This window comes from Methanosarcina flavescens (assembly GCF_001304615.2).
In the GTDB taxonomy this organism is placed as follows: Archaea; Halobacteriota; Methanosarcinia; order Methanosarcinales; family Methanosarcinaceae; genus Methanosarcina; species Methanosarcina flavescens.
Map to the genome: position 1 here is coordinate 2594722 of NZ_CP032683.1, position 57671 is coordinate 2652392.

The following is a 57671-nucleotide window of genomic DNA, read 5'->3' on the forward strand; positions in this document are numbered from 1 at the left end:
TAATCTATAAACTTATTGAATGAATCTATATGGTGCTGCACTATCTTGTCCCGTGTAAAATAAGCCTGCGACAGTATACTGGTTTCTATTACGATGATAGCACCCTCTTTGCTTTGTTATAATGAGAATCAAGAAGTTTTGATCTTCTGATCGGTATGCGGTTGTTAAATTTTTCCGTATGATGGTGCATGGAATTCAAAAAACATTCCTTAAAGAGTACATGAGATCATGCAAGCGGTCTACTCCCCTCCGCTTACTCGATCACAAGTCTGTAATACTCTGCCTCCCCCGCAGTTTGACTTTTTCTTGTGATTTTCACTACGTCTCCGACGGCAGCTCCTATTTCCTTAATAATAGGATCCTGCACTTTAATTTTCGGAAGTTGTTCCTTTTCAATTGAATACTTGCTTAAAACAGACTTTAACTCGCCCTCAGACATGATTTCATGTTTAGGGACCAACTCATGGTCGAGCAGGCTGAATTTTGTCAAATCCTTTCCTCCAAAAATAAAGTATTAAAAAAATTTGATTAAATTTTCCAGCGAATGGCCTTTCCGCCGGTATAATAAAGAGTATGGCGGGCCCGTAGGGATTTGAACCCTAGGCCGACTGGTTAAAAGCCAGTCGCTCTGCCTGACTGAGCTACGGGCCCAGTTGCTTTTTCTACTTTACTGATTTACACCTTTTTCGTGCTGTCCTGCTGCCCCGCTGCCTCAGGGAGCACCTCTCACACCGATGCAACCCTCTAATTATAGCTATTCTATAAATAGTTTCTGGTGAGATAATTTTTTCTCCCTCGATTTCTATGAATTTATGCTAAATTTCTTTCTTACTTCCAGGATTTTTCGAGATATTTTCCTGATTTTGCTGGAAATCTATATGTACGATAATTTCCATTTTTTTTAAAGTAAGGCCAAAAACTAATTTATCTCTCCATAAATGCGGGTAAACGGAGACATTTGCCCCGATTCTAAATAACGTCCCGATCTCCCGTCAGTCAACCTTTCCAAAAATAAAACCATTAGACTTATATTAATGCTTCTAAAACCTAAACAATTTTTAAAAATTTAAGTAGAATAATTAATTCTTAGTCAAATAATTAATTTCTAGCCTTGCTGCCCGAGTTCCGCAAACCTTTTGAGAAAAGGTTTGAGCGCAAACCCCTAGTAACGGCGTGGTCAAGTGGCGCAACAATTGGTGATCAACCAGCGCAATGGTTATGCTTGAGCGAAAACGATGAGAAGGCTTGGTTTTGGGTAGCATGATTCATTGGTGAGACCTTAGTGCTCTCTTTAAACATTTATCTTTGGGCCAAGCAATTCGACAAAGGCTCTTAACCAGGCAGGGTGGTTTGTCCAGGCTTGAGCTGTTACCAGATTTTTATCCGTAATTACGGGTTCAGACTGCCAATCAGCACCTGCTAGCCGGCATTCTGCAGCACATGCCGGATATGATGTTACCCGATAGCCTTCCAGAACCTTAGCGGCTGCCAGAAGTTGCAGGCCATGGCAAATGGCTGCTACAGGCTTGCCAGCCGTAAAGAAATCCTGTACGAGTTCAAGGGTATCATCATACATACGGATGTATTCAGGAGCTCTGCCACCCGGAACAACAAGACCTTCATATTCATTCGCATTTACTTTAGCAGCGGGTACATCTACTGGAATACGATTCCCGGGAAGCTCAATATAGGTATCGAGCGTAGTAAAGTCATGTACGACCAATTGCAGCATGTCACCGGCTTTTTTATTGGGTGCCGATATGTCCACCTTGTAGCCCAGCATCTGGAGTGATTGCTGAGGTACCTTAACCTCATAATCCTCAGCGCAATCCCCTGTTAAGATAAGGATTTTCTTTGACATATGTTCCCCCCTTGCAGTTTTACCAATTTCTGAACTATAAAGTTTTTTCCACAATAACCTGCTCAGTTCAAAAATCAGTGACCTAATTAAATGCAACATCATTACATGAAATGCATAATTTTACACATGGTAATGATGTAAAATGTAAGTACAATAACAATAGACTTTAACATTATTAATTTTTTCTATATATAATCTTTCTCTGCCAATTTAAGCAATTCTAACAAATAATGAGTATCCTGATACCCCACATATATCAGAAATAAGCCTGGAGGAATTGGTAATTGACCGTTTGACCATAATCAGGTTAGAAAAGTAAAGTTTTCTGGAGATCTCAAAGGCTCCTGATAAGTTTCCTGCTGCTTCTCTGCTACCGAGAACTCAATAATAAACTCAGTTCCGGAGGTCCTGTTCAATTCGAGTACTCCATCTAGCTGGTCTACCAGGATAGTTACCAGCTGTATCCCTAATGTGTCGGAATCTTCTATATTAAGGCTCTCAGGTATACCTGCTCCGTTGTCTGAAATGGTTAGAATGTAATTTTTACTTTTGTGCCCTTCATTTTTGCCTTCGATCTTATCGTTCTCGAATTTTCGATTCTCTTCCCTAGAAAGCTTAATCCGAATTTCTCCAGATTTTTTGCTTGGAAATGCGTGTTTGAGGGAGTTTGATACAAGTTCGTTGACAACCATTCCTAAAGGAACTGCGGTATCCATGTCAAAAAAAGTATTTTCCTCGATTTCCAGACACAGATTGATTCCTGAGGTTCCGACACTATAACACCTGAAGAGATCCTCGGTCAGCTTCTGCAGGTATGTTCCGAAATTAAGTGTGCTGACCTCTCGCGATCCATAAAGCTCTTCATGAATAAGAGCCATAGAAATAACCCTATTCTGGCTATCCTTGAATGCTGCAAGGACTTTTGAAGTGTCATAGCTGTCACTACCAGCGAATTTCTCAGCCTGGAGATCGAGCAGGGATGAGATGACCTGCAAGTTATTTTTTATCCGATGGTGAATTTCTTTTTTACGAGCTTCTTCAATCCTTTTTAGTACATTTTCAGCCTTTTTCCTTTCCGTGATATCTTTCATTATCCCGAAGACTTTATTTGTGAGATAATTTCCTTTTTGAAGGCAAACAACATGTTCCTCGATATGGATATATTCTCCGTCCTTCCTTCTAAAACGATATTCCAGGTGGAAATTTCTCTTATTTTCAGCGTTCTTTATGTTCTGGGTGCAATCATTCATCTTCTGGTTCCAGACTCTAATCTGGTCGTCAGGGTGGACATTATTTATCCATAGTTCAATCCCGATATTCATCAGTTCTTCCTGAGTATATCCCGTGACCTTTTCTATGGCACCTGCCCAGTAAATTCTACCATCCTCAGTATCGTATTCGTATATGAGCTGCCCTGTCTGCTCCGCAATTATACGATACCTTTCCTCACTTCTCTGAAGCCTCTCTTCGGCTTTTTTGCTCTCGGTTATATCTCTGGCAATTATCGAGACTGCTGCAAGCTCTCCGGAGATGTCAAAAATCGGGGAAAGGGTCATTGACACATCTATAATCCTGCCGTCTTTTCTTAACCGTGAAGTTTCATACTGATGAACCTTTTCTCCCCGCTTAACCATCTCAACTAATCTTTTTGATTCATTATTCAGTGCAGACGGTATTAAGAAATTTGCGGGCTTGCCCAAAGTTTCCTCAGCCGAATACCTATAGATCTGCTCTGCCCCTTTATTCCAGCTTGTAATAATTCCTTCAAGCGATTTTGTTATAATAGCATCATTTGACGATTCCACAACATTTGCTAAGTTCTTGATTTTTTCCTCGGATTTTTTACGTTCAATGGAATACTGGATAGAACGTATCAGTAATTTTCCGTCTACCTGCCCTTTGACCAAGTAGTCCTGAGCACCCTGCTTTACGGCATTGATTCCGATTCTTTCATCATTCATACCTGTCAGGATTATGATGGGAATTCGTGAGTTCCTTGCATGAATCTCAAGAAAAGTGTCAATACCATCGCTGTCCGGTAATCCCAGGTCGGTTAGTATTACATCAAACGAGTTCTCTTTAAGAAGATTCAAACCTTCGTTTAAGGTTACAGCATTTTTAAGCTCATACGGAAAGCTAGAGAATTCTTCGAGCATATCTTCAATTAAACCTGCATCCCCGGGGTTGTCCTCAACAAGTAAGATCTCAATCTTCTTATCCATATCCAAGCGACCTATCAGGGGTTAATTTTATCTCATTTCGACGGCAGTTTTACAATCTCAAGCCAGAAGCTTTCTATGGATTTAACTACTTTTATAAATTGATCAAAGTCAACAGGTTTGATAATGTATGCATTGGCTTGGAGATTATAAGATCTCAGTATGTCCTCTTCGGCTTTTGAAGTCGTTAAAACCACAATAGGTATGTTTTTAAGTTCATCGTCGCTTTTCACTTCCTCAAGAACCTCGCGCCCATCTTTTTTTGGTAAATTTAAATCCAGAAGTATTATATCAGGGCGTGGAGATTCTGAGAATTGTCCTTCGCCACGTAAAAAAGCGATTGCCTCTTCTCCATCTTCTACAATATGAAGAGTATTCCCGATTTTCGCATCTTCGAAAACTTCTTCAATTAAGCCTATATCTCCTTTACTGTCCTCCACTAAGAGTATTTCTACGGATTTAGATATGGTCCGGGTTCTCATTTTTATGACCTTCCTGGCTATGAATATAAATTCGAAATTTCCTTAAAATATTTTTAAGTTTCGAATAAGACTTTTGAGGCTCAAAGGCTGTTCTAAATTTCATTTTTCTGTTATAAAGTCTCTATCATGAAAGTTCACAGGAATTATGGGCAGAGTGAAGTAAAAGACTGAACCTTCACCTGGAACAGATTCTACCCAAATACGTCCTCCATGTCTCTCTACAATTTTTTTACATATTGAAAGGCCTATGCCTGTCCCTGGATATTCTTCTCTTTTATTAAGTCTTTTAAAAACCTCAAAGATTCTATCCGAGAATTTGGCTTCAATTCCGATTCCGTTATCTTTTACTGAAAATAACCATTCATTGGCTTTTTTCTTTGCAGAAATCTCGATTTCGGGGGTTTTTTCGCTGTGAAACTTTATAGCGTTGCTGATCAGGTTCTGGAATACCTGAGCTAACTGGGTAGAGTCTGCCATTATCACAGGTAGATTACCATAAGATATACTGGCTTTATTTTCTTTTATGGGTATCTCTAAATTAAAAATTACCTGATCCAGGAGAGATTCGCAGTCTGTGGGTTCGAATTCTCTGGCTCTGGTGGTTACTCTTGAGAACTCCAGAAGGTCGTTTATCAGGTTTTGCATGCGGGAAGCCCCGTCAACGGCAAAATAAATATATTTATCTGCCTTCTCGTCGAGTTTTCCCTGGTATTTTCTCTGCAAAAGTTGCAGGTAGCTTGCTATCATTCTCAAGGGTTCCTGCAAGTCATGGGAAGATACGTATGCAAATTGTTCCAGTTCTGCATTTGAGCGAGCAAGTTCTTCTAATTTCAATTTTAGCAATTGCTCTGCCTTTTTCAGCTCAGTAATATTACGGGCTGCAGCAAAAACTCCAATAACTTCACCAGCCTCATCTCGGTAAACTGACGCATTATACAGAACCGGTGTAACATCTCCAGTCCTGTGCTGAATCGCAAGCTCATAGTCCTGTACCAGCCCTTCTCTAAACACCTGCTGGTACCCTTCGCTGGCCTTTTCAGGCTCAGTGAAATAATCCGAGAAGTCTGTTCCGATTAACTCGTTCCTGGAGTACCCTGTAACCAGTTCTGTAGCTCTGTTCACATCGGTTATTTTTCCGTCTGACCCGATAGTGACAAGGGGATCCAGACTGGCTTCAAGAAGGCTGCGGTTGTAGATATTTGATAGCCTCAGAGCTTCTTCTGTTTTCTTCTGTTCAGTAACATCACGTGCAGCTGCAAAAATCCCAATAACTTCACCAGCCTCGTTCCGATAAACCGATGCATTATACAGAACTGAAGTTATGTTTCCATTTCGATGCCGAATCTCCAGTGGATAATTTCGCACTAATCCTTCCTGGAAAACCCGCTGATAACCTTCCCTGGCTTTTTCAGGCTCGGTGAAGTAGTCCGAAAAATCTGTTCCAATTAACTCTTTACGGGAATAGCCTGTAACGATCTCTGTGGAATTATTCACATCAGTAATTTTACCATCCGGACTAATAGTTACAAAGGGATCTATACTGGCTTCTATAAGGCTACGATTATAGGCATTAGCCAGTTTTAACGCTTCTTCAGCTTTTTTCTGCTCAGTAATATCCTGAACTGTTCCCCTCATCCGAACAGGGATATGCTCTTCGTTAAAAATAACTTCAGCCTGTTCATGTACTATACGCTCTTCTCCACTAGCTAGGATAATCCGGTGATCAATACTGTAGGGTTTTCCATTTAAAGCTTCTTTAACAGCATTATCTACATATTCCCTGTCCTCTGGATGCACATAACTCAAAAATGAATCGTAAGTTGTTCCAAACTCCTGAGGGGTGCGTCCAAAAATTCGGTAAATCTCATCAGACCAGTATAATTCGTTATTTACTATATTCCAGTTCCAGTTTCCAAGGTGAGCCATTTTCTGAGCTTCAGCAAGGTCTTCTTCACTTTTTTTCAATAATTTATAAGCTTTCTCGAGCTGCTCCTTATGCTTTTTTAACTCCGTTTCAGCGCGTTTCTGCTCGGTAACATCAATGCTCATCTTGAGGATCATGGGCGAACCGTCAATATCGGTGAATGGAAAGGCATGGCAATCAGCTACGCTCCCGTCAGGGAGGTTGCTTTCCCAATGTTGGGGCTGACCGGTTTCAATCACTTTATATATTTCACAGAATTCACAGGGCCTGGTGCGCCCATAACAATACTCGTAGCAGTGTCGGTTGCTGGATTCCCCAAATTTTTCACGGAAGCTGCGATTGGCAAAGGCGACGTGATAGTCAGGTGTCATCAGGGATATCATTGCCGGCAGAGTCTCAAGTACGTCAAAGAGTCGCTGTCGCTCTGCCTGAACCGCCGCTTGTGCCTGTTTGATTTCAGTTATATCAATACCCATCTCCATAACGAGTGTAGAACCATCGGAATCTTTAAACGGATAGTCGTAGACGTCGTAATTGCGGCCGTCCGGACCGATCCACTCCCAGCGATGAGGCGCGCCTGTTTTGAACACCTTGCAGGTTTCGCAGTTCTCGCAGGGCTCGGTACGCTGGAAAAGATATTCGTAGCAACGCCGGCCTTCAGATTTGCCAAAGCGCTCCTCGAAGAAACGATTTGCAAACGGTACATGGTAATCAGGTGAGATCAGTACTATGTAAGCCGGTAGCATGTCCAGCACATTATTCAATCGCTCCCGTTCAGCTTGCACAGCCTCGGTAACCTTACGACGCGCTTCACTCTCGCGCAGCGCCTCCTCGGCCTGCTTGCGTTTTGTAATATCTCTTAAGATTACTGCAAACTTCCCTTTCTCAGGGCTGAATATGTAACTGTCAAGGTATCTATCCAGCTCCTGGCTAAAAATCTCAATATGTGTTGGCTTACCTGAGAGCGCCACTTCACCACACTTTTCGATGAGCGGGTAGTTTGGGTTATGCAGCATTTCCCGTATAGTCCTGCCCAATAGCTCTTCTCTTTTTAAACCAGTTTGAGGCTCAAAAGCAGGATTTACATCAAGGAAACGATAGTCACAAGGCGTACCATCCTTGTCATAAATAGACTCTCCAAGGAAGAAACCCTCTGTCATATTTGTGAAAAGCATCCTGTATTGCTTTTCACTTTCATTCAATGCTTCATAAGCCTCCTGGAGTTCTTCCGTCTGAGCCTGCAATTCTTCGGATTGTGCCTGAAGATTCTCGTATGCGTCACGCAAAGTCTCCTCAGCCTGCTTGCGTTCATTAATGTCACGGGCAACATGCACGCTTCCTATAATTTTTCCTTCTGAGTTGTGAAGCGGCGAGACGCTAACTATAAAATAACCACCCAGGTTGTCTTCATAAAGCTCAACTGTATGTTCAAGCCCATCCTCAAGCAGCCGCCTGTGAGGACAAAAAGAAGGCGGCTCATCCATCCCATGCACTGCCTGATAGCAGGTCAAGCCTTTACACTCTTCCGGAGCCATCCCCAATCTTTTTGCCATTGCCTGGTTTGCACGAATAATCCTGTATTCATTGTCAAGTATGGCTATAAGGTCTGGCACGGTATCAAAAGTAGATCCCCAGTGCTGCGTGGCTTGAAAGGCTTTTTCTTCTTCCTTTTTGCGCCTGGAGCTCTTAATCTGCTCCCATGTTCCTTCTTTTTTAACAAGAGCGAACTGATGGTTAATGACTACGTCAATGATGTCGGTTGCGGTGCATTTATCGAGAGAATAAGCGCATAGAGCCATCATCCGGCAGTTGCCAATTGTATTATCTATCTGTTCCTCATACTCGACAAACTCGTTCCAGTGTTCTCTTTCCAGCCAAAATAGGTTTCCATTCGATCTCAGGCCGTCATAACCTTTAGCAAGAGCTTTATCAAGTTTTTCAATCCAGCCGTTAAGTACTCTTTGAGGGTCGAAAATCCCGTCTATCACATACCATCTGTCATAGGAAATAATCTCAATCTGCCCTTTCTCCAGGTAAACATCAATCTCTGGAACAGCTCTCCCAAGCGCTTTTTTTGCCTCTTCAACTTCAAGGGGCTGTGAAGTAACCCACATACAAAATTCGTTATTTTCCAGCCCTGTTTTGAAGTAGGGAACAAGTATGTCAATCAAATCCTGTTTTGTCTGGTAAAATTGGCAGAAGTGTGTCCCCCAGGGCACTTCGCCAACAATGTCAATTCCAGATTTTCTCAAGCCTTTTTTCATTCCAACCCTCTTCCCGTTATTAAAAACTTTAAAAATCCATACTTGTAATCTTTCTCAGGTTCCAGAGCCTGACATCAAAATCTCCTATTTGTAATGCTCAGCTTTTTAGCTTACCCCTGGCAGGGATTTTAGCCTTAGAGTAATTCTCGTATTCCATATCCCCATTATTCACTAAACCATGTAAGTCGACTTTACGCAGGTGCCTGGGAAACTCTATGAGCCCTGTAGCTTAATTTAATGTGGTTTCTCATTAAAAGTGAATTCAGGCATTCTACAAATAACAAATTGATTTTTGTTTAAACATGTCTATAAGATAAATTTTTACTATTATATCCTTTGTGATTTTTTGAGTTATAAAACTGTCTGTAATAAATATTTAAACATATATATATACATATTTTTCATTGGAAGTTATTGAGAATAAAGCGCAGTAAACAAAAGGAAGTAAAATAAGTAATTGTTAAGTTTCGCAAAAATTATTATATTCTAAAAAGACGTGCAGCCAAAAATAAAACGAAATTTAAAAATAAAATGCAGTAATTCGCACTGCATTTTTAGCACCGCAGTTATATTACAGCAGAAATTACTCTCTTTTACTTTTCAAATTACGTTCCGCACTCCCAGCCGCTCATGTAGCATACCTGGGCATCTGTGAGTTCGTCGATGCTTATGCCCATTGATTCGAGTTTCATTCTGGCTACATAATTATCGAGTTCCTGGGGTACCCTGTGGACTCCGTTCGGAAGTTTGTTTTCGGCAATATAGCGTACACAGAGAGCCTGGTTTGCAAAGCTCATATCCATGACCTCGGCGGGGTGGCCGTCGCCGGCAGCGAGGTTAACCAGCCTGCCTTCGGCTATGACATTTATGCGCTTGTCGCCGATATCGTATTCTTTTATGTTGTTTCTTACTGTTCGGACGGTTTTTGCGAGGGAAGTAAGGGCTTCCATATCGATTTCCACGTTGAAATGGCCGGAGTTTGCAAGGATTGCTCCATCAGGCATGGATTTGAAATGTTCGGCTGTGAGGATATCGCGGTTTCCGGTAGTGGTTACGAAAATATCTCCTAGTTTAGCGGCGTCAGACATTTTCATGACTCTGTAGCCGTCCATCCTGGCTTCGAGGGCTCTTATGGGATCAACTTCGGTAACGATTACGCTTGCTCCTAGACCTGCTGCCCGCATTGCAACTCCACGCCCGCACCAGCCGTAGCCTGCAACAACAACGTTTTTGCCTGCAACCAGGAGGTTTGTAGTCCTGTTAATTCCGTCCCAGGCTGACTGGCCTGTCCCGTAGCGGTTATCAAAAAGGTATTTGGTCATGGCATCGTTTACTGCAATTACCGGCATTTTCAGGGCGCCTTCCTTTTCCATAGCATGAAGCCTGTGCACGCCGGTAGTTGTTTCCTCGCAGCCGCCAAGGATATTCGGAAGCAGGTCGGTTCTTTCCTTGTGTAATTTAAATATGAGGTCTGCCCCATCATCAATGGTGATATCGGGTTTGGAATCCAGGACACGGTCAATCGCTTCATAATATTCCTGGCTTCCTACTCCGTATCTTGCAAAACAGCTTATATTCTTGCGTGTGCCAAGGGCAAGGGCCACATCGTCCTGCGTGCTCAGGGGATTGCAGCCTGTAATTGATACCTCCGCACCGCCAGCAGCCAGGGTCTCTACAAGGACTGCGGTTTTCGCTTCTACATGCAGTGCCATTCCTACTTTCAGCCCTTTCAGGGGTTTTTCTTCCTCAAACTTTTCCCTGATGATAGCAAGCACAGGCATGTGGTTCCTTGCCCAATCCATTTTCATGTTTCCGGATTCTATGAGTTCTTTTTCATTCATGGTGATCCCGTAATATAGATAGGCGATTAAATTCGATTTTTATTAGGATGAATATAAAGTTGAATATAAGGTCAATTTATTCTCGTGGTCTCAGGTATTACCTTTCCGTGTAATTTAAATCATTCCCCGAGTACGGGTTTCTCAGGCATTTGCCCTTGCGATAAGCTCTTCTGCGGCTTTTTGAGTTTCTTCCAGCACCTTCTGCTCGTCGAAAGCCAGTACCCTGTAATCGTCCATAAGGACTTTTCCATCCACAATTGTTGTCCTTACATCGCTGCCTCTTGCAGAGTACACAAGGTGGGAATGAACATCAAAGCAGGGAGTAAGATGCGGTTTTTTCATATCCACAACAATCAGGTCCGCTTTCTTTCCAACTTTCAACATGCCGGCTTCCATGCCAAGGGCTTTTGCCCCATTTACAGTACCCATTTCAAGTACCTGCCGTGCAGGAAGGGCAGTCGGACTGAAAGTGTTGACTTTATGCAGGAGGGCAGCAATTTTCATTTCCTCAAAAAGATCAAGGTTATTATTTGAGGCGCAGCCGTCCGTGCCAAGGCTTACATTTACCCCTTTTTCGAGCATTTTATGGACAGGTGCAATCCCTGAAGCCAACTTCATATTACTTATGACGTTATGGGAGACATTCACCCCTCTTTTTCTCAGAATTTCTATATCCCCATCCGAAAGCCAGACACAGTGGGCAGCAAGCACATCAGGCCCGAAAAACCCTATGTCCTCCAGAAGGTGCACCGAACATTTTCCGTACCTTTCTTTCATGGCAAGGAGTTCGGCTTCCGTCTCAAGGAGATGAATATGAATGCCTGCTCTGTCCCTGCTAGCTTCCTCCCTGACCTTTGCAAGAAATTCCTCAGAACAGGTGTTCGGAGCATGGGGCCCATACATGGTTTTTATCCTGCCTTCAGCAGCCCCCTGCCAGGCTCGAACAAAGCGCTTTCCTTCCTTAAGGTCGGTTTCTCCTTTTTCTTCGTTCCAGAGCTCTATTAACCCGTGACAGAGTGAAGCCCGAAGCCCTGATATCTCAACAGCTTTTGCGGTTTCGTCCATATAGAAATACATATCTGCAAAAGCAGTTGTCCCTGACCTGATCATCTCCAGACAGGCAAGCAGGCTGCCTTTGTAAACATCTTCTGCAGTTAGCTTTGCCTCGACAGGCCAGATATGCCCCTCAAGCCAGTCTGCAAGCTGCAAATCATCAGCATAACCCCGAAATAGCGTCATTGCAGCGTGAGTATGCGTATTTACAAGCCCGGGCATTACTACCGAATGTTTTGCGTCAATTACGGTGTCAGCACTTTCGTCGGTCTTTTCCCCGATTTCCGTAATCTTTCCGTCTTCAATGACAACGGTTCCGTTTTTGAGGTCTCCCTTTTCAGGGTCCATAGTCAGAACATAAGCATTTTTTATAATTATATCAGCCATTTGATCAGATCCGTCAGGTAATAAGTGGGGTTGTTAAATTAATTTCAGCTTAAAAAGTACTCTCTGAAATTGAGAGTTAATGTAACTAAGAGGTAATTGGAATTAAAAGGTAGTGGAATTAAGAGATTATCCTAAAAAAAGTTGTCCTGAGGATTCTGCTAAAATCCTATGAAAAAAGAAATTACGAATTCTTGAGAAAATTATAAATTTTTGAGAGAACAGGATTTTTGTAACTATAGTTCGTTATTAATCAATTCCGGTTTCAAGTTTCAGCGCTTCAAGATAAAGGCGCATGATTTTCAGCCTTTCTTCAGCAATCTTCTTTGCCGTATCGGTATTTAGCTTCTCAGGAATCGTGAAAGGTTTATACTTCATATATTCATTAAAGCCTTCAATTGGGTCTTCAATATACACAGTTCTTTTTGAACTCCCCTTATCCAGCCCTGTTGCGTGTTTCAGCATTCTCAAAGCGCCCATTGAAAGAACAGCCCTGAAGATTCCCACTGCTCCGAGGGCGTCAAGACGGTCGGCATCCTGCAAGATCCGAGCCTCGAGAGACTCCGGAATCTCTCCTGCACTGAAGCGGTGGGTCAGGATGCAGCTCTTAACTGCTTCAATAACCTCTTTTCCCAGCCCTGCTTTTGAGAGGAATTCTGAGGCTATCTCGGCACTGTATACGGCATGGTCCCCTCCTTCTTCATGTTCCTTAATTACGCCGACATCATGGAGAAGAGCTGCAAGCTGAAGGACGAGAGGATTTCCCCCTTCTACTTTCTGGATCTCAAGGCAAAGGGCTTCTACCCGGTTTATATGTGACATATCGTGGGAACTGGGTTCTCCTTCAAGAAAAGAGGCCACAAATTCCCTCGTTTTTTCTATCAGGTCCATGTTCAGTATTCCACTTCTGCAGCCATGGCTTTAAGGTTTTCCTGAATCTCGGAAATCGCTTCGGAGAGGACTCTTTTATTTTCATAGGTCGTGATTAACTTCACAAGTTCTTCTTTCCTCTCCTTTTTCAGTTCCACTCCTAGCTTGATCATGTTATCAAGTGCCCGCGTGAGATTGTCAACTATCGAAATCGTAGCTGTCCTTGAAGTCCGTGAGAAAGGGTTCAGGTCGATGGTTATAACGGTCTTTCCCATTTCCACGAGTTTCTCACAGCGGTCTCCGTCTTCCAGCGGGACGAGCACCACATCTGCGGAGTAAATCCCCCTGCTATCTACCAGCCGCCTATCGTGAGAGAGTTCAAGGGTAGCATCTGGATTTTTCCCAAGTACCTCGGAAGCCCCATTGGCTTTAAGCTGTTCTATAATAAGGTGCACCCTTGTCTCTGTCCTATGAAAGAGATTCACCTCAAGTTTTGCCCCCGTAACATCCGCAAGAGCTACAACTTTATCAGGAGCAAGGGCTGCGACATTACCGTTTACAGAAATTACAGGGTTCTTTGCCAGAAGCAGGGCTGCAACTGCCGCCCTTTCAGCATACAGTGCAGACTTGGTACTTCGCTCGCCTATGAGGTAATCAAAGCTTTCACCTCTTCCCTGGGCAATCAGCCCCTGAATGCTTGTAATTCCCATTTTTACCCCGGCTGCAACCTTTTCGCGAGCAAGCAGGGACTCATACCTCGGGTGGTCTTTGGGTATCTCGGTCATAACGGTCGCTTACCTTTTTTATTTTAGTTTCTTGTACTTTTTTACTTACTACTTCAAATCTGTAAATGAAATTCTCCAGCTCAATGTAATTGCCTGAGTTCAATATAATTGCCTGATATTTCGAGGCACTGCGTGAGGAGTCAAACAAGTACCCAGATAATCATGCAAATAATCAATTCAATATGCAAATCAATTCAGTAAATTCAGTACACGCAAATATTTACTCTAATAAACCTTCAGAACTGTGTGTCATTTATTTGATTCAAGTTTTCTATTTCTATTCTATTTAAGCTGTAGGGGAATCAGTTAAGTAGCAGATTTTCTGCAAATTCTTTTTTGCAAATATTTTTTGTAAAGATTTTGAAATTTCCTGATCTACATGAAACTGCTTTTCCTGATCTGCATGAAACTGCTTTTCCTGGGTTCACTCATTCATTAACTTCGGCACACAGGTACTTATGCCGTATTCCAGCACCTGCCCGAATTCCTGAAGGGCTTCGTAGAGAGGGAATTCATGGGAGTAAGGGGCAATTGCAAAAACCGTGTCCCCAAGCATTGCCTGGGAAGCAAATCCTCCACTTGCGTTTGCAGCTTCGATCACATCTTTTGTTCTGCTGCTCATAAGGCCTGTTTTGCTGGCAAACGTTTTAGCCTGTTGCATGAAATTCTCAAGCGTGGGCTTTTTAAGCAGCTCGGACATGGCTGCTTTCCCTGCACTGTTAATTCTTGTGGTTGCGGCTTCATCCCTCAGAACCAAATCGGTAGAGATCTCGCCAAGTACAATACAGAAAACCCTGGCTTCAGGAGCCGGAATCCTGTCCACAAGCCCGTATTCGGGGCCACCCGGCTGCAGCCTGATTACCACTCCACCGCTGGACTGGGCAGCAATATCCCCAAGCCCGCTGTGGTTGACAACTTCAGCTACGTGGGCGTATTCAGTCAGGCTCTTTACGGTCTGGTTAAGGGAAAGTGCCCTGTTGAGGGCATAGGCTGTACCGAGAGCTCCTGCACCTGATGCTCCGAATCCGCACCCGGTTGGAATTTCTGCCCAGCTCTTTATCCTTACAGGTACGTCAGTCATAATCTCTACGACTGTACGGCTGGTTTTGCCTTCAACCCTTTTTCCGTTAAGGAAAATCTCGGTCTCTTCTACAGACCTCCCTACCTCTACTTCGGTGGTGACGCCCCCATTCAGGACGATTCCGCAGCCTGTAGAACCCTTACGATGAGGATTTTCGTGTTCGTGGATCTGGAAAAAACCTGTAATATGTCCCGGAGCATAGGCTTTTGCCAGAAAGTTTGCTTCTTCACTCTCATATGTATACATGGAAAGCGCCTTTTTTACAATTTCAATCATTTTTTCAAAGTTCGTTCCTGTTTTGCAAAGTGTTTTGTAGAATACATCCGGGTCTTTGTGAAATATTCCGGAGTACTCGGCAATACCAGGGATGTTTGTTTTTATCAGAGCATTTACTTCACGAGAGTTTTTGTTTTAATAGTTCAGCTACTTCTTCAAGGATATAGGCTGCAAGTTTGCGTTTATTCCCGCTTACATGCCTGTGTTCGCTTTTTTTCCTTCCAACCAGGTACAGTTCATTTTCTTCGGTGCCCATTCCACCTTTTGCAACGTCGTTTGCTGCGATCAGGTCCAGTTTTGAGGCTTTAAGGGTTGAGCCTGCCCTCTTTAATAATTCCTGCTTTTCAACCCCGGTTTCAGCCTTGAAGCCTACAATTATAAGGTCAGGATACTTCTCACGACATTCTTTTATCAGCTTGCGGGTAGGTTTCAACCTCAAAACAAGTTCTCCTCCCGATTTGATCTTTTCGGGAGAAGGCTCGGCTGTATAATCCGCAATCGCTGCCGAACTGATCAGGACATCGTATCCGTTTTCAAGCTCCAGGAGCACAGCCTCAGTCATCTCAGCAGCGCTTTCTGCAAAAATTTCCCTGATTCCCGCAAATCCGAGCCTGTCCCGATGAACAAGGGTTACATCAGCTCCATTGCGGTATGCCTCAAGGGCAAGCTCCTTTCCTGTTTTGCCTGAAGCCCGGTTCGTCAGAATGCGGATAGGGTCGATGCTTTCGGCTGTTGAGCCACTTGTGATGATTATCTTCCGGTTCTCAAGGGTTTTGCTTCCCAGTATCCTTTCTACTTCGAGCACGATTTCTTCATTTGCTGCAATTTTTGCGACGCCTTCTTCCAGCCTTGGGCCTACGATCTGGATACCCCAGCTATTCAGTTTCACCAGATTCTCAGCTACAGCCGGATGCCTGAACATGGATTCATGCATCGCAGGAACTACCATCACAGGCACACCAGAGCCAAGGGCAGTTGTTGCAAAGGAGGTTACAGGGGTATCGTCTATCCCGAATGCGATTTTTCCTACAGTGTTTGCTGTTGCAGGGGCTATAAGGAGAAGGTCTGCTCTTCCTTTGAGCCCGCAAAACTCTACATGCTCAACCCTGCCTCCGAGTTCGGTAATTGCAGGGTTTCCTGTAGCATAGTGCAGGGCATCAGGGTGCAGTATTCGCGTGGCAGCCTCTGTCATGACAGCATGAACTTCAGCTCCGTTTCTTATCAGTTCTCTTGCAAGCTCAACGGTTCTTACCGTCCCAATGCTCCCTGTAACTCCAAGAACTATGGTTTTCCCAGCAAGAGAAGAGCTTTTCTGTCCCTGAATCCAGAGCGTAGGATGGAAATTCTCGGGCTTGCGTCTGGCAGTCTTTTGCCTGTCCTGTTTATCCTTTTCGTCTACTCGGTCCGGTTCTTTCTGACCGGGATTTTCCCTGTTCGGTTCTTTCTGGTCCGCCAGGTTTTGAGCGTCTTCCAATGGAGTTTTCATTCAGGCACCGGAGTAATCTATAAAACTAATAAACTAAGCCAGTAAACTGGGCAATAACTTCTTAAATTGATTTGCTTTTCAGAAAACACTCCTGAAAGCAAAGTGACATTCAATACGATATTCTTAAAACTTTCGAAATACAAAGGATTAAAATTAATAAAGAAGCTTTATAGAGATGCTTTACTTTCTTGATAAGTCTGAGTTATGAAATAGGGAGCTAAATCCAGGCTGTTATGAATTAAATACCAGCCATAGAATTTATCGATTCTGATTGACGCTGGAGAGTGTTCGGGAAGGCACAATGAACGACAAAAAAGCAAGAAAAGAAACCTCGGAAATCACAAAAAAGGGACTGGGTACGCTTATAGGGAAGATTTCAGGAAAAGGGCAGCTTGAGCTTGAGATAGACCGGCTCAAATCTCAGATCGTTAGATTGGAGCTCGACCTGCAGAGTGCAAAAAGCCAACTTGAAAAGAAAGAGGCTCTTGCAAGGCTGGCGGTTGCGGACAGGCAGGAGGCTGAGGCCCTTTTAAACCAGGAACGTATTCGGACTCAGACCCTCTCCCACGAGCTTGAAACCCTCAGGTCTGAGTCCGAGGGCAAATTGAAGTTTCGGGGAATTGAGACTTTGAGCCCGCAAGCGGTTCAGGTTTATCTTTCCAGACTCAGATCCTTCCACGCCCCTGCAGACGACCTGCTCACTGTTTACCTGCCCTCGGGTACTAGGCTTTCAGAAATAATGAGTGAAAAAATACTTGAGCGTGTAGAAGAGGAAACCCGTACGCTTCTTGACAGGCTTGAATCCGAAACCGGTGTTGTGATTTTCTATGATTTTCACCGCATGATTTGTGAAGCTATGGCTCCTCCTCTCCCAATTGCCTCCTCTACCTGGCAGCTCGGACACAATTTTAAGGTTGCTTTGCTTGAGGAAAGTTTGAGTAAGGACTACCGAATACTTATCCTTATCCTGCATGCAGGCGAATCCTTCATAGGCTTTACTCCCGATGCGCAGGTTTTTGACACCAAGGAGCTAATCCGCAGCAGTGTAAAGGAAAAGCACAGTAAAGGAGGCTTCAGCCAGCGCCGGTTCGAACGCCTGAGGGGAGAGGATATCGCGCACCATGTCGATAAAGTCGTCGAGGCTTTGCATAGGTTTCTTGAAGAAAACAGGTCTGTTGATTTCGTCATTCTGAGCGGGGATTTTCAGCTAATTGGGGAAATCCGAAAACGTCTGCCCCTCAACCTTGAAGTAATTGAAAAGCCGTCTGATATCAGGGTTGAAAAAACAGGCGGTGAAGAGATTCTCAGGACGGTTTTAAGCTCAAGAAGATATTTGCTGTGAAATATTGAAGGTATGTTTGCTATAAGAGCTGAGGTCAAGACGACAGTGGAAGATATATTTGGCCATCTTCCTGAAAAAACAGTGCTGAGCGTATCAGCAGAGGTGTGAAATCGTGCTTGGTCACATTTATGATTCATACTATGGTGCTGGTCAGGGTACCTATGCCTGACTATTTAAACATTCATTGGCGTATCTGGTAAAGATTACTTTTGACATAAAACCAATGCCTCCTACTTATTCACCTTTTTCGGAACATGAGAGTTAAGGCTAAGAGGTTTATCCGACTTAGCTTTTTGTTTCATGAAATGCAAAGTCCCTAGAAAAATCTAACTTTTTCCAATGGGAGTTTGAAGTTTTGAGAAAAACACAATTTCTGTGCCAAAAAATTCTAAATTAAGTGGAGAAGGGACCAGTTCCTACCTAAAAAATGACAACGGGATGACCATTCGCGGACAATCAATCAGTAAGAAAGTTACTGAATAATAATTATCAATAGTTTTTTATACTATTGCTTTTATGTAACTCTTGCAGGTCGACCGGTATACTTATTACACGAAAAATTTCCTCCTTTAAACCCCCTAAACTGTTATAATAAATACGACCCATCAATACCGCAATTATCGGCCTGTCAATCCTCCTTCTTATGGAATAGAAAATTAAATTTGGGACTGTAATCTTAGCAGCAACAATTAGATCAAAGGAAGTTTTTGGATAGGCTCATAATTTAAATTCTTGTCTATGATTTGCTAGAGACTAGTTTAGTGACTCCTTCTTTTAGGTGCAGTCCCAACAGGTTAGGTGCAAAGCAGAAAGGTTTGTTACAATTAAATAAAATTCTAGAATTTTGAATGATAAAAATGCAAATGACGAAAAATGAAAATAAAATACGTTTTAAAAAATTAACTTCTGAGTCTGTAGAACTTGGTATACTTCTTACACTTGTAGGAGGATTTCTTGATGCTTACACATTCGTAGGGAGGGGCGGGGTTTTCGCCAATGCGCAGACTGGAAATGTCGTACTCATGGGTATAGAAGCTGCAACAGGAGAATGGGAAAAGGCAGTACTTTACGCAGTACCTATTCTGGCATTTATTGTGGGAGTAGTAGTTGCCGAGATGATTAAAAAACCTTCAATGCGACTGTTAATACCGGATACCGAAAGAGCAGTTTTAATTCTTGAGATTGCAGTCCTTTTTATTGTAGGTTTTATACCTTATACAGGTCCTGATATGATGGTGACTGTTGCAATCTCATTTGTAGCTGCTATCCAGTTCTCTATATTTCGCAAACTTGACGGTTCCCCATACAACACAATCGCGATCACCGGAAATCTACGATCAGCTACCCAGGAAGCCTATCTTGCTGTCACAAGAAAAGACTATAAATCGGCTTTTCAAGCAGTCCGTTTTTCTATGATTAACCTCTCGTTTTTAGCAGGAGCTATTCTGGGAGGATTGCTTACTTCATTTATTGGGGTTAAAGCAGTGTGGGTTACTGTAATTGTACTAATTTGCCCTGTAATACTGCTCAGCACAGACGAATACAAGAGTAAGAATGTTCGTATCGATGTTAAAGGCTCGGGGGTTTAATAAGAGATAATCAGTGAATTGCCTGACAAAAAAATCCATAAATTACTGAAAAATTGTCAGTGGATATTGAGAGAAGATTCATGGATTATTGACAAGAAATTAAGATGAGCAGCTAGATGTTTTTCCGTAACATATATCAGCTTTCAGTGCAGGAAAAGTAACAATGGCAAGAGACAGAAGAGATTATTATTATCGTCGGGCAAAAGAGGAAGGGTACAGATCCAGGGCTTCCTTCAAACTTAAACAGATTAATGAAAAACATAAGATTATCAAGCGGGGAGACTCGGTTGTCGATCTGGGGGCAGCTCCGGGAGGATGGCTCCAGGTTGCAAAGGAATTATCCGGGGGAAAAGTTCTTGGTGTGGATTTGCAAAGAATTCAGCCTATTGAGGGAGTTGAGACAATTCAGGGCGATATAAACGCCGAATCCACAATTAAAGAGATTATTCAAATTGTCGGGCAAAAGGGAGCCGATGTGGTGCTCTGTGATGCAGCCCCTAACCTGTCAGGAAACTGGTCCTATGACCATGCAAGGTCAATCGAGCTTGCAACCTCGGCTCTGGAATGTGCAAAAAAAATTCTCAAGCCTAAAGGAAACTTCGTTGTGAAAGTCTTCCAGGGAGATATGTTTGGCGACTATATGCAACAGGTAAGGGATAATTTTGTCCGGACGATGGCTTATTCTCCTCAAGCCTCGCGCTCCCAGAGCGCGGAAATTTATGTTATTGGAAAGAAATTCCTTACAGCTCCGCTCAGGAAAGGAAATGAATTCGTTGTGGATATCGAGAAGTTGGGCTCAGGTGGAGACGGGGCTGTGCTCATTGAGGGTTTTGTTGTCTTCGTAAAGGATGTCGAAATTGGAGAAAAGGTTAGGATTAAAATAACAGATGTGAAGCCGAACTTCGCTTTTGCTGATGTCGCAGAAAGGCTTGGAAAAACCGAGAAATCTGATTAATTTACTAAATGCTTAATTAAGAATTAGTTAAATATCCGTTAAATAAAGTGAACTGTAGAATTAAGTAATGAGAAGCTGAAAAGCCAAACAGTAAAAAGTATAATATTTTCCAAACACGGTGATCCGGTTGATTGATCTTCACACCCATACGATTTTCAGTGACGGGGAACTTATCCCCAGCGAACTTATCCGGCGGGCGGTCATTCACGGCTATGAGGCTATTGCACTTACCGACCATGCCGATTACACTAATCTCGAACAGCTTATAGAAGCTGCAAAGAAAGCAAAATACTTAGAAGAAGAATGGGATATCCGCGTTCTATCTGGTGTTGAGCTGACGCATGTCCCTCCCCGCCAGATCGCTCCCCTTGCAAAGAAAGCAAAAGAACTGGGCGCAGAAATCGTGGTCGTTCACGGGGAAACCATAGCCGAGCCGGTTGCCCCTGGAACAAACGCAGCAGCGGCCGCTTGCGAATATGTTGACATCCTGGCTCATCCGGGGCTGATCTCCGAGGAAGATGTCGAGACCGCTAAAGAGAACAATGTCTGCCTTGAAATTACCGCCCGAAATGGGCACAACCGGACCAACGGCCATATTGCAAGGGTCGCTCTTCAAATCGGTGCAACGCTTTTAGTGAATACAGATACACATACCCCTGAAAACCTTATCACCGATAAAACTGCACTGAAAATCGCAATGGGAGCCGGGCTTACCGAAGCAAGGGCAAGAGAGGTATTAAAAGCATCTGCGAGGAAGATCGCAGAAATTATTTAATTTATAATATTTTTAAAAGCAAAACTCCTGAGGGCAGGTTATAATATGTAATTACCTGCCCTCCCCGATTTCAATTATTCACTAATTGGCTGTGTTTTTCCAAATACTCAGCTACCGTACTCTTTCTAAATTTTATTTCATTCCTTGATATAATTCCTTTATAGTCGAATTTTTCTGAGCCTACCTCTGGAAACTCTGCAATCTTTTGCGTAAACAAAATTGTATGAAATATTAATATAAAAAACCTATAATATAAAATCAAGATTTCACTTCTCGAGGTGTTTTTTACATGAGGGCCTATGTAATGCACTTTAATGAGGTCGACAGGACAAATTTGCTTGAGGTTGGGGGTAAAGGCGCTAATCTGGGAGAATTAAGCAAGGTAGGACTTCCTGTCCCTTCTGGATTTTGCATTACAACATGGGCTTACCGTGATTTTATTGCAGCAAGCAATGAAATGGACAGATTTTTGGATTTGCTTGACCGATTAAAACCGGATCAACCGGATGAAATAAGCAAACTTGGAAAGGTGATAAGAGACCATTTACTGGCTATTCCCATACCCCAAACAATTAAATCATCTATCTTGATGCATGGGAAACACTGGGGGAAGAACAAGCTTATGCAGTTCGATCCAGCGCCACAGCCGAAGATTTGCCAACTGCCTCTTTTGCCGGCCAGCAGGAGACCTATTTGAACGTGAAAGGAGCAGGCCAACTGTTACAGGATGTGAAAAAATGCTGGAGTTCGTTATTTACCGACAGGGCAATTTATTTACCGTATTATAAATGGATTTGGCCATCGTTCTGTGTATTTGTCCGTTGTGGTGCAGCAAATGGTATTTCCGGATGTCTCCGGGCTTATGTTTACCGTGGACCCTGTTAGCGGACACAGGAATACTATTTCCATTGATGCCAGCTTTGGGTTGGGTGAGGCTGTAGTCTCAGGAATCGTCTCCACCGACTCTTATCAGGTCCGCGCAGGTCAGATTGTCAAAAAGCAAATTGCTGAAAAGAAGAAAGCTATTTATCCGGTCGCAGAAGGGGGAACAGTAGTTCAGGAACTTGCTCCTGAACTTCAAAACAAACAGGCTCTGTCTGATGATAAAATTCTGGAGCTGGCCCAAATCGGTCAAAGGATAGAAAAGCACTACTGTTCGGAACAGGACATTGAGTGGTGTCTGGCAGGTAACAGGTTGTATATCTTACAAAGTCGTCCTATTACCTCGCTTTATCCAGTTCCTAAAGTGTACGATAACAAATTTCATATTTTTTTATCTATTGCGCACATGCAAATGATGACAGACGCCATGAAACCTATGGGAATTTCTGTCTTTCAGGAAATACTTCCCTATGGGAAGAATTCCGAATTCTCTCTGAATTCATTAATGGTGGAAGCGGGAGGAAGGCTTTTTTTGACGTTACTCTTTTTTTGCATAATAAACTTCTTCGTAGATTTTTTATCTGGCGAACTAAGATTCTGGATGAATTGATGGGAGATGCTCTGGAAAAAATACTGACAAGCGAGACCTTTCAACAGGAGATTGAGTCAAATCAAGGTACAATGAAGCAGGTATTTAAGTTTTTTAAACTAGTATTTCCACTCTATCTAAAGGGTATTCCTGTTATTATTAACAATTTATTCTTCCTTGACCCTTCAGGAATTATTGAGCGAGCTACAACCCCTGTAGAACCGATTATTTATAAACACGGGAACTACATTATGCAGGTGTCTGGGACAGAGCGGATTATAAGAATCCGTGAAAGTATGAGGAGATTATTGGATGAAATAATTACTAACATGATGTACATACCCTTATCACTAATTGTTCTGCAAATGGCAAGCCGCCTGACCAGGCGATGGTTGGGTGAAGACCTTGATATTGACACGCTGAGTAAATCCCCGCCTGGAGACGTGACCGGTGAGATGGGGTTAATGATTGGGGATCTGGCTGACACAGCACGAAAACATCCTGAAGTCGTAGATTATCTGGAAAGAGCGAAGGACAGCACTTTTTATGAGGGGCTCAGTGAAGTAAAAGGTGGAGATGTGTTCAGGGCTGAACTGGACAGGTTCATGGGACTATATGGCATGCGCTGCCCAGGTGAAATCGATATATCAAACACCCGATGGTGGGAAGCCCCTACAATGCTTGTCCCGTCCATTATATACCACATAAAAAGCAACGCTCCTGGAGAACACCGGAAACGGTTCAGGCAGGGCAGGAAGGAAGCGCAGGAAGCTATATAGAAAATCCTGGAACGCATTAGCACTACTCCCGCCGGAAACCTCAAAGCAAGAATTATATCCAGACTTCTTTCAATTTATCGAAATTCTACAGGTTTACGCGAATATCCCAAGTATATCATTATTCGATTTTTTGACATCTATAGGCAGGCTATCCTTGCAGAGGCACGAGTTTTACATCAGAGAGGAATTCTGGAGAGGGAAGAAGATGTGTTCTATCTGTATCTCGATGAGTTGATTGCATTGTTAGAAAACCGTTTTAGTGAGGACTTGAGGCATCTTATAGACTCCCGTAAAAGAGCCCACACGCTGTATGAAAAGATGACTCCTCCCCGGGTTATGACCAGTGAAGGGGAAGTTATTACGGGTGTAAGGAGCGATGTTGAAGCCCCGAAAGGCGCTTTAATAGGTACCCCCGTTTCTGCTGGTGTTGCAGAGGGGTACGTAAAGGTTGTCCTCACACCTGAAGATGCAAAGCTTAGCAAAGGGGATATATTAGTGGCTCCTTTTATTGATCCAGGCTGGACTCCCCTATTTTATTCAATTCAAGCTCTGGTAGTGGAGATTGGTGGTATGATGACACACGGCTCTATCATTGCACGGGAGTACGGTATTCCTGCTGTTGTTGGCATAGAAAATGTTACCAGAATATTGAAGGACGGCCAGTATGTCCGTGTTAACGGTACCAAGGGCTTTGTACAGGTTCTGAAGTGAAAAAAAAGGTTAAACGGTGTTCTCTATCGTGTATAAGAAATTAGCAGGATTATTAATTTAAAATCACTTCTAAATTTTTTAAATTTATTTTAAAACTCTTTTGTTTATTGTTCTCTTTGCTATTTTCCTGCCCCTGGCTATTTTCGAAAATTTCCAGCATGTTCTGCCATTAAAATTTGAATTAGAGCGATATTTGAAATTATATTTATGGATTGCTTGCTGACAGTCTCAAACCTATACCCATCATATCTACTTCTCTCTCTTACCGGATGATTTTGTCTGTATGATCCGTTCCTGTTTTGCATCTCGTCTTAAAGCAATTTTTGATATCGAATTGAGGTTTGTAATTTCAATTCATAGTTAAAATCTATGTAAACAGGTTAGATAATGTTTTATCTGAAAAATTATATAATATAGACTTGCCTCTTAACTAATCTATCACAAAGTTGGTTGAGTAAATAGTCCAAGTTTGGAATAATGTGGTTTCAGTAACAGATGAAGATATTATTACGGAACCTGAAAAATATCCTAACTGGAAACTGGGCATTAACTTCGAAAAATAGAGCTACTTGGGGGTAAATAAATGAAAAATAAAGGGAAGCTATGTTCAACAGCTTTAGCTTCGGTATTCCTGGTTTTTGTTTTTTTATTTTTAACCTCAGCTTCAGCTTCAGCGGCTCAAGTTACAAAAATTGGCACAGGATACGATCCTGCTGTCTATGGTAATGAGGTAGTATGGACAAATGGGGTTGTTATTCATCTATACAACCTGACCGATGGAACAGACACTGTAATTAGCTCTTCTGGAGCATCCAGTCCAGATATTTACGAAAACAAAGTAGTGTGGCATGATATGAGTAGCGGGACACCAAAGCTTGCTGTGTACGATATTCCTACAGCTACAAAAACTTACATAACGCAGAATGTAGACCAATATAGCAAACCTGCTATTTACGGCGACAGAATAGTCTGGAGTGCAAATGATAGCGTGTATCTGATGGATATGTCTACGTCCACGCAGACTGTGATTGGAAACGGTAGTAATCCCGACATATATGGCACAAAAGTGGTATATTATTCATATTCCGAAGATCCAGAAGCAGATATAACTGTCAGAATGTATGACATCAATACGAAGGAAAAAGCAACTGTAACTTCATATGGTTATCCAAATATACCTCGTATATGGGGTTCTAAAGTCATCTGGTCTGATGTGTATAACCATCAGGGATATATCGTGATGTACGATATGGCAACAAATAAAACCATAGATGTCACACATCCACTTGACACCGATCCAGATGGAAATGAATACGGCGCCAGTACAGGGACATACATTGCCATACAGGATGACAAAATTGTATATAACAAATGCGTTGATGATTACGAAGGCAAACCTGGAGTATATGTATACAATATAACTGAAGGACAAAGTACACTGATATATGGCTACTCTGATGACGTTTATACGACGCCAGAAGTATACAATAACACTATTGTATGGGGGATGGACAAGAATTACGTTGATGATGCAGAAAACAATGATATCTATTTATACAATCTTTCATACAATCTTTCAGAGTAACCTGAAAATCTCATAGTAAGGTTTGTGGTGGAAATCCACCACAATATTTTACTGGAAAACATCTGTGTTTCGGATTTGGTAAGGATAAAAAAGTAGAATATCTTTAATATTCTAGCAAAAAATATCAGAATATCCTTTAATTTTTAGACCGACTGCTACTGGGTGTTTGAACCATCGACAAGTAGTGATTGGAACTCACGCCATGCAGTAACTACAGTGCACACATTCACTCAACCAGGTGTATATACTGTTACCCTGACAGTGAGCAATGACGCTTGCAGCTATACCGCAACAAGGGAAGGATATATCACCGCAACTGATGCAAGTGGTTCAACTGGAAATATCCCAATGGCAAACTTTTCTGCGAATGTGACTTCCGGCACAACACCTTTAGTTGCCTTATTCACTGGCACAAGTACTGGTTTTGCACCTACTTCCTGGTCTGGAAATCTTTTTTATAATTTTTATATGGCTTCAAGCTACCATTAACTGACGTTTATAGTTATCCTGATCGGATATAACAAATCTTTATTTAAGAGTCACAACTCCTAAAATTTAACAAGTAGCAAAGATTAGAAGATATTTTACTTGTATAATAATATAATATGTACTCATTATAACTTGTTTGATATTTTCCAATTAATTCGAAATTTAATATAAATTCACACGATTATATATTATTTGCTTAATTTATGTTAATATAATAGAGTGTGAAAATATACAAATCACATAAAATCATGTAGATTTATAAAATCATACAGATTATATGAGCTGCAACTTAATTTGGAAGATATCGTTATCTGGGGGTAAATAAGTGAAAGGTAAGGGGAAACTATATTCGGTAGCTTTAGCTTTAACAATTTTCTTTTTTCTGTGTTCAATTTTATCTTCAACCGTAGCATTAGCGGCGCAGGCGACAAAAATTGGCAATGGGACTGATCCTGCTGTTCATGGGAACAAAGTGGTATGGACAGACAATGGTGTTATCCACGTTTATGACCTGACCGCCAGAAAAGGGACTGCAGTTAACTCTTCTGCAGCATCTCATCCAGCTATCTATGGAAACAAAATAGTGTGGCATGATAAGAGTAGCGGGACACCAAGGCTTGCTGTATATGATATTCCTACAGCTACAAAAACTTACATCACGCAGAATGTAGACCAATATAGCAAACCTGCTATTTACGGCGACAGAATCGTGTGGAGTGCGGATTACAACGAAACCAGCTACAATTATAATGTATACATGTGGGACATATCAACCTCTACACTGACTAAAATTGCGGAGGGTAATGATCCTGATATATACGAGACCAAAATAGCGTATGGTTATGACGATGATTATGGGCGAAACATTGTTGTTTATGATGTTAATACTAAGGAGACTATAAATGTACACCATTCCAGTCAGGTATCCAATCCGCATATATACGGTAATAAAGTGATATGGTCAGACTTCCATAGCAGAGACGGATATATCCAGATGTATGATCTTGATACTAAAAAAATTATAGACGTTACCAGCGACACTACAGGCAATACTTTATATCCTGATATCATCACTGATGCTGGAGCTGACACTGGCACTCACCCCAATATCCATGGTGACAAAATCGTATATTCAAAATCCGGTAATGATCAGTTTGGTTATGCGGGTGTATATGTTTATGACATTCCTTCTGCAAAAAGCACTCCAATTGATATTTATCCAGAGGGAACTCACACAACACCAGACGTGTATGGCAACATAGTTGTTTGGGGGTTTGACTCTGCCTTCGGTTCTGGTATCAGCATTACAGACATCTATTTATGTGACCTTACAACTGAATTTGAAATACCTGAAGCAACTTCTACTGCAAACGTAACATTCTTTGAAATACCTGAAGCAACTTTTACTGCAAACGTAACATTCGGTGCAGCACCTTTGGATGTTTTATTTACTGCAACTGGAATTGATATTGAGTCAGCCTCATGGCTCTGGGATTTTGGGGACGGAACTAATTCAGAACGTGCTATGGATGTCACGCACACATTTACTAATCCCGGCACATATGATATTACTCTAAAAGTAGCCGGTGAGGCAGGCAACGTTTCTATAGAAAAACGGGGTTATATAAGGGTCACAGATTCAGTTATTCCGGACTCTGGAATTCCAATTGCAAATTTCAGTAGCAATGTCACAAAGGGTTATGCTCCTCTGGCTGTGCAGTTCAGTGATACTTCCCAGAATGCAGTTTCAAGGGCGTGGGACTTCAATAACGACGGAATACCTGACTCCAGTGATCCCAATCCCGTTTATGTGTATACATCTCCGGGAACGTACCTTGTAAACCTGACAATATACAATGCAAATGGGCTTTCCTCAATGGGTACTACAATAACTGTACTGGAAAGCAGTTCCAGCAGTGATAGCAACTCAAATAGTGATGGAAATAGTGGAGGAAGCAAAAAGAGCGGTGGTAGCAACCGTGGCGGTGGTGGCGGTGGAGGGGGTTCTCCTGAGCCTGCAAAAAATGTTGAAGTAAAGGAACTTTCCCAGGCTTACGTTAAAAGCGGGAAACCTGTAAAGTTTGAATTCGCAAAGAACGCAACCTGTGTTATGTATGTGAGTTTTGATGCGAAAAAAACCCTGGGCAAAACTACAACCATTGCTGAACAACTCAAAGGGAAGTCAGCTCTCGTCTCCGAATTGCCGTCAGGAGAAGTGTACAAATCCTTTAATACATGGATTGGGAGTGGCGGAGTAGCAACCTCAAAGAATATAGAAAACCAGACTGTCTGCTTCAAGGTCGAAAAAGCATGGATACAGGATAAAAAAATTTATCCGGATTCCATTACCCTTAATGGATATGTCGAGAAAGAATGGAAGCAACTTCCAGTAGAACCATCAGGAAAAGATGATAAGTTTCTGTATTTCACAGCAAAAGCTCCTGGTGTTTCTTCTTTTGCAATAACCGGCAATGCAGAAAGGGCCTCTGAGGAAGTTGTGACAGAAACACAGCTTGATATGGACGACGAAAATGTTAATAAAAACTATACACTAAATAATGAGTCGAAAACAGAACAAAAAGGAATCCCAAGTATACCCGGATTTGCAGTGAGCTTGGGAATTTTCTGCATCCTCGGGTTATTCCTTTATATACGGAAATAAAAAGTAATTACCGAATTCAATGTGGAAATACCGGATGAGAAGGCTAGCTTCTCACTTTCTCATCCCACTTTTTTTTCTATATTTTTATCCCTTTTTACTAATCTCATACAAGCCCCCTGAAGATAATTCTTGAAGTCGCTGTAGAGACTGCAAATATTGCAATCGAAATAGGAAGCATGCAGGCAAGATCATATTTCAACTGCGCCCGGTCGCCTCCGTATTCTATCGAACCTGCAAAACGAGTAAGGATGGCGCTGATCAGGACAGTATAAACCCCTATTGCGAGCAGGAAATGATCCGGGGAAATGGACTGGGAAAAAGCTGCCTGCCCGATTTCGGCAGGCATACCGGATAGGTCAGCAGGGATTCGATTTACTCTTTCAGCTACCTGGCTGAGAATTTTTGTAATTACCTCGGAAAGGGCAAGGGTAATCCCTGCAATAAGAGGTGCAAAAATCACAGCGGTTGAGCGCATGGTTGAGGTGACGTCATAAAGTGAGCGCCGGATTCGTTCCTCCACTTCACCAAGTTCTTTCAAATGGTCTGCAAGCTTTATAATCGAAGCACTTGCCGCTTCATGGTTTTTATGGACGCTTTCCGTAAAAAGAAGCATTGTATTCCTGATTCTTTCCGAATATATGTGCCTGAAAGCTCCGAAATCCGGATCAAAAATTGCAGCTTTGAGATTCGTCCTCATGCTGAGCAGGTTCATTGAGATTTCCCCGAAGGCTTCCCCGATTTTTGAGCCATCCATAGTCTGCGCAGTGTGGGCAAAAGCTTCTTCAGGGGCTTTACCTTCAGAAATCCTGCGCCCGAGCACAAAAAGGGAATCTGCAAACTCCTGTTCCATCATTTTTATCCTGTCTCTTATTTTCTTGTAAGGGGCAGCCGAGGAGTACAGGTAAACCGAAACTGCTGCCGTTCCACCTATAATGAGCGGGAGGGTGGGTGAAAGATACCCTTCAAGGGGTGCGGTTGCGACAATTCCTCCCGGATTTCCGAATCTCAGCAAAATATATCCAAGAGGAGCTATAAGGAAGAGTACCAGGATTGAAAGCATTAAAGCAAAGCGTTTTTTCTGCTTTATATTTGCAAGTCCAGGGTGAGAATCCGGAATTTGCCTGGGAATAAATGCAACAGGCCTTTGCATTAGAATGTACTCGGAGTAAAGGGCTGCAAGCGCCGGAAAAATCAGGTCATAGAGGAAGATAAGGTCTATTATTTCAGGTTTCATCCCAACGACTGTAACCGCAGGCAAGAGAGCTACCAGGGCAAGCGGGATAAGAATGAAGATCGAGTAAAGAATATAACTCGGGGTCTTGAGTTTTGCTGCAAAAATATCCATGAGGCTTTCTGTGCCTTCGAGGCTTATATCCAGGGCGCGGTTCAGAGTTATAACTCTCTGTGCTTCGTCAGGCTCGGCTGTTGAGCTTTTAATGAGATGGAGAGAACGCTTGAAATATTCGCTGTTCCTTCCCCACAGGTCGGCAAAAGAAAGAAGAGCGTCGTCCATGCTGCTGTAGATCCTGAGGTTCAGGTCCCAGGCAAGTTTTCTAAGGTCCTTTGCAAGCGGCCTCTCGGAATTCTTGGCTGCAAAAAGTACGGCATGTTCCAAGTTGGGAACGAGTTTCATTGACATAACTATATAGCTCAGGATTTCAGGAATGTCTCCGAGCGAGGATATTTTCATAAACCCTGCCTTTATCTTCACGTATTCGCTAAGGTAACAGAGTGTGATCAGGGGAATCACAAGGGTCAGTGTCCCCATTATATAAAGTGTTCTGGCATCAAAACTCCTTGACAGGAGCAGGAAAAGATCTATTCCGACGAGCAGGATAAGGGTTGCAAAGGTTCCTACATAGGAAAAGAGCACAGTCTCAAAAGCTTCAAGGTCAAAACCGGTAAACCGAAGGGCATCCCTGTACTCCTGGCTGACGCTCTTTTCACATTGCCTGCGGAAGACAACGGGGTCAGGAACAGCCCAGATCCATTGCTTTGTTGTGCTTTTGCAGGCTCGCACATACCAGTTGCTTTCTTCGGCCATGTTTCTCCCTCGGATATTTATTTTCCTGCATCCAAATCTTTCCCAGCAAATTTCTCAAACCAGGCTTCCCATTGCCTGTAAAGGGTTTCCAGATCATTCCCAATACCGGTTTCCCAATCGTTTGCAGACTCATTTGCATATTCGTTTCCGTATATCATGCTCTTCTTCATAGACTCCGCAAGCAGCCAGAATATATTGTTTGCCTGGCTGACAGATTCAGCTTCCAGCAGAAAAGGCTTCTTCATCCCTTCGGTTGCAATTTTTTCTTTTATTCTTGTCCGAAGCTCTATATCTTTCAAAGCCCTATCTATGGAAATTCCCCACCTTCTGGCAATTTTTTCTATAAGCTCGGACTGCCCCTGCTCCAGGGCTTTTCCTGCAAGCAGGCAGTCCTGAGTGGCATCGTAAACCATTATATCCGTAAAGATATCCGATGGCTCCGGGTTTTCAATTACAGCGCTTGTAACTTCTGCGATTCGGCTCACCCGCTTTAGTTTTTTCATGCTCCCTTCAAGCCTTATGGTTGAGCAAATAACTACGGCGTCCGTAGCTTTAAAAGAAGCCGGGGGAACCCCCAGGGTGTGGACTATTCTCTCATATACGTTTTCTGTGGATGAGCCGTGAATGGTCCCTATAACTGAATTTCCGGCTTTTCCTACCTGCATGGCTTCGTAAAGCACTTTAACCTCTGACCCTCGGATTTCTCCCAGAACAAGGGCGGAATTCCCAAGACGCAGAGCCGCACGTAACGCGGTCTCGGGGCTCATCTCAGCTCCTGATTTCAGGACAGAGGACTGTGAACTCATTCCCTGAACCTTCCAGCCCAAACTCTGGAGTTTTTCTATAGGGAGTTCGTGTGTGTCTTCAATTGTCAGAATCCTGTATTTCTGCGGAATTTCAAGCAGCATGGCTGACAGCAGGGAGGTTTTTCCGGCTCCGACTTCTCCTGCGACCAGGACTGAAGCCTGCCCGTCCATGAGGAAACTTAAAAACCCGGCTGCATACGGAGAAATCGAACCTGTATTGATCAGTTTAGGCAGGGTCCAGGGAGAGAGGGAATGCTTTCGGAAGGCATAAGCAAGCCCGCTTGCACTGAGAGGGTCTCCAATTACTGATACTCTTACCCCGAAAGCCTCAAGATTAAGTTCAAGCACAGGAACCGCCTCTCCAAATGGTCTGCCGCTAATGATCCTGAACCTGGATACCAGGGCATCAAGATCCTCCTGCGAGAGAAAAACATTACTTATGCATTCCTCTCCATCCAGCACAACATGGACAGGGTTTTTATCGGCAGGGGCATTGATATAAATGTCCGTAATTCTTGAATCGGAGAGCAAGTCTTCAACTATCCCGAGCCCGTTCGTATACCTTGCAAGCAGGTCGGCATAGCTTTCAAGTTCTTCTGGATCGCAAGCTTCCTCACTGGTGAGCAATTCTTCTTCCAGAAGCGTTTTCGCTATGCGCCTGAAGTATTCCCTTGCAACCGCGGGATCTGTAAAAGCAATATCTTTTGGCCTGTGCTGGATCATCCGCATCCGTATTTTCTCAAGCAGCCTGAGTTCTTCCTCCCTGAGATTGTACTCAGGCGGCCGGATCATGTAAAGTTTTTCCGGTCTGTCGGTGTACTGGTAAATTGAAACTTCAAGCTTCCTCCCTTCTCTGCCGTTGATATCGTAGCACTCGAGAAATTCAGTATTCTCAGGCGCCTCCGCATAAACTTTTGAACTGGAAAAAGGTGGCCTTACATGTGGCTTAATCCCACTTTCGTAGTCGAAAACCTCATCTGTGAAACTTTTACTTTTCTTATGCTTTTCTCTTCGTCTAGCAGGCGCCAGAAACGGAAGATACTTGAATATTTCTGCCAGGGTAACTTCTCCTGATTTATCTTTTATCAGGCTTCCTGCTATCTTTCTCATGGTCTTTTCAGTTTCTTTATCAGAATTGTTTACCGACGTGGCTGAGAATTTCGAATTTTGGATTTTTTAATCACAGGAATTTCAGGAAAACAGGATAATTTTTCGTCAATTTCGTTAAGCATATGATAGAAGTGTTCAAAACAGGGTTCACAAACAGGTAAAGCCTTAAATCCTCTTTCTGATAGCTTATCTAAATTTCTTTTCAGTTTTTTGTCTTGAATAAAATTTTTTATTTCCAACTTGGCTTTTAAAGGATCGGCTTCCACGGTTTTAGCAAAAGAAGCAATTATTTTTTTCCTTTCCAGCTCACAGTTTTTCCTTTCAGGCAAAGTACAGCTTCCCAGAACTTTCTCTGCACTTTTGTACGCTTTAATTGTCTCTTCAAAACTTGCGAGAGTATAAAGTGTTGACAGGGCTTGCCCTTCGTAGTCTCGCTCATAAAGTCTTGAGAGTACCAGGCAGTCAGCCTTGACCTCTTTTTGTAAAATTCTAAAAATATTTTTTCTGCAATGTATATCATTGAGCGAAGATTCCGCTTCACATTCTCTGCAATTTATAGTAATGATTTTCCGGATTTTTGTCTGCTTTATCCGATAAGGGCATATTTCCTCTTCCTTTTTATCCGTTGCGGAAAGTCCACCATAATTAAGGACATTGACAGCATCCTGAAATTTTGCTTTTATGTTCAAGTTTGAGTCCCCATTTCCCAACTAACTTCAGAATTTATCTTTGAATGTATTAAAAATTTTCGACAGATGTCGGAGACTCTATTAAGCGCAGGCAGGGGAGCTATCAGAGCAAGCGGGATTAGAATGAAAATCGAGTAATGCGTTTGAAAACATTTTACATGTTTATATAAAAGTAATACTATTATGTAGACCAATCGGATGTAGACCAATCGGCTGGGATCTACAATCATCTATCGGCTGGGATCTACAATCATCTAGAACAGGTTTAGCTTTTTCTTCCTGTTCCCCTCAAGCTAGAGCGGGACTGTTTCACCCGACCTTCGACCTTTTTTCTAAATAATTAGGAATAATTCTTTAAATCAGAGTGTTGAGTATAATTGACTGATAAAAAATTTAAGTGACTTTAAACCAATAATACATTGGTATTTTCATCATAAACGTCTGAATTTTTGTATGTGACGGCTAGGCTAAAGCCTGCTCGTTTCCCAAACTGGCAGGTATATTTTTCATTCTGGTTATTTATTTTACATCGAGCTGTTTATATTCATCTCTGATTTTTTACCTATAAAATTCATAAAATGATTGTGTTAGTGCTATTATTTTCTCAATTTTATTTAAATAAATGGTACTGTTTTATTATACTTTAAGAACGGGAGCGTATTCTTATTATCCTGTTAACCAATTCGGAAAACGGATCATTAAAACGGACCATTAATCCCGTTCTAAAAAACGGCTTTCAGCGTCTAGCTATCAAATTGAAATGATTTAAAAAGATTTTATATTCATGGTCAAAATTTTGATATTTTCTCTTCTTTTTTCTGAAAAGCCGCTCTCCTGCGTCGAGCGTGACAAGAACGACACAGTGTGACGAATGACGTTGTACAGGTCAGAATTTAGGATTTCGAATCATGAACTTTTTTAGTATCAATACTCAAAAACATCTTCAATCAAAGGCTCTGCAAGTTTCAGCACATCTTCTTTAAAAGCGCATATATCCTCTAAAACCGCAGAACTCTTTCCCCTTAAAAGTTCCTGTTTTATTTTCTTGCCCAGAATATCATCATTTCCTGCTGTCAGCCTCAGCACAACCGAACCCGGATAAAATTCAGTCTGGCAAGCGACTTCATCACAGTCCCCGTCCGTGATCCCGAGGATAGGAATTCCTAATCTGAGAAGAATATCGCCCGCTATATCAGTGGTGTCATCTCCGATTGTAACGGCAAGTTCGGCACAGGTTGCCAGTTCGAAGGTACGTTCTGCTATATGGTCTATAAGTACAACCTTTCCGGGCACAACTTTTCCAGCTCCGGCTCTGGAAATGCATCCTGATTTTCGGGCACAGGCGCTTTGTTTCCTGGCGTCCGGCAGTAAGGAAGTAATTCTCCGGATATCCCCGCTTTTTATCCAGGCGTCGGCAAGGTCTACAGGCTCTCTTTTTTCGTAATTATGGAGCTTCTCAAGCCCATGCTCTTTTATTTCTCCGCCTTCGATTGCGGTAATGAAGCCGTTTTCGGAGATTATTTTTATTTTTGAGGATAGGGCTTTTCCGATCACGATGCCGTTTACAAAGATATTTTCGCCGGGGAGAACCCCTGAGATTTCGCGGGTGATTCGGGATTTTCCGGTTTTCGGGCAGTTTTTTATGGAAACCGGATTATGAAAAGGCAGGGGTTCTTCTGCAGGAATACCAAGGGTTTCGGAGAGTTTTTCAATGCAGTTTTCGGCTTTTTTGTTCAGCGGGATTATTTTTCCGAAGGAACAGCCAGGGCTTTCGATCTGGACCACTGGCTTTCTTTCACAGTCTTTCAGGCGAGAAGCAACCTTTGACCCGAAAATTTTGCCGGTTTCGAAAGTTTTTCCCCGGTTCAGGAGGCAAATAAGGTCTGCTGTTTCAAAAGAAGCTTCTATGCAGACACTCGGCTTGAGATGCCGGGTTATATCTATAATTTTTTCGAGCCCTGCATCAAGGACGGCTGTTCTTCCCATAGTTCCGCCAAGCTCTGCTTTTACCTCGCCGAGATGGGAAAGTTTTTCTAAAACTATTTTTGCTTCTCCAGAGTCGATGACATCGGGCCCGTGGATTACAACGCTGATTTTCATCCTCTGCCTAACTTTTATTGAAAGTTACATATTAATATAACTTTTTTTGTAAACCATACAATTATTATCGAAATTCAAAAATATCTGGCTATCATCGAAAATTACATTACGCATTATTACGTTTTAATAAAAAAATGACTGACTGTGAGGAAAAGAAATGGCTGGCATAAAAATCACCTGGCTCGGGCATTCGGCTTTTTTATTGGAAGCTGAAAAGAGATTGCTGATCGACCCTTTTATTTCAGGAAATCCACTGGCTCCATGTGCTCCTGAAGAACTGAACCCCGATGTATTAGTCGTAACTCACGGGCACCACGACCATCTCGGAGACGCGATAGAAATCGGGAAACGAACCGGGTGCAGGATAATTTCCATTCACGAGGTTGCAAACTATATTAAATCCAAAGGAGTTTTTGCAGAAGGCATGAATAAAGGCGGCACAATGCACGTTGAAGGCATAAAGCTAACCATGACCAATGCGCTCCACTCCTCCTCAATCGATGCCTCCGGCTTCAGTTTCGACGGCGGCTCCCCGGCAGGCTTCATTATACAGATCAGCGGATGTACTGTCTACCACGCTGGAGACACTGGGATTTTCGGCGACATGCAGCTTATAGGCGAACTCTATGAACCTGAAATAGCCCTCTTGCCCATAGGTGGCCACTTCACAATGGGCATAAAAGAAGCCGTAAAAGCCGTAGAACTCATCCGCCCCAAAATCGCAATTCCCATGCACTATAACACCTTCGATGTAATCAACCAGGACCCTCTTGAATTCCAGCAGTCCGTTGAATCAAAAACCAGCACAAAAGTGATTATAATGAAGCCAGGCGAGTCAGTCGAACTTTAAACTTAATATATTCCTTTGCTTAGCTTTATCTCTCTTTTGAGCGAACTAATTAATGGTTTTTCTTACCTCTTATGTAATCCTCTTGAGCGGGGGGCAGCGTAGCGAAAAGGGCTCCCTCCTCCCGAGACTGGACTCGGGGAGCGAAACAAACGCATCACTCCGAAGCGGAACTCGGGATGGGATAACTATTAAAATAATAAGTATATTATTAAAATATAAATCTAATTTTAGCTGCCAGTTTAGCTTGGAGTTTGAAACCAGATTTAAATTTAATTCTCATTGTTTACCTATACGATTTTATATAATTAGTACGAAGACATCGGAATGATCATGACTGAGAATATAAAAACGATTTCACTCGCGTTTGGATATGGAATTTCTGAGTTGAGTATACCTGAGAAAAACATGTCCAGTATCATCCTGCCTTCGGAATCAGAAATAAAGGAAGATCCTTTCTCTTTGGTCAAAAAAGCCCTTGAAAATCCTATAAAAAGTGAAAGGCTTTCTGAGATTGTAAACCCTGATTCCAAGGTTGCAATTATAGTTAGTGATGTTACAAGACCAACTCCTACTGAAAAAATTCTTCCTCCTCTGCTCGAAGAGCTTTATCTTGGAGGAGCAAAAGATGAGAATATCACTATTATCTTTGCCCTCGGGCTCCATCGCTTACAGACTGAAGAAGAGTGTCGCCAGCTTGTAGGTGAGGAGATCTTTGAAAAAATTAGATGCATCCAGCATGACAGGAAAAGGTGCAGGTATCTTGGAGAAACGAGTTTTGGAACGCCTGTTGAAGTTTTTGAAGAAGTAGTCAACTCTGACGTTATTATAAGCACAGGCATAGTGGAATTTCACTATTATGCAGGGTATGGAGGAGGAGGGAAATCCATCCTTCCAGGGGTCAGTTCGGAAAAATCCATACTTTCGTTTCACAGCTTTTACAGCAAACTCTTTGAAGGGGATCCCCTCTCAGGCAGAGCCGACAGCCCGGCAAGACAGAATATAGAGGAAGCTGCAAGGATTACAGGCCTTGATTTCATCTTGAATGTTGTAATAAACAGCAAAAAAGAGATTGTTGCTGCCGTTGCAGGCAATTTCATCGAAGCCCACAGGAAAGGTGCGGAACACGTTGATGCCATGTATAAAGTGCCCGTAGAGCCTGCGGATGCAGTCGTTGTTTCCTGCGGTGGTTTTCCAAAAGACATCAATCTTTATCAGGCAATAAAATCCCTTGAACACGCAATTCCTGCCGTAAAAGAAGGAGGCTCGATTATCCTGGTAGCCGAATGTGCAGAAGGAATTGGAAACAAAGTTTACGAATGCTGGAACAGGGAATGCAGGGATCCTAAAGAGGCAGTTGAACGTTTCAAAAATTGTTTTGAGTTCGGCGGACACAAAGCTGCTATTGTCGGGAAGGCTGCAAAAGAATTCAAGCTCTACCTTGTCTCAAAACTTCCCGATGCAGAAAGTGAAAAAGCCTTTTTCACGCCTGTAAAAAGCATAGAAGAAGCACTTGGGAAAGTATTTTCCGAAAATTCCGATGCTAAAGTCCACATCATGCCTGAGGGAGGGTGGACTTTACCTGTAAAACGGTAAAAAGGGTTATAAATAAAAATAAAATTTTGAATTGCCTTTGAAATTATTATAGTTCTTTTTATACCTGTTTATCCCTATTATTTTACAACAAAGAAAAATGGTATCAAGATAAAGCATCGGCATAACCATGACTGCAAACATAAAAAAAATACCACTTTCTTTCGGAAGCACGGGAGTTGAGTTTGAAATTCCGGAAAGAAACCTTGCAAGTGTAATTTTACCTTTGGAACCTGAAATAAAGGAAGATCCTTTCTCTTTGGTCAAAAAAGCCCTTGAAAATCCTATAAAAAGTAAAAGGCTTTCTGAGATTGTAAACCCTGATTCCAGGATTGCAATTATAGTTAGTGATGTTACAAGACCAACTCCTACTGAAAAAATTCTTCCTCCTCTGCTCGAAGAGCTTTATCTTGGAGGAGCAAAAGATGAGAATATCACTATTATCTTTGCCCTCGGGCTCCATCGCTTACAGACTGAAGAAGAGTGTCGCCAGCTTGTAGGTGAGGAGATCTTTGAAAAAATTAGATGCATCCAGCATGACAGGAAAAGGTGCAGGTATCTTGGAGAAACGAGTTTTGGAACGCCTGTTGAAGTTTTTGAAGAAGTAGTCAACTCTGACGTTATTATAAGCACAGGCTCAGTGGAATTTCACTATTATGCAGGGTATGGAGGAGGAGGGAAATCCATCCTTCCAGGGGTCAGTTCGGAAAAATCCATACTTTCTTATCATAGTTTTTACAGCAAACTCTTTGAAGGGGATCCCCTCTCAGGTAGGGCCGATAATCCGGCAAGGCAGAATATAGAGGAAGCTGCAAGGATCGCAGGTCTTGATTTTATCCTAAACGTTGTACTTGATGGTAAAAGAAGAATAGTTGCTGCTGTTGCCGGAGATTTTATAAAAGCTCACAGGAAAGGAACCGGGATTGTGGATTTTATGTATAAGGTGCCTGTAGAGCCTGCGGATGCAGTCGTTGTTTCTTGCGGGGGATTTCCAAAGGATATTAACCTCTTCCAGGCGACAAAATCCCTTGAAAATGCAGTTTATGCTGTGAAAAAAGGAGGCTCAATAGTGCTTGTAGCCGAATGTGCTGAAGGAATCGGGGATAGCATATATGAGCGCTGGAGTAGAGAATGCAAAACTCCCGATGAGGTGGTACAAAAATTCAGAAAATGTTTTGAGTTCGGCGGACATAAAGCTGCCACTGTCGGAAGGGCTGCAAAAGATTTTAAACTTTACCTTGTCTCAAAGCTTCCAGAAACTGAGAGCAGAAGTGCCTTCTTTATCCCTGTTACAAGTGTAGAAGAAGCGCTTGAAAATATTATTTCCGAAAACCCGAAGGCTAAAATCCATGTTATGCCCAATGGTGGGTGGACTTTACCTGTAATGAAATAAGAAGGTGACATAAAGGATGAAGACTATAAAAGAAAATAGCCCCAAAATAATACAGTTATATAAGAATTATAAATACAGTTATATAAAGAATTATAAAAAAGGCAATTAAAATGCCATATAATACTGCAAACACAAAAACAATATCACTGGCCTTTGGAAATATGTCACTTGAGCTGGATATTCCGAAACGAAATATGTCCAGTATTATTCTACCCTCTGAACCTGAAAAAAAGGAGAGAGGAGATTTTTTAATTAAAAAAGCCCTTGAAAATCCTATAAAAAGCAAAAGGCTTTCTGAGATTGTAAACCCTGATTCCAGGGTTGCAATTATAGTCAGTGATGTTACAAGACCAACTCCTACTGAAAAAATTCTTCCTCCTCTGCTTGAAGAGCTTTATCTTGGAGGAGCAAAAGATGAGAATATCACTATTGTCTTTGCCCTCGGGCTCCATCGAAACCAGACCGAAGAGGAATCCAGAAGACTAGTCGGAGAAGAGATTCACAAAAAAATCCGCTGCATCCAGCACGATACCAGCAGGTGCAGACGTATTGGCATAACCTCACGAGGAACCCCGATTGAAATCTTTGAAGATGTTCTGGATGCAGATCTTGTTATAGGTACTGGAAGCATTGAATTTCATTATTACGCAGGGTACAGCGGAGGAGCGAAGTCTGTGCTGCCTGGTGTAAGCTCGAAAGAGGCAGTAATAGCAAACCACAAAATGATGATTGACGAGAAGGCTGTTTCCGGAAGGGTCGATGGCCCTGTGCGGCAGGACATGGAAGAAGCTGCAAAAATTACCGGTCTTGACTTTATTTTGAATGTAGTGCTTGACAGTAAAAAAGAAATCGTTGCTGCCGTTGCCGGGGATTTTATCGAGGCTCACAGGAAAGGCGTGGAGGTTGTGGATTCCATGTATAAGGTGCCTGTAGAGCCCGCAGATGCAGTTATAGTTTCCTGCGGAGGTTTCCCGAAAGATATCAACCTTTTCCAGGCAAATAAAGCCCTTGACAATGCAACCCAAGCCGTGAAGGCAGGCGGCTCCATTATCCTTGTGGCCGAATGTGCCGAGGGAATTGGAAATCAGGTGTATGAATGCTGGAACAGGGAATGTCGGAGCCCTGATGATGCAATCGAGCGTTTCAAACAATGTTTCGAGTTCGGTGGACACAAAACTGCAATAATTGCTAAAATTTCAAAAAAATTTAAGCTTTACCTGGTTTCAAAACTCCAGGATGAACAAATAAGATCTGCCTTCTTCACTCCGATGGCAAGTGTAAATGACGCCTTATCCGCGGTGCTCTCGGAAAACCCTGATGCAAAAATCCACCTTATGCCGCATGGGGGGCAGACGCTGCCTGTCAGAAAGGAAACAAAAGGAAAATAAAAAAGCTAATTAATGAAGTATAAAAATGAAATTGAAAAAGAAATAAAACATGTAAAGGTGGAGACAGGGTTGCAGGCTTAAACGCCTGCCGAATCCGCTGCACTGCTGGGTACTTTTTCTGAGCTTTCTTCCTTTTCGTCTTCAAACCTCAACCTGAAAGCTTTTTTCAGGAATTCGGGTGAAAATTGGGGTGTCATAAGGCTTACAACAACTAGGGCAATCAAAGATAGTGGAGTTGCGATCAGGATCGGGTCTACAAGAGGCCAGGTGCCTGTGAGTAAGGTTTCCTTGCCGAAGATTGCCTGGCAGATTCCTAGAGGTACAGCTTCTTTTGCATGCACGAAAGTCAGCCAGAAGAGGCTGCTTAAAGACCCTATTACCAGGCTTGCAATTGCTCCGGCTTTTGTTGTGCGCTTCCAGAAAAGTGCTCCGATAAACAGGGACAGGAAAGCGGACGTGCATAAGCCCATGAACATCGCAGTCGCTCTGGCGATAATGCTTCCGGGAAGGATATATGCCAGAATTACTGCTACAAGAATGGTAAAGGCAATTCCTATTTTTGTAACGTGGACTGTTGCTCTGGATTTGCCTTTCATTATACTCTGCTGGTATACATCGTACCCTATTGCCGTGCCCATTGTATGGAACTGGGCTGCTGCCGTAGACATTGCGGCTGAAAGCAGGCAGAGCATAAAGAGCGTGACAAACATTTCAGGCATTGCATGGTTGAGGAAAGCAGGCATTATAAGATCAGTATTGCCATCCGGCACTGCCTGAAGCGAAATCACGCCCATGGTTCTGTAGAAATATACGTTGGAAAGTGCCCCTATAGCGTATGCAACTCCTACCATCATAAGGAGGAAAGGACCTCCCACGGCAACTGCTCTTTTCAGGGAGCGGTCGTCTTTTACAGTCATGAACCTGACTGCAAGCTGCGGCTGTGCAAGTACTCCTATTCCCACACCCATTATAATTGTGGAAACCATTGTCCACCAGATAGGGGAGCCAAAAGCCGGCATTGAAGTCCAGCCCTGGTGTCCCTGGGCTGCAAGGGCAGGAGGTACAAGGTTTGCCATATCTGTAAGAGTCTGGTGGGCTTCGGTAACTCCTCCAAGCATGCTGTAAGTGTAAATAAGCAGGAAGCCCATTCCAAACAGCATCAGGATAGCCTGCATGGCATCCACGTACATTACTGAGAGAAGTCCGCCTTTAATCACATAAGAGGCAATGATAATAGTGAATATTACGAGAGCAATGTTATAATTAAGTCCAAGGGTTGTCTCAAGGAATCTTCCGGCCCCTATGATAACGCTTGATGCGTAGAGGGGCATGAAGACTCCGATCAGGAGTCCGGAAAATGCCTGAATGAACTTTGACTGGAAACGCTTTCCAATAAACTCAGGATAGGTTATAGCTCCCAGATTGAGCCCCATGCGCCGGGTCCGGGGCCCAAAAATCACGAAGGCAATAAAGATCCCGAAAAAGATGTTCATAAACACGAGCCATAAGAGTCCCATTCCTAGAGACGCAGCTACTCCACCGAATCCTATAATTGCAGAGGTGCTGATAAATGCAGCTCCGTAGGAGAGCGCCATAATTGCAGGATGCACCCCCCGACCGGCGAGCATATACCCTTCGGTCTTGGAATTCTTCCTGTATCCAAGGTAAGCGACATAGAAAGTGGCCCCAAGATATGCGATAAGAAGGAGGATGAGAACTGAAATATTAACTGCCATGATAAGACCATTCCAGAATAATTCTAATACTGTTTTTCTCAGGTTTTTTCAAAGATCCGATTTGACCTGACCTTTTAGATCAATCTCAATTCTGTTTCCAGTTTTATTGATCCTGGGTCGCTGCCTTTTTAGCGCTGCTTTTTACCATCTGCTCCTCGTCTCCGCCTCTCCAATGGTAGGCTCCATAAACCAGGCACAAGAGTGCACTTAATATACTGGCAAGATATCCAAGCCAGATAAATGGATCATTTATTCCGAGCATCTATAGCACCTTCCTGAAAATATCCTGATGACATTATCTTGATAATAGCTAACATGACACTTGTTAGCATTGTACATTAATACTTTTTGTTATTTAAATATATTGAGTAAAGAAAATTACGGCATAAAGTGACGTCATAAATTACAGCATACCAACAGGTTCTATCATCTAATCCTTGAACTCACAGGCTGGAATGAGTGGTAAATCTATGCTTGGATGAAAAACCAGTACTCTGAATTTATATACAGATCTTAATTACAGATTTTAATGGATCACCACATCATGGCTGGATACATATACCAGGAAAAATTACAATGGGAGACGGGAATTACAGATCAATCCTTAAAGAACCCATTCCTTTTGAAAAAGAACTCATTCCTTTTAAAAATCGGAAATTAACCCCTGAAGGGGTTAGTTCTTTCTTTTTAACCTGATTCTCTGAATTCGTTTGACTCTTCTTTTATTTAAAACAGCACTCGGTGATCTCTCCACTGAGATTTTCCCTGAGCATACCAATAGCTTTGTTGTACTCATCGGTCTGACCGAGTACCCACATAAGTTTAACCAGGGCGGTCTCGGGCAGGATATCTTCGCCTTCGATTGCACCGGCTTTCAGTATATCACGGCCCGTATTATAAACGCGGTCGCAAACTCTGCCATTAAGGCACTGGGATGTTACTACAACAGGCATCTTTGCATCCGTGGCTTTCTGGATAAGGGGAACCCACTTAGTAGAGACGTGCCCGAGACCCGTACCTTCAAGGACCAGTCCTCTGTATCCGCCTTTGATATAATAGTCAAGAATATCAGGGTCTGCATCCGGTGTAAATTTAACAAGGGCACATTTAGGCTCCATGCCTGGCTTAAATTTGAGAGGTATCTCTCCACGTTTGGTATAATTAGTGAAAGTTTTTATTTCCCCTGTATTGTAATCCACAGTTCCTATAGGAAGGAAATTTATGGATTTGAAAGCATCCCTGCGGGAAGTATGCATTTTCCTGACTTTGGTTCCACGGTGGATCTCACAGTAGTCGTCCGAGGTTGTTCCGTGCATGACAACCGAAACCTCAGCAATATCGCTTATTGCAACACGGGCTGCACAGATTGCATTCATGGCACTATCACTGCTGGGACGGTCTGCACTTCTCTGGGAACCCACTAGGACGATGGGTACAGGTGTCTCGATCATGAAGGAGAGGGCAGCAGCCGTGTACATCATGGTGTCTGTCCCGTGGGTTACAATTATACCATCAGCACCGTCTTCGATTTCTTCTACGACTGCGCAGGCAAGTTTTTCCCAGGTTCCGACATCCATATTCTCTGAGAGGATACTTGAGATTACCCTGCTTTTAAAATCGGCTATCTCTTTAAGTTCAGGGATAGCTGCAAGAATATCATCAGCTGTAAACTGTGATGTTACTGCACCTGTCCGATGGTCGATTTTGCTAGCAATAGTTCCGCCTGTGGAAAGGATAGCAACCTTCGGAAGCTTTTTTCCAGGCTTTGTGATTCCCTCTCCAGTAGCCCTAGATTCTTTCGCGCCGTTTTCGTCTCCGTTTGTGCTTTCTTCATTATCTTCCAGAAGCGTTACCTTTACCCTGTCTGTGGAAAATCCGGCATTATAACCACTGTTCATTTTTATTGTTATATATCCTTCCATAGACGGCATTACTCTGCCTTCGTATACAGTGCCGTTCTTTTCAATACGTACCCTGTCGCCCTGTTTGAATTCCATAAATAATCCCTTGCGATAGTTTTTAAAATGCTGCATTGATAATTAGTATTCCGGTGTTATAGCATATATCTTCGGATGATATTGTTATTTTACGATGTATTTTGCGTGATACTAAGAGCCAAAGTAATAACTAATTTAATATTACTTTATATTAATTAATATAAAGTGTATTAATTACTGGTTTGCTCTACCACAGCTCAAACTTTCATGTACTCATTAACGACTGCAAGCAGGCTCTCAAAAGCCGAATCTGTGACGTCTCTCATGGTTGCAATTTCTTGCTTGTTAAGTTCGAGTTCAGTACGCCTTTTTGAGAGGTAATTCCGCATCTCTTCTGGGGCAGGCCCCCCAGCAATATTTCTTCGCTTTATGTTTGATACCGGATTAAGGGCTTGTTTTACCATCTTTTCCGTGAGCCCACGGCTTGAAAGCGATTCACCCAGCACAATTTCGGCTACAGAATCTATCTTTTCCAGAGTGGGCCTTTCCATTTCCCTTGCAAGTATGCCTACGATCTGGTGAGCAGTCCTGAAAGGAATTCCGGTTTCCCGGACAAAAGTATCTGCAAGTTCGGTAGCTGTCGTAAAACCTGTGACTGATTGGGCAGCGAGCACTTCAGTACGGACTTTCATGGTTTTTATCATCCCTTCCATGACCCTTACTGAAGCCCTTACCGTTTCTACAGACCGCCAAATATTTGGGGTCGCTTCCTGCAGGTCACGATTGTAACTCAGGGGAAGCCCCTTGCATATTGTAATCAGGGACATAAGTGCTCCCACGGCTACTCCTGTTTTCCCGCGCATAAGTTCGGCGGTATCCGGGTTTTTCTTCTGCGGCATAATCGAGGAGGTAGAAGCGTACATATCATCCAGTTCTATGAAATTAAATTCGGAAGAGGACCAGATTACAAGCTCTTCTGCCATGCGGCTCAGGTTTATCATGAGATTTGTAAAGCTCGAGGCGCATTCAATAAGAAAGTCCCGGCTACTGACCGCATCCATTGAGTTCTCAAGCAGACCTGCAAAGCCCAGGAGTTCCTGGGTTCTTCTCCTGTTCAGGTTAAAACCAGTGGAAGCAAAAGCTGCAGCCCCGAGAGGGCAGAGATTTACTCTTGAATAAGCGTCCTGAACTCTGTCGAAATCTCTGCCAAGGGCAGCTTCGTGGGCGCAGAGGTGATGGGCAAGCGTTGTCGGCTGGGCATGCTGTAGGTGAGTGAAACCAGGCATGAGCGTATCAGTATGTTTTCCTGCAAGGGTTAGAAGGGTTTGCCTCAGCTCATGGATTTCCTCAAGCAGCCCTATCAGTTCCTCCCTTAGCACGAGCCTGACGCAGGTTGCAACCTCATCGTTTCTTGAACGTCCCGAGTGCATCCTGCCTCCTACATCTTCCCCAACCAGATCGATTAGCTTCGACTCAAGAGATATATGAATGTCTTCATAGCTGAAATCGAGCTTTTCCATTCCTTCTTCCCTGATTTTCAAAAGCCCGCTAAGAATTTTGCTGCAGTCTTCCCGGTTTATAATGCCCTGCTCTCTCAGCATTACCGTGTGGGCAAGGTCCACTGCTATATCAGCATCAAATATCCACCTGTCAGCCTCCATAGAGGATGTATAACGTAAGATTTCCTCATCCTGGGCGGCTTCCAGCCTGCCTCTGCGTAAAATATTGCTCATAGGGTTTCCTCTTTCTGGTTCTTGTGAAATTAATTGGTAAGAGTACAATTCCTTTAGGAGTAACAATGTTTGGGAATTTGTTTCAACGTCTGCAAGTAATAATTTCTAATTTGATATTATCTATGAGTTTAATTCACGATTTAATGTGAAATTTAGTGAGGGACTTAATGTAAAATTTAATGTTATATTTAGTGTAAGTTTTGTAGCGTGGTATTAATTCTAACGCTTAAATATGAATCGGTTTCCCGGAGTTCTCATGCAGGATAATGATATCAGGCGGACAGTACCTGGTAAATACTTTTTTCTTCCGGTATCCCAAAAAGCTAATCGTGAGGACAGCGTAAACTCACTTAATGTCCGTGGTTTCGAAATATAACCGGATCTCAATGGTTTATGGCATCATAGAATTGCCTGTAGAGCTTCTCCTTTACGGCAGGTGGAGAGAAGAAGCCCTCTCAAACCTGAGCGGCAAGGTTCTGGAAGTCGGGGTGGGCACAGGAAGGAATCTTAAATATTATCCGGTAGGCTGTTCGGTAATCGGAATAGATAACAGCACAGGGATGCTTGAAAAAGCCCGGAAGAAGGCAAGAGGCATGAGAAATATTACTCTTTATCTTATGGATGCCGAGCACCTTGAATTTCCAGATGATAGCTTTGATTATGTGGTTACGACTTTTGTCCTCTGTTCGGTTCCCGATCCTGTGAAGGCTCTTAAAGAGATGAGACGAGTCCTCAAGCCTTCAGGAGAGCTGATAGCTCTTGAGCATATGCGGAGTAGCAACCCGTTTATTGCCCGCATTGAGGATTTGATCAATCCGATAATGTTCTTCTTTATCTGGGATGATATGACCCGAAATACGATGGGAAACATAGAAAAAGCCGGCTTCACCATTAAGAAAGCAAAAAACCTTGCTTTTCAGGACGTTTTTAAGAAGATCAGGGCAAAACCGTAAATAAACCTGTTTCCGGAAAACTTCCGGAGAATTATCCAAAACCTGAACATTTCTATTTAAACTGCTTTCCCTTAATACAATAGTTTTTCCCTGCATATCCAGAAAAGCTAATCATGAAGAAAGCGTAAATTTGTTTAATGTCCGTGGTCTCAAAGTATAACCGAATCGCACCCATATATGAACTGATAGACTTGCCTCTGGAACTTTTCTTTTTCCGGAAATGGAGAAAGGAAGCTCTTTCAAACCTGAGTGGAAAAGTTCTGGATGTCGGGGTTGGCACAGGAAGAAACCTGATGTATTATCCAGCAGGCTGCCGGGTGATAGGGATCGATAAAAGCGAAAAAATGCTCAGGAAAGCCCGGGAAAAAGCGAAAGCCATGAAAAACGTTACTCTTTATCCTATGGATGCCGAACAGCTTGATTTCCCGGATAACAGCTTCGATTACGTGGTAACGACTTTCGTGCTCTGCACAATCCCTGACCCTGTAAAAGCTCTTAAGGAAATGAGACGCGTTCTAAAACCATCAGGGGAACTAATATCCCTTGAACACGTGCATAGCAGTTACCCTTTTATTGATTTCATGGAACATTTGATTAATCCAGTTCTATTTTTCCTGCTTGGAGATCATACTACACGAGATACTGTGAGGAATATCGAAAAAGCCGGGTTCACGATTAAGGAAGAGAAAAGACTGGCTTTCAGGGATGTTTTCAGGAAGATTCGAGCGAAGCCGTAATGTTTCTCTTACAAAACATGATCTTTTTTGTCTTGCCTAGTTTTGTCTTGCAGTTTCGGAGTGCTTGTTACTTTTTCTTTTTGTCGTTTTTGTTTTAAAGCCATTTTTTACTTCAACCGATCATTTTTACTTTAAAACACCATTAAAATAACCCCCGTGATTCCAATCAGAACGAACAGCCTTAGAACCTGAGAAATCAGGATAGTTTTCATCCCTATTCTGGGACCGAAGATTCCCACGTAATGCGGGATATAGATTCTCAGGGTTCCGAGGCTTGTTATAATATTGCCTACCAGCAGGACAATTATAACTTCAATGCCGCTCAGGATTCCCTGCTCCATTAGGCTTGCTGCGAGCGTGTAGGCTGCAAGGTGGCTTGCAAAAAGGGCTGCAATTACCGGGAGCCCTCCCACAGGCACGGGCAGGTACTCCGAAATCGGCTTGAGAAACGATCCGAGGGAATTAAACACTCCCAGGTCTGTCAGGATAAAAACCAGGATGGTTACGGGCACCATCACTTTGAAAATTCTGGTTATAGTTTTCTTTGAGATTTTCAGGCTTTCTTTAAAGGCTATTTTTAATTCCGGGATTTCTTTCTTCTCAAACTCGTCGAAATGTACTTTTTCTCCTTTAAGCAGGAAATGACCGGCGATAAGTACTATCAGGGTTTTTACAAGGCCTACTAGAGTTATCAGTCCCACATAGATAATCCCGGTTGTGCCGAGCAGGGGCACAAGTATCGGGATCAGGGTTCTCCAGTGCATGACAATGGCAGGAAAGGAGTTAAGAACCGAGGCTATTACCAGTTCGTCTTCTTCTATCATTCCTTCGTCGTACATGCTTTTAAGCGAAGCATTTGCTGACGATGTGGATGCAAAAGCTGTAAGGAAGCCCACTCCGCATTCTCTTCTGAGATGAGCATAGTTTGTGATCGGGTTTACCAGAAAATCAAATTTATAGAACCAGCCGAGGCTTACAAGAAGTTCGGCAAGGATAACCCCCAGGATTATTGAGGGGCCTGTTTTTAAAAGATACTCAACCGAGTCCACAAAGGCATCCAGTAGCATTTGACATTATTCTTGTAACAAGCTTTATTAATTTTTCTAAAAGATTTAATAAAAATTTTCAACAATTAATTCAACCTATACACCCTCAATCGACAAGATTTCAAATGATAATCTTAAATTGATGATTTTTCAATCGGCTAATCTATCAATCGATAAAACAGTATCTCAATTTTATCCAGTTCTTCAAGAACCCATCTGGCAACCTCAAAGAAAATTCTCTTAAGCAATAATGGACAATTAATAAATGAATGCTGGGGAAAACAAAGAGGTACCTTAAGGTTACCAGGGTTCTTTTAAAATATAATCTTATTCCTGAACTTTACCGGGATTTGCGCACTAACTACATTTCGAATCCCGATTGTACCTGTGCTTTTGATCTCGAAATCAGGCATACGGCTGTAAAGCTCAGGCAGGCTTTCGAAGAGCTTGGGCCGACTTTCATCAAAATTGGACAGACAATGAGCAAGCGACCTGATCTTGTTCCACAGCCTTATGTCATAGAAATGGCAAACCTTCAGGACAAGGTTAAGCCGGTGCCTTTTGAAGAGATGGCTGAATCCCTTGATCTTGCCTGCGTTTGTGAATACCAGACGCTTGCGGAGCGAAACCGGAAAAAGACGGAAGAGGAGCTTAAGGCTTCACGGGAGAGAAAAGCAAAAGCTTTTATTGAAATCTTTGACAGCTTTGACCCGGAACCGATTGCCTGCGGTTCGATTGCCCAGGTCTACAAAGGGGTTTTGGAAGGCAAACCGGTTGCCGTCAAGATCCTCCGCCCAAATCTCATTGACATTATAAACATTGACCTTTCTATTCTGGATGATTTCAAGCCTGTAATGCGAAAGGTGCTTGGATTGGGGGGCAATTTCGATATTGATGCTTTCTTGCTGGAGATTCGGGAGATGCTTACCCGCGAGGTCGACTTGAGAACTGAAGCCATCAATATGCGGCGTTTTGAGGACAATTTCAAGAACGTGAAAAATGTAGCTGTACCCAAAATTTATCCGGATTATTGTTCAGCCAATGTCCTTACAATGGAATACATCCACGGAACCCAGATTAAAGACATAATTAATATGCCTGTGCCTCAAAGCAAGAAATCGGAATATACACGTACCATCACCAGAAGTTACCTCAAGCAGGTCTATATCGACGGCTTTTACCATGCTGACCCTCACGGGGGCAATATGCTGGTTCAGGAAAACAATACCATAGCCTTTATCGATTTCGGGGCTGTGGGCAGTATCGATGAAGAACTTCAGAAGCACATGCTGGAGTTTTACTATGCCATCAACAATAGGGACGTGGAAGGGGCAACCCAGGGTTTCCTGAAAATTGGGGGTGCAAATGCACGGGAAGTTGATATCCACAGGCTCAGGAAAGATATGGATAGCCTGATTGCAAACCAGAACTATGGGCTTGAAGGCAGACAAAGCGACAATTACGCAAAACTTGGTCTGAAATATAATATCCGGCTGCCCGGGGAATTTTCAACCCTTCAGAGAGCGATCCTGCTTATAGAAGGGGTCTGCCTGGAACTGGATCCGAGATACAATATTAAAACTATTGCAATTCCCGTTCTCATGGATGCTTATAAGAAGCTTAATGAGCCGAAAGGGCCTGCTATCCACATTGAATTTTCCACTGAACCTGTGGATGAAAAGGCTGAAATGAGGGCAACAATTCGGGAAGTTGCCGATAAAATGGAAGAAATGGGGGATAGATTCCTTTCTTTAAAGCAGGAAGAAAGCAGGAAAACGGTTTTTTCGAAAGAATTCTACCTTGCTGTCCTGCTTATTATCTCAGCCTATATCCTGTTAAATGGTGGTACTTTTTCCTGGGTTGGGTTGGCTGGAATCGGAGCGTCTGTCCTGATAGTCCTTGTTGCTACAATTCGGGGAGATTGAGAATATATTTAATCCGTAAAGGGCTGGATGAGCAAAAATCCCATAATGTGATAAAAACCTGTGAAATATAAAAACAGAAACAGGTAAAATAAGCCTTAAATCAAACCATATAATATATAAAAACCATATAAAAACTAGGACAGGAAAAAATTACAGGTAAAAATCCAGAACTTACTAACGGGGGGATTGAATCTCTGACACAAGGAACCTTAAAAATTGAAGGGATGGAGTGTAATCACTGCATCTTAAGGGTTGGGAGAGTTATTGCTTCCGTGCAGGGTGTAACTGTAGTTGATGTAAATCCGGGAACAAAAGAAGCTGTTGTGGAATTCGAGGAGAACAGAACCGACCTGGAAGAAATAAAGGCTGCCGTGCGGGAAGCAGGGTACGAGCCTTTATAATTCTGTTTTTCTCTTTTTATTTCCTGGTGTGCTTAACTGATCTCAAGGTGTAGACAATAAATGGATTTACTCAGATATTCTGCATGTACATGCAATCAGTTACATCTCTCCTCTTCAATAACAGCAGTATTTTTTAATCATTTCTTTTATTGTATTAATTAAGAGTTGCAAATCTAGCCTCAGTTTACTAAGTTTACCATCTATTATGTTTTATGTTGGCTGGAATTATAATTTTTAAACACAATGTTAATTTTATTATCACTAGCATAATAAACCTAAAAAGATCACTTGCTACAAAAGCACATATAAGGGGAACTTAGGAGGAATTATTTCTAATATAATAACGCTTTTATATTTACTGAGCACGTAAATATTTACCGGTATGCCAAGCATACTGGTATGTTAAGCATACAACTTTGACATAACGGGGGGAGTAACAGAGATGGTTAAATCTGGAATCACAAAGTCAGTGTTACTGCTGACATTTATAGGATTGATAATAATCGGACTGGGGCAGCCGATCGCAGGAGCTGCAGATAAGGGAAAATCGAGCGGACAGGTCTGTGTTTGTAAGGAGTACTCCAACAATACCACCATGAATTGTGAAAAAGATTATTGCAACAATATTACCATGAAATATGTAGAGAACTACACTTGTTGTCTAATGGATTGTGGAAAAGACTACTGCAATAATACTATGGACTGTAAAGAGGGCTATGATTGTTGTGTATATAACTGTGAGCAGGACTACAATCGTTGTTTGATGGACTGTGAAACGGATTATGGCAACAATACCACCATGAACTTTGAAAAGGATTATTGTAACAAGACCATGATGCCCTGTATGATGATGGATAACGACTCAATGAATGACACCATGATGCACCACTGTATGCACCACTGCATGCATTGTATGATATACTGTATGAAAGGGGATCAATCAGAGAACGCAACTATGATGCCCTGTATGATGGGCGACGATTCAATGAACGAGACCATGATACCCTGTATGATGGGTAACGATTCAATGAACGAAACTATGATGATGCACTGTTGTATGATGCCCTGTATGATTGAAGATCATACGGACAATGCTACTATGATGCCCTGTATGATAGGCAACGATTCAATGAACGAGACCATGATGTACTGTATGATGTGCGCCGATTCAATGAACGAAACTATGATGATGCACTGTTGTATGATGCCCTGTATGATGAAAGATCATACGGACAATGCTACTATGATGCCCTGTATGATGAAAAATTACACGGGCAACGAAAGCTGCTGCCCGGCTTGAAAGGATCAAAACACAAATTAAGCCGCGTCAATTTATGTTGTGCGATTATTTGTTAATGTAAAAAAGCGAGCAGGGCTCATTCAGTGGATAAAATAGTTTATAATGCCTTAAGGTAGAGTAAATTATAATAAAATCTTAGAATTTTGCCTGCTTTTATTTTTTAGCGCCTATGCAGGCATTATTAATTTTTATAGGTAATCTCTGAGGATCAGTCAATATTGTCTCTCCTTCAGTATTGATGCCTAATTGATTGGCGGATTTTCTTAATTTCTCCTCGCCTGCAATTGGTAGTTTCAGGCTGCCCTCGGCTGAAGCTTTTAAGGCAAGCATTATTTCTCGCCCTCTGGCACCATGGGCAGCTACTCCTGCTGCAACCCATCTTAGCAGGTTTCTGGCTACAATGAGGTCTGCGTCTGCTCCACAGACCCCTCTGGGACTTTTCCTGGTGATCCTGCAAGGTCCGTTATTACAATTTCGGCAGCAGACCCCAGCCATCCCGAAGTTACAATGCGGCTTCTGCTTATCAAAACGATCAAAAGGAGTTTCACAACCGACCTTCCCCATCTGCAATATCATCTCTTTAACTGCTGGGTCAGGTGTGTGCTCTAACACATCTCCCTTTGTCGGAAAACTTTTTTGTATTCGCTTACGGCGTCGGTGTAATCCGTGAAGTCTCCCCCACCATGGCGATGATTGTGATGACCGTGCTCATCTTTATGAGAAGAGTCATTCCGATGGTGGTGATTCTCAGGTAACTTCATTGTCTAAAGACCTCTGTTTGTAAGTTTTAATGAGTTCAATTGCGGGCGTTTTTATTTATGGGTATTTTTTTCTACTGAATCTCAGTACGGCTAACCCTTTCCTGGCTCACATGCGTCCTATGTAACAGTTTTTTTAAAGTTCACAATTGTGAACAAACACTCCCTTAAACTCATTACTAGTATTTAAATGTTGGTTTATAGGCAAAAATTTCCTGGGAAAATCAGTAAAGGGTAAAGGGTTCAAAGAGTGAATAGAAAGCTAAAAACTACAGAGAATATGCAAAAAACCAAAACCACAAAGAACATTTGGAACTCAAAAACCATAGACAGCGTGAAAAGAGCTATAGAGCAAGGCTGCGTCGAATTATGGGAATAGCACAAGTTTCAACCCCAGTAAGAATATGAAAATTGCCACAAAATTCCTGAACTTTTCCTGAGAAATTTTCTCAACTCCTTTTATGTTCTACTAATGCCTATTCCTTTATGACATAAATGCTAGTATTTCTGAACTTTTTAATGTCAGTAAGTATTGTTGAAGAATGCTGAAAATCATAGTATTTTCAGCTTAATGATATTATCAGTCACATTAACCTGAGTTTACGCAAAGAATTTGTGGCAAACCTGACATATACCTATTTAATTCTGCAGTATTCCAGAAAATTATTATGATAAAATCATTAAATAAAATTAAACGGAGATTGAAAACATGGCTCAGGAAATCATAAAAGTCGAAGGTATGTCCTGCATGCATTGCCAGTTGAGGGTTAAAAAAGCCGTTGAAGCTGTAGAGGGTGTGCAGAGGGCGGACGTAAATCTTCAGACTAAACAGGTAACTGTTGACTATGAAGAAGGAAAGGTAAATCTCGAAGAAGTTAAGGCTGCAATCAGGGAAACCGGATATGAACCTCTGTGATATCACTCCATACAGCATTTTCAAAGAATTTATTATATACTAAAAATACAGATTTTTACTATATGGATTAACTGTATGGATAGAGCGACTAGAAAAACAGTTATGCTGCGGGGGTGAGCACATCGGGGAGACAACATTCATAGTAGACGACCTTGTATGCAGGTACTGCAAGGACATGGTCGCAAAGCTCGTTACCTCTATTAATGGGGTTTCCAGAGTAGATATCAATATTCCTGAAAGAACCGTAAATGTAGCCTATGACAGCCGGATAACTGATGCATATGTCATACAGATGACCTTGCTTAAAGCTGGCTATAAAACCATAGAAGAGCCCAGAAGAGTTTACTGAATGCCAGAAAATCCTGAAAAACCTGAATAGGCGGCACATTTGATGGAAGTTACTATTGGAGTTTACGGCATGACCTGTGGTCACTGCCAGAAAAGAGTAGCGGATGCCATTTCTTCTCTTGAGGGGATAGAATCCGTTGATGTAAATCTCGAATCCGAATACGCCACAGTTAGCTTTGATCCTGAAAAAGTAACCCTGGAAGACATAAAGGCGGCTATCCGAAAGGCGGGATACTCAATAGAACGCGAAGAAACACAGGAAGAAACGCCGGTGGAGTTTTTCGGGGCAGCAGAAGCGGCGGGGACAGGAACAGAGGCTGAGGAGAGAACTTTGACGGAACCAAAGGGGTCAGAAGAGGTTCCTCAATCCTGTCCTCTGGATGTAACCTGTGAACTGCCAGCAGGAGAAGCCCCGCAAGTCTCAGAGCCGAAAACTGGTTTAAAAGAAATCACGCTAGGAGTTTCCGGCATGACCTGCTCGGCCTGCGTCGCAAATATTGAGAGAGTATTAAAGAAGAAAGCAGGAGTGAGCTCAGTAGCTGTCAATCTGGAACTTGGAAGGGCAAAAGTCGGTTTTGATCCCTCGCTTATCTCTCCTAAGGAGATTGAAGATACCATCGAATCAATCGGATATAAGGTAGAGAAGGATACGGTAACTCTTAACCTCGAAGGTATGAGTTGCGCCTCCTGCGCTGCAAATATCGAGAGAATTCTTAATAAGACCGACGGCGTGATTTCGGTTTCAGTAAATTTTCCCCTTGAAAAGGCAGTTGTAGAATTCGACTCAGCCCAGATTTCCGTAAGAGAGATTGTTGCTACGGTACAGAGAATTGGTTATGGGGCATCGGTCCGGACTGAAACTGTGGAATATGAAGACAGAGAGCAGATATCAAGGGAGGTTGAGATTCGAAAACAGAGAAATAACCTGATCATTGCTGCTGTGCTTGGAATTCCGGTTGCTATCGGGAACATGGGTATGATGTTTCCTTCTCTTTTGGGGTTTATTCCTTCCTTCCTCTTCGACCCCGTAGTGCTTTTTATATTGTCAACTCTCATCCTTATCTTCCCTGGCAGGCAGTTTTTTGTCGGGACTTTTAAAGGTTTCAGGCATGGCGTAACCGATATGGATCTGCTGATTGCCGGAGGGACAGGGTCTGCTTACATCATCAGCGTAGCAGCAACATTTTTTGATCTCGGACCCGGGTATGATACTCTCTATTACGATACGGTAGCTCTCCTTATACTTTTCATCGTGCTTGGTAGGTTTCTCGAAGCCAGGGCAAGGAGCCGGACTTCGGAAGCAATAAGGAAATTGATGGAACTCAGGGCAAAGACCTCCCGAATTCTTGTGGATGGTGTGGAGAAAGAAGTTCCTGTTGAAGAAGTCGTGGTTGGCGACATTGTTGTTGTTCGCCCGGGAGAGAAAATTCCGGTTGACGGGGTTGTAGTTGAAGGCAGTTCGGCAGTGGACGAGTCAATGCTTACCGGTGAGAGTATTCCTGTAGAGAAAAGCCCCAGCAGCACGGTTATCGGGGCTACGCTAAATAAAACAGGAACTTTTAATTTCCGGGCTACCAAAGTCGGGGCTGATACCGCTCTTGCCCAGATAATCAGGCTTGTTGAAAATGCTCAGACTTCTAAAGCCCCAATCCAGAGGGTTGCGGATATCTTTGCTGGCAACTTCATAATAGCGGTGCATATTCTTACCCTTCTCGCCTTTTTCTTCTGGTTCTTCGTAGGCTACTGGCGCTTTGGGGTATCCGCAGCTATGGGAGGAATCAGCCCCTTCCTCTTTTCCCTGCTTATAGGCATTACAATCCTTGTGATCTCATGCCCATGCGCGGTTGGGCTTGCAACTCCTGCAGCCATCATGGTGGGCACTGGTCGGGGAGCGGAAAACGGAATCCTCATAAAAGGTGGGGAAGCCCTTGAGAGGGCACATAAGCTTGATACAATAGTTTTTGACAAAACCGGAACTCTTACAGAAGGCACTCCAAAACTCACAGACGTGCTTACAACCCCTGGTAATGAAAAGGAACAGGTGCTTTTTATAGCTGCAACGGCTGAAAAGGGATCGGAACATCCCCTGGGAGAAGCTATTGTAAAGGGAGCTGAGGAGATGGAGATCAGCCTCGGAAAAGCAGAAAATTTCCGTTCAATTCCGGGAAAGGGTGTTGAAGCTTATTTTGAGGAAAAGCAAATCCTGCTCGGCACACGTAAACTTATGGAAGAGAATGGGGTCTCCTTTGAGATCCTTGAGCCTGAAATGCGTGCATTTGAAGAAGATGGGAAAACTGCGATGCTCGTAGCGTATGAGAAAAAAATCATAGGCATTGTTGCAGTTGCCGATACCCTTAAGGAGAACTCCAGGGAAGCAGTTGAGACCCTGGCAAAAATGGGAATCGAGGTAGCTATGATTACAGGAGACAATGCCATTACAGCAGGTGCGATAGCCAGACAGGTAGGTATTTCAAGAGTGCTTGCTGAAGTGCTTCCTGAGGATAAGGCAAATGAAGTTAAAAAACTTCAGGATGAAGGAAAGCTTGTCGGGATGGTAGGTGACGGCATTAATGACGCTCCTGCATTGATCCAGTCCGATGTGGGAATTGCAATGGGAGCGGGAACTGATGTGGCAATGGAGTCCGCAGAAATCGTACTTATAAAAAACGACCCCAGAGATGTGGTCGTAGCTCTTAAGCTGAGCCGGCTTACTATCCGCAAGATCAAACAGAACCTGTTCTGGGCTTTTGGGTATAATTCGATAGGTATCCCTATTGCAGCCGGGATTCTTTATCCCGTTTTTCATCGAATATTGATTACACCTGAACTTGCTGCCGCCTTTATGGCTCTGAGCTCGGTCTCGGTGACTACCAATTCCCTGCTAATGAAAAGAAGCAAACTTAAATGAGCTGGCAGACAGTTTTAAAGTCTGTTAAGAAAAGCTAGAAAAGTAAGCAGGAGAGTTAAACAGGAAAAGGAGAGTTAAACAGGAAAGTTACACAGAGTAATTACGCAGGAAAGTTACAG

At 42.7% G+C, this 57671-nt stretch carries 44 protein-coding genes, 1 tRNA gene and 1 pseudogene (1 of these 46 running past the window's edge); 23 read left to right on the forward strand and 23 right to left on the reverse strand.

The genetic code is table 11. The features are described 5' to 3' along the window. The 13 genes from AOB57_RS11405 to coaBC form a co-directional block, all read right to left on the reverse strand. Nucleotides 1-41 carry the 5' portion of a DNA-directed RNA polymerase subunit B'' gene (locus AOB57_RS11405; protein WP_054299297.1) on the reverse strand. Its footprint begins 1555 nt before the window's first position, so 41 of the gene's 1596 nt are visible here — the first part of the coding sequence; the start codon lies at nt 39-41; its stop codon lies beyond the left edge, outside the window. Between the two features lie 212 nt (nt 42-253). Beyond that, complete coding sequence (locus AOB57_RS11410) at nt 254-490, reverse strand: DNA-directed RNA polymerase subunit H (RefSeq protein ID WP_054299296.1); 237 nt, start codon at nt 488-490, stop codon at nt 254-256. A gap of 84 nt (nt 491-574) precedes the next feature. After that, nucleotides 575-651, reverse strand: a tRNA-Lys gene (locus tag AOB57_RS11415). A 640-nt stretch (nt 652-1291) separates the two neighbouring features. Further along, entirely contained in the window at nt 1292-1861 is a 570-nt protein-coding gene (locus tag AOB57_RS11420) for a DJ-1/PfpI family protein (RefSeq protein ID WP_054299295.1), read from the reverse strand. Between the two features lie 302 nt (nt 1862-2163). Beyond that, complete coding sequence (locus AOB57_RS11425; RefSeq protein WP_054299294.1) at nt 2164-4083, reverse strand: PAS domain S-box protein; 1920 nt, start codon at nt 4081-4083, stop codon at nt 2164-2166. 32 nt (nt 4084-4115) lie between these two features. Beyond that, nucleotides 4116-4562, reverse strand: a complete 447-nt coding sequence (locus AOB57_RS11430; protein ID WP_054299293.1) for a response regulator — start codon at nt 4560-4562, stop codon at nt 4116-4118. Between the two features lie 99 nt (nt 4563-4661). Beyond that, the gene (locus AOB57_RS11435; protein ID WP_054299292.1) at nt 4662-8750 is read right to left on the reverse strand and encodes a PAS domain S-box protein; all 4089 of its coding nucleotides are present in this window, start codon (nt 8748-8750) and stop codon (nt 4662-4664) included. Nucleotides 8751-9355: 605 nt separating this feature from the next. After that, nucleotides 9356-10591, reverse strand: a complete 1236-nt coding sequence (locus tag AOB57_RS11440; RefSeq protein WP_054299291.1) for an adenosylhomocysteinase — start codon at nt 10589-10591, stop codon at nt 9356-9358. Between the two features lie 141 nt (nt 10592-10732). Next, the gene (locus AOB57_RS11445) at nt 10733-12031 is read right to left on the reverse strand and encodes an amidohydrolase family protein (RefSeq protein ID WP_054299290.1); all 1299 of its coding nucleotides are present in this window, start codon (nt 12029-12031) and stop codon (nt 10733-10735) included. A 246-nt stretch (nt 12032-12277) separates the two neighbouring features. Next, a complete protein-coding gene (locus tag AOB57_RS11450; RefSeq protein ID WP_054299289.1) occupies nt 12278-12919 on the reverse strand; it encodes an HD domain-containing protein in 642 nt (213 codons plus the stop codon). 2 nt (nt 12920-12921) lie between these two features. Beyond that, nucleotides 12922-13683, reverse strand: a complete 762-nt coding sequence (locus tag AOB57_RS11455) for a 4-phosphopantoate--beta-alanine ligase (RefSeq protein ID WP_054299288.1) — start codon at nt 13681-13683, stop codon at nt 12922-12924. A gap of 424 nt (nt 13684-14107) precedes the next feature. Beyond that, nucleotides 14108-15040 carry a pantoate kinase gene (locus AOB57_RS11460; RefSeq protein ID WP_082384267.1) on the reverse strand — a complete coding sequence of 311 codons (933 nt, stop codon included), beginning with the start codon at nt 15038-15040 and terminating at the stop codon, nt 14108-14110. Nucleotides 15041-15158: 118 nt separating this feature from the next. Continuing rightward, the gene (gene coaBC, locus AOB57_RS11465) at nt 15159-16526 is read right to left on the reverse strand and encodes a bifunctional phosphopantothenoylcysteine decarboxylase/phosphopantothenate--cysteine ligase CoaBC (protein ID WP_082384266.1); all 1368 of its coding nucleotides are present in this window, start codon (nt 16524-16526) and stop codon (nt 15159-15161) included. 301 nt (nt 16527-16827) lie between these two features. Between coaBC and AOB57_RS11470 the strand changes: the two genes are divergently transcribed. From AOB57_RS11470 to AOB57_RS11505, 11 genes and pseudogenes are all read left to right on the forward strand, one after another. Next, the gene (locus AOB57_RS11470; RefSeq protein WP_167829608.1) at nt 16828-17868 is read left to right on the forward strand and encodes a Vms1/Ankzf1 family peptidyl-tRNA hydrolase; all 1041 of its coding nucleotides are present in this window, start codon (nt 16828-16830) and stop codon (nt 17866-17868) included. Between the two features lie 863 nt (nt 17869-18731). Then, the gene (locus AOB57_RS11475; RefSeq protein ID WP_226999483.1) at nt 18732-19457 is read left to right on the forward strand and encodes a YoaK family protein; all 726 of its coding nucleotides are present in this window, start codon (nt 18732-18734) and stop codon (nt 19455-19457) included. Between the two features lie 163 nt (nt 19458-19620). Further along, nucleotides 19621-20412: a 23S rRNA (uridine(2552)-2'-O)-methyltransferase gene (locus tag AOB57_RS11480; protein WP_054299287.1), complete on the forward strand. Its 792-nt coding sequence runs from the start codon at nt 19621-19623 to the stop codon at nt 20410-20412. Nucleotides 20413-20539: 127 nt separating this feature from the next. Continuing rightward, nucleotides 20540-21187 (forward strand): histidinol phosphate phosphatase domain-containing protein, encoded by a 648-nt coding sequence (locus AOB57_RS11485; RefSeq protein WP_054299286.1) that lies wholly within the window; start codon nt 20540-20542, stop codon nt 21185-21187. Nucleotides 21188-21491: 304 nt separating this feature from the next. Continuing rightward, a pseudogene (locus tag AOB57_RS14870) lies at nt 21492-22072 on the forward strand (PEP/pyruvate-binding domain-containing protein). Then, nucleotides 22014-22679 (forward strand): PEP/pyruvate-binding domain-containing protein, encoded by a 666-nt coding sequence (locus tag AOB57_RS14875; RefSeq protein ID WP_264371696.1) that lies wholly within the window; start codon nt 22014-22016, stop codon nt 22677-22679. Before AOB57_RS14870 ends, AOB57_RS14875 begins: the two are co-directional and overlap by 59 nt. Beyond that, a complete protein-coding gene (locus tag AOB57_RS14630; protein WP_226999484.1) occupies nt 22676-23437 on the forward strand; it encodes a PEP-utilizing enzyme in 762 nt (253 codons plus the stop codon). Before AOB57_RS14875 ends, AOB57_RS14630 begins: the two co-directional genes overlap by 4 nt. Nucleotides 23438-23755: 318 nt before the next feature. After that, nucleotides 23756-24148, forward strand: coding sequence for a PEP-utilizing enzyme (locus AOB57_RS14635; protein WP_226999485.1), 393 nt, complete (start codon nt 23756-23758; stop codon nt 24146-24148). A 583-nt stretch (nt 24149-24731) separates the two neighbouring features. After that, nucleotides 24732-25733, forward strand: coding sequence for a TolB family protein (locus AOB57_RS11495; RefSeq protein WP_054299284.1), 1002 nt, complete (start codon nt 24732-24734; stop codon nt 25731-25733). A gap of 162 nt (nt 25734-25895) precedes the next feature. Next, nucleotides 25896-26222: a PKD domain-containing protein gene (locus AOB57_RS11500; protein WP_167829609.1), complete on the forward strand. Its 327-nt coding sequence runs from the start codon at nt 25896-25898 to the stop codon at nt 26220-26222. A 325-nt stretch (nt 26223-26547) separates the two neighbouring features. Continuing rightward, nucleotides 26548-28884: a PGF-pre-PGF domain-containing protein gene (locus tag AOB57_RS11505; RefSeq protein ID WP_054299282.1), complete on the forward strand. Its 2337-nt coding sequence runs from the start codon at nt 26548-26550 to the stop codon at nt 28882-28884. Nucleotides 28885-28987: 103 nt separating this feature from the next. Here AOB57_RS11505 and AOB57_RS11510 read toward each other — a convergent pair whose 3' ends face one another. The 4 genes from AOB57_RS11510 to AOB57_RS11525 all read right to left on the reverse strand — a co-directional run bounded on the left by AOB57_RS11510 (nt 28988) and on the right by AOB57_RS11525 (nt 35633). After that, nucleotides 28988-30928: a hypothetical protein gene (locus tag AOB57_RS11510; RefSeq protein ID WP_054299281.1), complete on the reverse strand. Its 1941-nt coding sequence runs from the start codon at nt 30926-30928 to the stop codon at nt 28988-28990. A 17-nt stretch (nt 30929-30945) separates the two neighbouring features. Then, nucleotides 30946-32844, reverse strand: a complete 1899-nt coding sequence (locus tag AOB57_RS11515) for a type II/IV secretion system ATPase subunit (RefSeq protein ID WP_054299280.1) — start codon at nt 32842-32844, stop codon at nt 30946-30948. A 29-nt stretch (nt 32845-32873) separates the two neighbouring features. Then, complete coding sequence (locus AOB57_RS11520) at nt 32874-33533, reverse strand: hypothetical protein (protein WP_054299279.1); 660 nt, start codon at nt 33531-33533, stop codon at nt 32874-32876. Between the two features lie 924 nt (nt 33534-34457). Continuing rightward, nucleotides 34458-35633, reverse strand: coding sequence for a DUF2117 family protein (locus AOB57_RS11525; RefSeq protein ID WP_054299278.1), 1176 nt, complete (start codon nt 35631-35633; stop codon nt 34458-34460). Between the two features lie 157 nt (nt 35634-35790). Here AOB57_RS11525 and AOB57_RS11530 point away from each other — a divergent pair, with 157 nt between their 5' ends. The 4 genes from AOB57_RS11530 (at nt 35791) to larA (AOB57_RS11545) (ending at nt 40854) form a co-directional block, all read left to right on the forward strand. Then, nucleotides 35791-36483, forward strand: coding sequence for a metal-dependent hydrolase (locus AOB57_RS11530; protein WP_082384263.1), 693 nt, complete (start codon nt 35791-35793; stop codon nt 36481-36483). 330 nt (nt 36484-36813) lie between these two features. Beyond that, entirely contained in the window at nt 36814-38076 is a 1263-nt protein-coding gene (larA, locus tag AOB57_RS11535; RefSeq protein WP_054299499.1) for a nickel-dependent lactate racemase, read from the forward strand. A 127-nt stretch (nt 38077-38203) separates the two neighbouring features. Then, entirely contained in the window at nt 38204-39466 is a 1263-nt protein-coding gene (larA, locus tag AOB57_RS11540) for a nickel-dependent lactate racemase (protein ID WP_054299277.1), read from the forward strand. Between the two features lie 110 nt (nt 39467-39576). Further along, nucleotides 39577-40854 carry a nickel-dependent lactate racemase gene (gene larA, locus AOB57_RS11545; protein ID WP_054299276.1) on the forward strand — a complete coding sequence of 426 codons (1278 nt, stop codon included), beginning with the start codon at nt 39577-39579 and terminating at the stop codon, nt 40852-40854. Nucleotides 40855-40931: 77 nt separating this feature from the next. Here the strand turns inward: larA (AOB57_RS11545) and AOB57_RS11550 are convergent, their stop codons facing one another. The 4 genes from AOB57_RS11550 to argH form a co-directional block, all read right to left on the reverse strand. After that, nucleotides 40932-42590 carry a sodium:solute symporter family protein gene (locus AOB57_RS11550; protein WP_054299275.1) on the reverse strand — a complete coding sequence of 553 codons (1659 nt, stop codon included), beginning with the start codon at nt 42588-42590 and terminating at the stop codon, nt 40932-40934. Between the two features lie 103 nt (nt 42591-42693). Beyond that, nucleotides 42694-42852 (reverse strand): symporter small accessory protein, encoded by a 159-nt coding sequence (locus tag AOB57_RS11555; protein ID WP_167829610.1) that lies wholly within the window; start codon nt 42850-42852, stop codon nt 42694-42696. 460 nt (nt 42853-43312) lie between these two features. Next, nucleotides 43313-44587, reverse strand: a complete 1275-nt coding sequence (gene gatD / locus AOB57_RS11560) for a Glu-tRNA(Gln) amidotransferase subunit GatD (RefSeq protein ID WP_054299274.1) — start codon at nt 44585-44587, stop codon at nt 43313-43315. Nucleotides 44588-44784: 197 nt separating this feature from the next. Continuing rightward, on the reverse strand, nt 44785-46260 hold the full coding sequence (gene argH / locus AOB57_RS11565) for an argininosuccinate lyase (RefSeq protein ID WP_054299273.1): 1476 nt from the start codon (nt 46258-46260) through the stop codon (nt 44785-44787). 353 nt (nt 46261-46613) lie between these two features. Here argH and AOB57_RS11570 point away from each other — a divergent pair, with 353 nt between their 5' ends. Further along, nucleotides 46614-47213 carry a class I SAM-dependent methyltransferase gene (locus tag AOB57_RS11570; protein ID WP_054299272.1) on the forward strand — a complete coding sequence of 200 codons (600 nt, stop codon included), beginning with the start codon at nt 46614-46616 and terminating at the stop codon, nt 47211-47213. Between the two features lie 137 nt (nt 47214-47350). Further along, complete coding sequence (locus AOB57_RS11575) at nt 47351-47950, forward strand: class I SAM-dependent methyltransferase (protein ID WP_054299271.1); 600 nt, start codon at nt 47351-47353, stop codon at nt 47948-47950. A 131-nt stretch (nt 47951-48081) separates the two neighbouring features. Here AOB57_RS11575 and AOB57_RS11580 read toward each other — a convergent pair whose 3' ends face one another. Beyond that, the gene (locus AOB57_RS11580) at nt 48082-49017 is read right to left on the reverse strand and encodes a nucleoside recognition domain-containing protein (RefSeq protein ID WP_054299270.1); all 936 of its coding nucleotides are present in this window, start codon (nt 49015-49017) and stop codon (nt 48082-48084) included. Nucleotides 49018-49265: 248 nt separating this feature from the next. Here AOB57_RS11580 and AOB57_RS11585 point away from each other — a divergent pair, with 248 nt between their 5' ends. The 3 genes from AOB57_RS11585 (at nt 49266) to AOB57_RS11595 (ending at nt 52622) form a co-directional block, all read left to right on the forward strand. After that, a complete protein-coding gene (locus AOB57_RS11585) occupies nt 49266-50921 on the forward strand; it encodes an ABC1 kinase family protein (protein ID WP_054299269.1) in 1656 nt (551 codons plus the stop codon). 194 nt (nt 50922-51115) lie between these two features. Beyond that, a complete protein-coding gene (locus AOB57_RS11590) occupies nt 51116-51322 on the forward strand; it encodes a heavy-metal-associated domain-containing protein (protein ID WP_054299268.1) in 207 nt (68 codons plus the stop codon). A gap of 442 nt (nt 51323-51764) precedes the next feature. After that, nucleotides 51765-52622, forward strand: coding sequence for a hypothetical protein (locus AOB57_RS11595; protein ID WP_054299267.1), 858 nt, complete (start codon nt 51765-51767; stop codon nt 52620-52622). Between the two features lie 153 nt (nt 52623-52775). Here the strand turns inward: AOB57_RS11595 and AOB57_RS11600 are convergent, their stop codons facing one another. Continuing rightward, nucleotides 52776-53234, reverse strand: a complete 459-nt coding sequence (locus AOB57_RS11600) for an anaerobic carbon-monoxide dehydrogenase catalytic subunit (RefSeq protein ID WP_226999486.1) — start codon at nt 53232-53234, stop codon at nt 52776-52778. Nucleotides 53235-54089: 855 nt separating this feature from the next. On the opposite strand from AOB57_RS11600, the gene AOB57_RS11605 reads away from it, so the two are divergent. The 3 genes from AOB57_RS11605 (at nt 54090) to AOB57_RS11615 (ending at nt 57552) form a co-directional block, all read left to right on the forward strand. Further along, the gene (locus AOB57_RS11605; RefSeq protein WP_054299265.1) at nt 54090-54296 is read left to right on the forward strand and encodes a heavy-metal-associated domain-containing protein; all 207 of its coding nucleotides are present in this window, start codon (nt 54090-54092) and stop codon (nt 54294-54296) included. Nucleotides 54297-54435: 139 nt separating this feature from the next. Beyond that, nucleotides 54436-54645, forward strand: a complete 210-nt coding sequence (locus AOB57_RS11610) for a heavy-metal-associated domain-containing protein (RefSeq protein ID WP_226999703.1) — start codon at nt 54436-54438, stop codon at nt 54643-54645. A 42-nt stretch (nt 54646-54687) separates the two neighbouring features. Continuing rightward, nucleotides 54688-57552: a heavy metal translocating P-type ATPase gene (locus tag AOB57_RS11615; protein WP_054299263.1), complete on the forward strand. Its 2865-nt coding sequence runs from the start codon at nt 54688-54690 to the stop codon at nt 57550-57552. The last annotated feature ends 119 nt before the right edge of the window (nt 57553-57671 follow it).

Coding starts and splice junctions, on each gene's coding strand:
- AOB57_RS11420 (WP_054299295.1), bottom strand. CDS start 1,861: ATGTCAAAGAAAATCCTTATCTTAACAGGGGATTGCGCTGAGGATTAT.
- AOB57_RS11425 (WP_054299294.1), bottom strand. CDS start 4,083: ATGGATAAGAAGATTGAGATCTTACTTGTTGAGGACAACCCCGGGGAT.
- AOB57_RS11430 (WP_054299293.1), bottom strand. CDS start 4,562: ATGAGAACCCGGACCATATCTAAATCCGTAGAAATACTCTTAGTGGAG.
- AOB57_RS11435 (WP_054299292.1), bottom strand. CDS start 8,750: ATGAAAAAAGGCTTGAGAAAATCTGGAATTGACATTGTTGGCGAAGTG.
- AOB57_RS11440 (WP_054299291.1), bottom strand. CDS start 10,591: ATGAATGAAAAAGAACTCATAGAATCCGGAAACATGAAAATGGATTGG.
- AOB57_RS11445 (WP_054299290.1), bottom strand. CDS start 12,031: ATGGCTGATATAATTATAAAAAATGCTTATGTTCTGACTATGGACCCT.
- AOB57_RS11450 (WP_054299289.1), bottom strand. CDS start 12,919: ATGGACCTGATAGAAAAAACGAGGGAATTTGTGGCCTCTTTTCTTGAA.
- AOB57_RS11455 (WP_054299288.1), bottom strand. CDS start 13,683: ATGACCGAGATACCCAAAGACCACCCGAGGTATGAGTCCCTGCTTGCT.
- AOB57_RS11460 (WP_082384267.1), bottom strand. CDS start 15,040: ATGATTGAAATTGTAAAAAAGGCGCTTTCCATGTATACATATGAGAGT.
- coaBC (WP_082384266.1), bottom strand. CDS start 16,526: ATGAAAACTCCATTGGAAGACGCTCAAAACCTGGCGGACCAGAAAGAA.
- AOB57_RS11470 (WP_167829608.1), top strand. CDS start 16,828: ATGAACGACAAAAAAGCAAGAAAAGAAACCTCGGAAATCACAAAAAAG.
- AOB57_RS11475 (WP_226999483.1), top strand. CDS start 18,732: ATGACGAAAAATGAAAATAAAATACGTTTTAAAAAATTAACTTCTGAG.
- AOB57_RS11480 (WP_054299287.1), top strand. CDS start 19,621: ATGGCAAGAGACAGAAGAGATTATTATTATCGTCGGGCAAAAGAGGAA.
- AOB57_RS14635 (WP_226999485.1), top strand. CDS start 23,756: ATGACTCCTCCCCGGGTTATGACCAGTGAAGGGGAAGTTATTACGGGT.
- AOB57_RS11495 (WP_054299284.1), top strand. CDS start 24,732: ATGAAAAATAAAGGGAAGCTATGTTCAACAGCTTTAGCTTCGGTATTC.
- AOB57_RS11510 (WP_054299281.1), bottom strand. CDS start 30,928: ATGGCCGAAGAAAGCAACTGGTATGTGCGAGCCTGCAAAAGCACAACA.
- AOB57_RS11515 (WP_054299280.1), bottom strand. CDS start 32,844: ATGAGAAAGATAGCAGGAAGCCTGATAAAAGATAAATCAGGAGAAGTT.
- AOB57_RS11525 (WP_054299278.1), bottom strand. CDS start 35,633: ATGAAAATCAGCGTTGTAATCCACGGGCCCGATGTCATCGACTCTGGA.
- AOB57_RS11530 (WP_082384263.1), top strand. CDS start 35,791: ATGGCTGGCATAAAAATCACCTGGCTCGGGCATTCGGCTTTTTTATTG.
- larA (WP_054299499.1), top strand. CDS start 36,814: ATGACTGAGAATATAAAAACGATTTCACTCGCGTTTGGATATGGAATT.
- larA (WP_054299277.1), top strand. CDS start 38,204: ATGACTGCAAACATAAAAAAAATACCACTTTCTTTCGGAAGCACGGGA.
- larA (WP_054299276.1), top strand. CDS start 39,577: ATGCCATATAATACTGCAAACACAAAAACAATATCACTGGCCTTTGGA.
- AOB57_RS11550 (WP_054299275.1), bottom strand. CDS start 42,590: ATGGCAGTTAATATTTCAGTTCTCATCCTCCTTCTTATCGCATATCTT.
- AOB57_RS11555 (WP_167829610.1), bottom strand. CDS start 42,852: ATGCTCGGAATAAATGATCCATTTATCTGGCTTGGATATCTTGCCAGT.
- gatD (WP_054299274.1), bottom strand. CDS start 44,587: ATGGAATTCAAACAGGGCGACAGGGTACGTATTGAAAAGAACGGCACT.
- argH (WP_054299273.1), bottom strand. CDS start 46,260: ATGAGCAATATTTTACGCAGAGGCAGGCTGGAAGCCGCCCAGGATGAG.
- AOB57_RS11570 (WP_054299272.1), top strand. CDS start 46,614: ATGTCCGTGGTTTCGAAATATAACCGGATCTCAATGGTTTATGGCATC.
- AOB57_RS11575 (WP_054299271.1), top strand. CDS start 47,351: ATGTCCGTGGTCTCAAAGTATAACCGAATCGCACCCATATATGAACTG.
- AOB57_RS11580 (WP_054299270.1), bottom strand. CDS start 49,017: ATGCTACTGGATGCCTTTGTGGACTCGGTTGAGTATCTTTTAAAAACA.
- AOB57_RS11585 (WP_054299269.1), top strand. CDS start 49,266: ATGCTGGGGAAAACAAAGAGGTACCTTAAGGTTACCAGGGTTCTTTTA.
- AOB57_RS11595 (WP_054299267.1), top strand. CDS start 51,765: ATGGTTAAATCTGGAATCACAAAGTCAGTGTTACTGCTGACATTTATA.
- AOB57_RS11605 (WP_054299265.1), top strand. CDS start 54,090: ATGGCTCAGGAAATCATAAAAGTCGAAGGTATGTCCTGCATGCATTGC.
- AOB57_RS11615 (WP_054299263.1), top strand. CDS start 54,688: ATGGAAGTTACTATTGGAGTTTACGGCATGACCTGTGGTCACTGCCAG.